This is a genomic window from Chryseobacterium sp. (assembly GCF_019236175.1).
Taxonomy (GTDB): Bacteria; Bacteroidota; Bacteroidia; order Flavobacteriales; family Weeksellaceae; genus Chryseobacterium.
This window is the reverse complement of sequence record NZ_JAFAJM010000019.1, coordinates 1-57,671: the sequence shown is the minus strand read 5'-3', so window position 1 is coordinate 57,671 and position 57,671 is coordinate 1. Positions and strand designations below refer to the sequence as shown.

51 protein-coding genes (1 of these 51 running past the window's edge) are annotated in these 57,671 nt (G+C 37.8%); 16 read left to right on the top strand and 35 right to left on the bottom strand.

Annotated elements, in window-relative coordinates; genetic code table 11:
• Positions 1-356, top strand: the final stretch of a protein-coding gene (locus tag JO178_RS16495; protein WP_291938238.1) for a hemolysin. It extends 1,138 nt beyond the left edge of the window; only the last 356 of its 1,494 coding nucleotides appear in the window; the start codon falls outside the window, past its left edge; its stop codon occupies positions 354-356.
• Positions 357-442: 86 nt separating this feature from the next.
• Here JO178_RS16495 and hemH read toward each other — a convergent pair whose 3' ends face one another.
• Genes hemH through JO178_RS16480 form a run of 3 tightly spaced genes read right to left on the bottom strand, consistent with a single transcriptional unit; the run spans position 443 to position 2,910 of the window.
• The gene (gene hemH / locus JO178_RS16490; RefSeq protein WP_291938236.1) at positions 443-1,477 is read right to left on the bottom strand and encodes a ferrochelatase; all 1,035 of its coding nucleotides are present in this window, start codon (positions 1,475-1,477) and stop codon (positions 443-445) included.
• Positions 1,478-1,492: 15 nt separating this feature from the next.
• Positions 1,493-2,020 carry an NAD(P)H-dependent oxidoreductase gene (locus JO178_RS16485; RefSeq protein WP_291938234.1) on the bottom strand — a complete coding sequence of 176 codons (528 nt, stop codon included), beginning with the start codon at positions 2,018-2,020 and terminating at the stop codon, positions 1,493-1,495.
• Between the two features lie 11 nt (positions 2,021-2,031).
• On the bottom strand, positions 2,032-2,910 hold the full coding sequence (locus JO178_RS16480) for a NifU family protein (RefSeq protein WP_291938232.1): 879 nt from the start codon (positions 2,908-2,910) through the stop codon (positions 2,032-2,034).
• 183 nt (positions 2,911-3,093) lie between these two features.
• On the opposite strand from JO178_RS16480, the gene JO178_RS16475 reads away from it, so the two are divergent.
• On the top strand, positions 3,094-3,630 hold the full coding sequence (locus JO178_RS16475) for a gamma carbonic anhydrase family protein (RefSeq protein WP_291938231.1): 537 nt from the start codon (positions 3,094-3,096) through the stop codon (positions 3,628-3,630).
• A gap of 146 nt (positions 3,631-3,776) precedes the next feature.
• Here JO178_RS16475 and JO178_RS16470 read toward each other — a convergent pair whose 3' ends face one another.
• Complete coding sequence (locus JO178_RS16470; protein WP_291938230.1) at positions 3,777-4,229, bottom strand: hypothetical protein; 453 nt, start codon at positions 4,227-4,229, stop codon at positions 3,777-3,779.
• Between the two features lie 82 nt (positions 4,230-4,311).
• Here JO178_RS16470 and JO178_RS16465 point away from each other — a divergent pair, with 82 nt between their 5' ends.
• Positions 4,312-6,438, top strand: a complete 2,127-nt coding sequence (locus JO178_RS16465; protein ID WP_291938228.1) for a helix-turn-helix domain-containing protein — start codon at positions 4,312-4,314, stop codon at positions 6,436-6,438.
• Positions 6,439-6,484: 46 nt separating this feature from the next.
• Here the strand turns inward: JO178_RS16465 and JO178_RS16460 are convergent, their stop codons facing one another.
• Positions 6,485-7,333, bottom strand: a complete 849-nt coding sequence (locus JO178_RS16460) for a M12 family metallopeptidase (protein ID WP_291938226.1) — start codon at positions 7,331-7,333, stop codon at positions 6,485-6,487.
• Positions 7,334-7,704: 371 nt separating this feature from the next.
• On the opposite strand from JO178_RS16460, the gene JO178_RS16455 reads away from it, so the two are divergent.
• The 3 genes from JO178_RS16455 to JO178_RS16445 all read left to right on the top strand — a co-directional run bounded on the left by JO178_RS16455 (position 7,705) and on the right by JO178_RS16445 (position 10,592).
• Positions 7,705-8,709: an LLM class flavin-dependent oxidoreductase gene (locus tag JO178_RS16455; RefSeq protein ID WP_291938223.1), complete on the top strand. Its 1,005-nt coding sequence runs from the start codon at positions 7,705-7,707 to the stop codon at positions 8,707-8,709.
• 68 nt (positions 8,710-8,777) lie between these two features.
• Positions 8,778-9,899: a 3,4-dihydroxy-2-butanone-4-phosphate synthase gene (ribB, locus tag JO178_RS16450; protein WP_291938221.1), complete on the top strand. Its 1,122-nt coding sequence runs from the start codon at positions 8,778-8,780 to the stop codon at positions 9,897-9,899.
• Positions 9,900-10,001: 102 nt separating this feature from the next.
• On the top strand, positions 10,002-10,592 hold the full coding sequence (locus tag JO178_RS16445; protein WP_291938218.1) for a Crp/Fnr family transcriptional regulator: 591 nt from the start codon (positions 10,002-10,004) through the stop codon (positions 10,590-10,592).
• Between the two features lie 57 nt (positions 10,593-10,649).
• Here the strand turns inward: JO178_RS16445 and fmt are convergent, their stop codons facing one another.
• The 6 genes from fmt to folK form a co-directional block, all read right to left on the bottom strand.
• Positions 10,650-11,594 (bottom strand): methionyl-tRNA formyltransferase, encoded by a 945-nt coding sequence (gene fmt / locus JO178_RS16440; protein WP_291938216.1) that lies wholly within the window; start codon positions 11,592-11,594, stop codon positions 10,650-10,652.
• A 164-nt stretch (positions 11,595-11,758) separates the two neighbouring features.
• A complete protein-coding gene (locus tag JO178_RS16435) occupies positions 11,759-13,669 on the bottom strand; it encodes an ATP-dependent DNA helicase RecQ (RefSeq protein ID WP_291938215.1) in 1,911 nt (636 codons plus the stop codon).
• 77 nt (positions 13,670-13,746) lie between these two features.
• Complete coding sequence (locus JO178_RS16430) at positions 13,747-15,180, bottom strand: OmpA family protein (RefSeq protein ID WP_291938213.1); 1,434 nt, start codon at positions 15,178-15,180, stop codon at positions 13,747-13,749.
• A 211-nt stretch (positions 15,181-15,391) separates the two neighbouring features.
• Entirely contained in the window at positions 15,392-16,918 is a 1,527-nt protein-coding gene (locus JO178_RS16425; RefSeq protein WP_291938211.1) for an OmpA family protein, read from the bottom strand.
• A gap of 33 nt (positions 16,919-16,951) precedes the next feature.
• Positions 16,952-18,070 (bottom strand): OmpA family protein, encoded by a 1,119-nt coding sequence (locus JO178_RS16420; RefSeq protein ID WP_291938210.1) that lies wholly within the window; start codon positions 18,068-18,070, stop codon positions 16,952-16,954.
• Positions 18,071-18,087: 17 nt separating this feature from the next.
• Positions 18,088-18,504 carry a 2-amino-4-hydroxy-6-hydroxymethyldihydropteridine diphosphokinase gene (gene folK, locus JO178_RS16415; RefSeq protein WP_291938209.1) on the bottom strand — a complete coding sequence of 139 codons (417 nt, stop codon included), beginning with the start codon at positions 18,502-18,504 and terminating at the stop codon, positions 18,088-18,090.
• A gap of 22 nt (positions 18,505-18,526) precedes the next feature.
• Here folK and sppA point away from each other — a divergent pair, with 22 nt between their 5' ends.
• Positions 18,527-20,281 carry a signal peptide peptidase SppA gene (gene sppA / locus JO178_RS16410; RefSeq protein WP_291938207.1) on the top strand — a complete coding sequence of 585 codons (1,755 nt, stop codon included), beginning with the start codon at positions 18,527-18,529 and terminating at the stop codon, positions 20,279-20,281.
• A 68-nt stretch (positions 20,282-20,349) separates the two neighbouring features.
• Here the strand turns inward: sppA and JO178_RS16405 are convergent, their stop codons facing one another.
• From JO178_RS16405 to rpmB, 7 genes are all read right to left on the bottom strand, one after another.
• Positions 20,350-20,610 carry a GlsB/YeaQ/YmgE family stress response membrane protein gene (locus JO178_RS16405; protein ID WP_291938205.1) on the bottom strand — a complete coding sequence of 87 codons (261 nt, stop codon included), beginning with the start codon at positions 20,608-20,610 and terminating at the stop codon, positions 20,350-20,352.
• A 72-nt stretch (positions 20,611-20,682) separates the two neighbouring features.
• Entirely contained in the window at positions 20,683-21,636 is a 954-nt protein-coding gene (gene ftsY / locus JO178_RS16400) for a signal recognition particle-docking protein FtsY (RefSeq protein ID WP_291938204.1), read from the bottom strand.
• A gap of 15 nt (positions 21,637-21,651) precedes the next feature.
• Positions 21,652-22,119 (bottom strand): RidA family protein, encoded by a 468-nt coding sequence (locus JO178_RS16395; protein WP_291938203.1) that lies wholly within the window; start codon positions 22,117-22,119, stop codon positions 21,652-21,654.
• A gap of 143 nt (positions 22,120-22,262) precedes the next feature.
• Positions 22,263-23,204 carry an MBL fold metallo-hydrolase gene (locus JO178_RS16390; RefSeq protein WP_291938201.1) on the bottom strand — a complete coding sequence of 314 codons (942 nt, stop codon included), beginning with the start codon at positions 23,202-23,204 and terminating at the stop codon, positions 22,263-22,265.
• Positions 23,205-23,285: 81 nt separating this feature from the next.
• On the bottom strand, positions 23,286-23,435 hold the full coding sequence (locus JO178_RS16385) for a DUF4295 family protein (RefSeq protein ID WP_065395045.1): 150 nt from the start codon (positions 23,433-23,435) through the stop codon (positions 23,286-23,288).
• Between the two features lie 19 nt (positions 23,436-23,454).
• A complete protein-coding gene (rpmG, locus tag JO178_RS16380; RefSeq protein ID WP_027373683.1) occupies positions 23,455-23,637 on the bottom strand; it encodes a 50S ribosomal protein L33 in 183 nt (60 codons plus the stop codon).
• Between the two features lie 7 nt (positions 23,638-23,644).
• Positions 23,645-23,884, bottom strand: coding sequence for a 50S ribosomal protein L28 (rpmB, locus tag JO178_RS16375; RefSeq protein WP_007841810.1), 240 nt, complete (start codon positions 23,882-23,884; stop codon positions 23,645-23,647).
• 240 nt (positions 23,885-24,124) lie between these two features.
• Here rpmB and JO178_RS16370 point away from each other — a divergent pair, with 240 nt between their 5' ends.
• Positions 24,125-25,837 (top strand): T9SS type A sorting domain-containing protein, encoded by a 1,713-nt coding sequence (locus JO178_RS16370; protein WP_291938191.1) that lies wholly within the window; start codon positions 24,125-24,127, stop codon positions 25,835-25,837.
• A 131-nt stretch (positions 25,838-25,968) separates the two neighbouring features.
• Here the strand turns inward: JO178_RS16370 and lnt are convergent, their stop codons facing one another.
• Positions 25,969-27,603 (bottom strand): apolipoprotein N-acyltransferase, encoded by a 1,635-nt coding sequence (gene lnt, locus JO178_RS16365; protein ID WP_291938189.1) that lies wholly within the window; start codon positions 27,601-27,603, stop codon positions 25,969-25,971.
• Positions 27,604-27,658: 55 nt separating this feature from the next.
• Here lnt and JO178_RS16360 point away from each other — a divergent pair, with 55 nt between their 5' ends.
• Entirely contained in the window at positions 27,659-28,066 is a 408-nt protein-coding gene (locus JO178_RS16360; RefSeq protein WP_291938187.1) for a VanZ family protein, read from the top strand.
• Here JO178_RS16360 and proC read toward each other — a convergent pair.
• The 4 genes from proC to JO178_RS16340 form a co-directional block, all read right to left on the bottom strand.
• Entirely contained in the window at positions 28,063-28,866 is an 804-nt protein-coding gene (gene proC / locus JO178_RS16355; protein ID WP_291938186.1) for a pyrroline-5-carboxylate reductase, read from the bottom strand. The two genes, JO178_RS16360 and proC, sit on opposite strands and share 4 nt — an antisense overlap.
• Before the next feature lie 169 nt (positions 28,867-29,035).
• Positions 29,036-30,049, bottom strand: a complete 1,014-nt coding sequence (gene murB, locus JO178_RS16350) for a UDP-N-acetylmuramate dehydrogenase (protein ID WP_291938184.1) — start codon at positions 30,047-30,049, stop codon at positions 29,036-29,038.
• A gap of 3 nt (positions 30,050-30,052) precedes the next feature.
• A complete protein-coding gene (locus JO178_RS16345) occupies positions 30,053-30,541 on the bottom strand; it encodes a hypothetical protein (RefSeq protein ID WP_291938182.1) in 489 nt (162 codons plus the stop codon).
• Positions 30,542-30,546: 5 nt separating this feature from the next.
• The gene (locus JO178_RS16340) at positions 30,547-31,752 is read right to left on the bottom strand and encodes a pyridoxal phosphate-dependent aminotransferase (protein WP_291938179.1); all 1,206 of its coding nucleotides are present in this window, start codon (positions 31,750-31,752) and stop codon (positions 30,547-30,549) included.
• 226 nt (positions 31,753-31,978) lie between these two features.
• Between JO178_RS16340 and JO178_RS16335 the strand changes: the two genes are divergently transcribed.
• A complete protein-coding gene (locus JO178_RS16335) occupies positions 31,979-33,775 on the top strand; it encodes a T9SS type A sorting domain-containing protein (RefSeq protein WP_291938177.1) in 1,797 nt (598 codons plus the stop codon).
• Between the two features lie 110 nt (positions 33,776-33,885).
• Positions 33,886-34,341 carry a DUF1801 domain-containing protein gene (locus JO178_RS16330; RefSeq protein ID WP_291938175.1) on the top strand — a complete coding sequence of 152 codons (456 nt, stop codon included), beginning with the start codon at positions 33,886-33,888 and terminating at the stop codon, positions 34,339-34,341.
• A 55-nt stretch (positions 34,342-34,396) separates the two neighbouring features.
• On the opposite strand, the gene JO178_RS16325 is transcribed toward JO178_RS16330, so the two are convergent.
• The 5 genes from JO178_RS16325 to JO178_RS16305 all read right to left on the bottom strand — a co-directional run bounded on the left by JO178_RS16325 (position 34,397) and on the right by JO178_RS16305 (position 43,435).
• Complete coding sequence (locus JO178_RS16325; protein ID WP_291938173.1) at positions 34,397-35,665, bottom strand: TolC family protein; 1,269 nt, start codon at positions 35,663-35,665, stop codon at positions 34,397-34,399.
• Positions 35,655-38,750, bottom strand: a complete 3,096-nt coding sequence (locus tag JO178_RS16320; protein ID WP_291938171.1) for a CusA/CzcA family heavy metal efflux RND transporter — start codon at positions 38,748-38,750, stop codon at positions 35,655-35,657. The genes JO178_RS16325 and JO178_RS16320 overlap by 11 nt, the downstream gene beginning before the upstream one ends.
• A gap of 90 nt (positions 38,751-38,840) precedes the next feature.
• A complete protein-coding gene (locus tag JO178_RS16315; RefSeq protein ID WP_291938169.1) occupies positions 38,841-39,944 on the bottom strand; it encodes an efflux RND transporter periplasmic adaptor subunit in 1,104 nt (367 codons plus the stop codon).
• Positions 39,945-40,040: 96 nt separating this feature from the next.
• Complete coding sequence (gene mgtA / locus JO178_RS16310; RefSeq protein WP_291938168.1) at positions 40,041-42,713, bottom strand: magnesium-translocating P-type ATPase; 2,673 nt, start codon at positions 42,711-42,713, stop codon at positions 40,041-40,043.
• 23 nt (positions 42,714-42,736) lie between these two features.
• Positions 42,737-43,435, bottom strand: a complete 699-nt coding sequence (locus JO178_RS16305; protein WP_291938167.1) for an MgtC/SapB family protein — start codon at positions 43,433-43,435, stop codon at positions 42,737-42,739.
• Between the two features lie 387 nt (positions 43,436-43,822).
• On the opposite strand from JO178_RS16305, the gene JO178_RS16300 reads away from it, so the two are divergent.
• A complete protein-coding gene (locus tag JO178_RS16300; protein WP_291938166.1) occupies positions 43,823-44,668 on the top strand; it encodes a DMT family transporter in 846 nt (281 codons plus the stop codon).
• Between the two features lie 14 nt (positions 44,669-44,682).
• On the opposite strand, the gene JO178_RS16295 is transcribed toward JO178_RS16300, so the two are convergent.
• Entirely contained in the window at positions 44,683-46,050 is a 1,368-nt protein-coding gene (locus tag JO178_RS16295; protein ID WP_291938165.1) for an ATP-binding protein, read from the bottom strand.
• A gap of 15 nt (positions 46,051-46,065) precedes the next feature.
• The gene (locus JO178_RS16290; RefSeq protein WP_291938163.1) at positions 46,066-46,770 is read right to left on the bottom strand and encodes a response regulator transcription factor; all 705 of its coding nucleotides are present in this window, start codon (positions 46,768-46,770) and stop codon (positions 46,066-46,068) included.
• Positions 46,771-46,878: 108 nt separating this feature from the next.
• Here JO178_RS16290 and JO178_RS16285 point away from each other — a divergent pair, with 108 nt between their 5' ends.
• Entirely contained in the window at positions 46,879-47,538 is a 660-nt protein-coding gene (locus JO178_RS16285) for a YiiX/YebB-like N1pC/P60 family cysteine hydrolase (protein WP_291938161.1), read from the top strand.
• 159 nt (positions 47,539-47,697) lie between these two features.
• Complete coding sequence (locus tag JO178_RS16280; RefSeq protein WP_291938160.1) at positions 47,698-48,009, top strand: NIL domain-containing protein; 312 nt, start codon at positions 47,698-47,700, stop codon at positions 48,007-48,009.
• A 232-nt stretch (positions 48,010-48,241) separates the two neighbouring features.
• On the opposite strand, the gene murA is transcribed toward JO178_RS16280, so the two are convergent.
• Both murA and JO178_RS16270 read right to left on the bottom strand, forming a co-directional pair.
• Positions 48,242-49,549, bottom strand: a complete 1,308-nt coding sequence (gene murA, locus JO178_RS16275; protein ID WP_291938159.1) for a UDP-N-acetylglucosamine 1-carboxyvinyltransferase — start codon at positions 49,547-49,549, stop codon at positions 48,242-48,244.
• Positions 49,549-50,220, bottom strand: coding sequence for a DUF4290 domain-containing protein (locus JO178_RS16270; protein WP_291938158.1), 672 nt, complete (start codon positions 50,218-50,220; stop codon positions 49,549-49,551). The genes murA and JO178_RS16270 overlap by 1 nt, the downstream gene beginning before the upstream one ends.
• A 187-nt stretch (positions 50,221-50,407) precedes the next feature.
• Between JO178_RS16270 and JO178_RS16265 the strand changes: the two genes are divergently transcribed.
• Positions 50,408-51,847: an alpha-amylase gene (locus JO178_RS16265; protein ID WP_291938157.1), complete on the top strand. Its 1,440-nt coding sequence runs from the start codon at positions 50,408-50,410 to the stop codon at positions 51,845-51,847.
• Between the two features lie 129 nt (positions 51,848-51,976).
• On the opposite strand, the gene JO178_RS16260 is transcribed toward JO178_RS16265, so the two are convergent.
• Both JO178_RS16260 and JO178_RS16255 read right to left on the bottom strand, forming a co-directional pair.
• Positions 51,977-52,387: a DCC1-like thiol-disulfide oxidoreductase family protein gene (locus JO178_RS16260; protein WP_291938156.1), complete on the bottom strand. Its 411-nt coding sequence runs from the start codon at positions 52,385-52,387 to the stop codon at positions 51,977-51,979.
• 5 nt (positions 52,388-52,392) lie between these two features.
• Positions 52,393-52,860 (bottom strand): heme-binding domain-containing protein, encoded by a 468-nt coding sequence (locus JO178_RS16255; RefSeq protein WP_291938155.1) that lies wholly within the window; start codon positions 52,858-52,860, stop codon positions 52,393-52,395.
• A 419-nt stretch (positions 52,861-53,279) separates the two neighbouring features.
• On the opposite strand from JO178_RS16255, the gene katG reads away from it, so the two are divergent.
• Positions 53,280-55,559: a catalase/peroxidase HPI gene (gene katG / locus JO178_RS16250; protein WP_291938154.1), complete on the top strand. Its 2,280-nt coding sequence runs from the start codon at positions 53,280-53,282 to the stop codon at positions 55,557-55,559.
• Between the two features lie 504 nt (positions 55,560-56,063).
• On the opposite strand, the gene JO178_RS16245 is transcribed toward katG, so the two are convergent.
• Entirely contained in the window at positions 56,064-57,185 is a 1,122-nt protein-coding gene (locus tag JO178_RS16245; RefSeq protein WP_291938153.1) for a lactonase family protein, read from the bottom strand.
• Positions 57,186-57,671: the final 486 nt, after the last annotated feature.

Below are 57,671 nucleotides of genomic sequence, written 5' to 3'. Positions count from 1 at the left end.
GAGATAAGCGCTGGACGGGATTCGGAGGAGTAAAGGTGATCAACCTGAAAGCAAACTCCAATAATGCCAATGAGTTTTCAAGGATGGATGTTGATATTTCATTCAAAAGCAACAGCTCCGGTGCTTATATTACAAGATCATATACCAAATATTTTACCCCGACTTCCAACTCCATTAATGTTCCGGAACAGTTATTTAAAGAAGGCTTTAAGCTTGATCATAACTGGGTGGGGAGAACCTGGGACGGAGAATCCGAGGTGATGACGAGAATAACGCTCTATGATAAAGCCGGCAACAGAGTTTCTGTTCCGCACAATACAGAATTTGCATGGTTCGGGTCCTATGATAATTTTTAAACCAGCTTTCAAAGCATAAAACCATACCATTAAAAGGGCTGTCTCGTACATGAGGCAGCCCTTTTATATTTTGAGGAAATGATTGATTATACCAGATAAAAATCATTTAGTTTTTCTTCGCACAGTATTTTTACCACTTCAATCCATCGGTCTTCATCATTCAGGCAGGGTATGTAATGGAAATTTTCACCACCTCCGTGAATGAACTGCTCTTTTCCTTCCACAGAAATCTCTTCCAGTGTTTCCAGGCAATCCGAAACGAATGCAGGACAAACCACAGCAAGATTTTTTACTCCTTTCTGAGGTATTGTCTCAAGAGTTTCATCTGTATAAGGTTCAATCCATTTGTCATTTCCTAACCTTGACTGGAAAGAGACAATGGTTTTTTCTTTGGGAAGGCCCATTTTTGCAATCACAGCTTCTGTTGTCTTATAACATTGATGCCTGTAGCAATAGGCATTGTGAGTATCTACCTGACTGTTGATGCAATTAGCTTCATCAATTTTACAGGTTTTTGAAGGATCTGATTTATAAATATGTCTTTCCGGAACCCCGTGATAAGAGAATTGCAGAGCATCAAAATTTTTCGGAAGTTTCTCCTTGATACTTTCAGCAAGGCAGTTGATATAAATATCTCTGTTGTAGAAAGGCTGAATATAATTGATCTTGACCTTTGGAAATTTCTTCTTTCTTACTTCCTCCGCTTTTTCAATAACGGTTTCCGTTGTACTCATTGCATATTGAGGATACAATGGAAAAAGAACGATTTCTGAAATCCCCTGATCTACCAGTCTCTGAATACCGGTTTCAATACTTGGTTCAGCATATCTCATCCCGATTTCCACAGGTACATCTACAATCTTCTGAAGCTTTTTCTGAATTTTTTCAGTAATGACAATAAGTGGAGAACCTTCATCTGTCCAAACTGTTTTATAAGCTTCTGCAGATTTTGCAGGCCTTGTTTTTAGGATGATTCCACGAACAAGAAGCGCCCGGAAGATCCAGCGGTAATCAATTACCCTTTCATCCATCAAAAATTCGTCAAGATATTCCTTTACGTCGTTTACTGCTGTAGACTTCGGTGATCCGAGATTTACCAGTAAAATTCCTTTTTTCTCCAATATTTTTAATTTTAATTATGAAACAGAACGGTTAAAATCTGTTACTAATTTTGATACTTTGACAAAGGTATTATTTTCAACTGATCCATGGTTGTCAAATTTTCCCTTAATTCCTTTTATCAGCAGCTGGTGGGCTACATCTGTTTTTGCTCCGAGTGTCTTTAAAATCAATAAAAGTTCTTCATGTCCTTTTTCTCCACTTGCTGATGCAGTAATAACCGCAACAGGTTTTTCAGAAAAAATATTAGTGGAAACACACCATTCCAGTAAGTTTTTTAATCTGGCCGGAATACTGAAAATATATTCCGGTGTAATAAATAAAAGTCCTTCGGCATTGTTGATCTCTTCTCTGATATTGATGATCTCCTGTGGAGTATCAGTATCAGTTAATGCCGTGTCGAAATGAGGAAGAACAGAAAGATCTTCATATATTTTGAAGCCGATATCCGGATTTTGTTCCAATACCTGCTCAATCAGTTTCTGGTTGCTGGAATTTTTTGAAGCACTTCCGATAATGACCAGAATTTTATTTTTACGAAGCATTTTCAGTCGGATTATCCGTTAACAGCTTCTACTCTTTCTACCAGATCAGGAACAAATTGTTTTAAAATGTTCTCAATTCCGTTTTTAAGAGTAGCCGTAGAACTTGGACATCCGGAACATGCGCCCTGTAAAAGCATTTTTGCTGTCTTGCTTGCTTCATCATATTCCATTAAAGAAATTTTTCCACCATCATTTTCTACAGCTGGCGCTACATATTCATTTAAGATATCAGAGATTTTCTGCTCATCATCGGTATAATCTCTGTTGATGATTTTTTCAACAGGGTTTTCATGTTTCTGAGGTTCCGCTTTTGAAATTTCTCCTCCGTTTTGAAGATAATCAGCAATAAGAGCACGAACGGTCATCATTACCTGATGCCATTCTACGGAATTATCTCTGGTAACCGCGACAAAATTATCGGAGATAAAAACTTCGGTAGCAAAATCAAATTCCTTGAAAATAGCTTCAGCTAAAGGAACTTCTTCTGCTGCTGCTCTTGATTTTACTTCCACAAAACCATCCATAAGTAATTTGCTTGAAACGAATTTCATCACATTCGGATTCGGAGTCATTTCAGCATAAATCTGATACATTTCTTTTTTCTTCTGAAGATAAATTCTCGGATTAGCCAATAATTCATCTTCAATTACATTTTTCAGACTTTCAGCCACATGTTCCCATTCTACAGTATCTTGTTTAGCTATTGCTACAAAATTAGCCGTTATGAAGATTTTCTCCACAAACGGATAATTGAAAAGCTCTTGTGCCAGAGGAATCTCTGAAATATCTGAATTTTGGTCCAATTCTAAAGATCCCGGAATAAGATTGTAATCTGTTACAAACTTCATTACTTTTGGATTTTCAGTTGGTTCTATAAGTACGGTACGCATTTTTTCGTTAAATTTGAGATACAAAAATACGCATTAGAAGTCAGAAGCTGAAAATTGAGAGTTAGATTTTTGCTATCGCTTTAATTTAGAAGTTAGATATCGGGAAATTTAAAAATTATTCAATGCAACTGTCAGGACTTTTATCTTTAAATAAGTTTATTATTAAATTTTCAAATTAAAACTATGGCACTTATAAAAGAACTATTAGGAAAAAGACCGCAAATCGGGGGAAATACTTTTTTAGCTGAAACAGCAACCATTATCGGAGATGTGACGATGGGACAAGACTGCAGTGTTTGGTATAATGCAGTTATCAGAGGGGATGTACATTATATAAAAATGGGTGATAAAGTGAATGTCCAGGATAATGCAATGCTGCACTGCACGTATCAGAAACATCCCCTGAATATTGGCAATAATGTTTCTATAGGGCATAATGCCATTGTCCATGGATGTACCATTAAAGACAATGTCCTGATTGGAATGGGAGCTATTGTTATGGATGATTGTTTAGTAGAGGAAAATTCTATTGTAGGAGCAGGTTCTGTTGTTACTCAGGGAACTCACATTAAGTCGGGTGAAGTCTGGGGCGGAGTACCGGCAAGAAAAATTAAAGATATCAATGCACAGTTACTGGAAGGAGAAGTAAACAGGATCGCAGATAATTATGTGAAATATTCTTCATGGTATAAAGAAAATGTGAAAGACTACGAATTGTAAGGAATGATTCAGATTCCGGTCTGAATAGTATCCTGTAAAAATTATAATAAAGCTCCATCTTCTGATGGAGCTTTGTATATCAATCCTAGTGTAAAAAACTCCTGATGGAATTTGTGTAGATTTGATATAGAACCTTTGCTTTATTTTTAATTATTTTCCGGAGTAATCAATCTTACTTTTCCATTCACACATTTAAGAGAAGTAGGAGGCATCACCATTATACAATCGGACATAATATTATATTTTTCATTAAAAATTCTTACTTTATCAGTATACTCCTTAATTCTTGGTAAAATACGGGTTTCTATTTTTTTAGGATAAGCGATATACTGCTGAGGTCCGCCACATGATTTTATACCCATTGGAGCAAATGTCCAGTCATTGGCATCCGTACACTTTTCTCCTGAAACTTCAGATTCAATAGATGCTTTTAATCTATCCAGCTGGGCCTGATCATATTTCTGACTGTCTTCATCGACAGGTCTTTCTGAAATATCTTTGGGAAGATTGGTATTGGCATTCTTCGATGTATTACAGGAAACCAGACTAATTGTAGTAGATAATACCACAATCGGGATATAGAGTAAATTTTTTTTCATTTTAGACATTGTTCTTTTTAAGATTTTTCAAAACTTGTGCCAAGGTAAGAAAATCAAATTCATTTCCGTATTTTTGACAACGATGAACAATCATTTTTTTGACTTATTAGAACATACCAACAGAAGTGTATTCCTGACCGGAAAAGCAGGAACAGGAAAAACTACATTTCTTAATGATTTTGTAAAACGTACCAAGAAAAAGCATATTGTAGTGGCTCCTACGGGGATTGCCGCAATCAATGCCGGCGGAGTTACCATTCATTCCATGTTTGGGTTACCGTTAAGAACTTTTCTGCCTACGACAGAGAGAATAGATACCAGTCTGGCTAATAATATAGCTGATCTGATGCCTCATTTCAAATACCGAAAGGATAAACTGAAGCTTTTAAGAGAGGTTGAAATTATCATTATTGATGAGGTTTCTATGTTGAGAGCAGACGTACTGGATATGATGGATTTCTCGTTGAGATTTATCAGAAGAAATAATCAGCGGTTTGGAGGCGTACAGATGCTGTTTATAGGAGATCTTTACCAGCTTCCGCCGGTGGTAAGAGATGAGCATATTTTAAAAATGTATTACAATTCTCCGTTCTTTTTTGATAGCCATGCCATTAAAGATATACCTATTGTAACGATTGAGCTTACGAAAGTGTACCGCCAGTCTGACCAGGGTTTTCTGGAGATTCTGAATGCAATCAGGGATGGCGATGTGGCGAATATTGATTTCGACCACCTGAATGAAAGATACGATCCTGATTTTGATATGGGAAAAGAGTCTTATGTATATCTGTGTTCTCATAATAAAATGGCGGATGAAATCAATCAGGAGAAGCTGGCAGAAATAAAAGTGGATGCTCAGACTTATGAAGCCAAGCTTGTTGGAGATTTTAAAGAAAACCAGTTTCCGAATGAGCAGTTCCTGGAACTTAAAATCGGTGCACAGGTCATGTTTATCAGGAATGATATTTCCGGTGAAAAGAAATATTTTAACGGGAAACTGGGTGAGATTATCGGTCTTGATGAAAATGAAATCCGGATTGTTCTTGATGAAAGTGAAAGAGAAATTACCGTAAAAAGAGAAACCTGGGAACAGAAAAAATATTTCCTGGATACAGATAAAACAATTCAGGAAGAAGTATTAGGCAGTTTTGAACAATTTCCTATTAAACTTGCCTGGGCGGTAACAATTCATAAGAGCCAGGGGTTGACGTTTGACAAAGTTATTATTGATGCCGGAAAAAGTTTTACTGCCGGTCAGGTGTATGTAGCTTTATCACGGTGCCGAACACTGGAAGGAATTGTTTTAAAATCAAAAATTACACCCGAAGTCATTTTTAAAGACAGCAGAATCCAGCATTTTCATTCAGATACTGTGGTAAACGATCATATCGAATCTATTCTGAATCAGGAAAAATATGATTATAGTATCAGAAAAGTACTCCGTACAGTAGATTGTGTATGGTTTTTAAAAGAAGTCGAAGACTGGAATAAACTTTCAGTTGTGACCAAAAACCTGGATCATGTAAAAACGAATCAGCTTTATCTTCAGCTGAAACATGAAGCTGTGAATCTGGGTAAAATCTTTGAAAAGCTGGAAAGAATTATTTTCCAGAAAGTCAGTCATTTTATTGAGAAAAAAGAAGAATGGTCTGAAATTGAAAGTAAAACCAAAGGGGCTGTTAATTTTTTCTTTACGGAAACCAGAAATAAAATTTTTGATCCTTTAAAAGAATTTTATGCTGAAATTAAAGGAGCAAAAGGCCTTAAACAATACAATGATGAATTCAGAATCTGGCTGGAAGATATTGAAGAATATTTAAACAGTCTTAAAGATATCTATCTGCTTGAGACAAAACTGTTAGACGAGAAAAATGATAAAGAGATCAATCTGAAAATTGCTAAAGTTCCTTCTCAGGTGCTCACTTTTCAGTTATTTGAACAGGGAAAAACCATTGGGGAAATTGCACTGGAAAGAGGATTGGTAAAAGAAACGGTAATCGGGCACCTTGCGAAATTTGCAGAACAGGGGTTGCTGGATATTTCAAGAGTTATTACTTCAGATAAAATTAAGGCTTTCGAAACGGAATTTTACAAAAAACCACACGAAACACTTACGGAATGGAAGAATGTACTTCCAAGCAATTTTGAATTTAACGAGATCAGGATTCTTTTAAATCATTATAATTATAAAAAGGAAAAGAATTCATAAGATTCTTTTCCTGATTATTTTATAAGGCCTTTCTGCGGATCAGGAATTAAGGATACATGGTGTTAATCGTATTGATATCTCCGGTTGTAAACCCTGTTCTGCTATAAGTAAAATTCGTATTATCAGCTTTTTTGATTGTAGGAAGCCCGTTTTTGGAGTAGGAAGTAGGCCAGTACATCATCACTGAATTAATGTTGAAAGGACCTATATCCGTTCCTGAAGTATATTGATTAAAATTATAGGCCTGTCCGTCCTGGATATTGTTCCACTGGATGCTCACATACTGATCTCTGTCTTTACGGGAATGCTCGTGATAAAGTCCAACGGTATGTCCCATTTCGTGAATGACCGATCCCACGGAAATATACTGATCTAATGAAATGGTTTGTTTTCCGCCCTGATATCCGATATGTGCCCATCCGTCTGATCCGGATGAACTTCCGAAAATAAATTCCACATAATTAGTCTGATTGGTACGGGGAATCCATTGGGTATTGGTTTTTGCGTTATATTCATTAACTGCCGTAGTGATTTTATTGGCATTAATAGAGCCCATATTGTTTGCAACGGTATAGTAAATTTTACCTCCGGGCCATCTGGACAGGCTGGCTCCGCCTTTATTGGCAGAAAGGCCTCCGGATAACTGCTGGTCGGAAAGTACAATATCTCCCTGGAAAAAATTCATTCCGTTTTTTCTTTCATAGGTAATTTCCTGGCCTTCCAGCATCCCTTTTTTAAGATTCTCAATACCGGCAGCTGTTGCCTGGGTTTCTGTTATCAGCTCATCATTGTTTTTACTGCAAGAAGCTGCTACAACAGATAAAATCAGGCCTGCAAAGATTGTTCTCTTTATCAGTGACCTATGATGCAATAAGTCATTAGATTTTTTGTTCATAAGGATATTTTTAATGGTGTATAATATGTTTTGTTTTCGATACTAATATAGTGATTTATTTCTCTTTTTAATGAGTTATTTTTATTGAAAATGTTGTTATTGTATTGATTGTTTAAAGTGAGTTTATTAAAATTACAAAGAGGATGTACATCGTTTTAGTTTAGTTTTTGAACATCATGTACAAAAGATATCCCTAATATCTTAGACTTTTCCGATAGTTTTTTCCTGAACTCACTCATCAATCCTATCAATTACAAAAAGTAACTAATGCAATTCAGATGTATTAAATTTGCTTGGTTTTATAAACCCCCATTTATAATTATGAAATTGACAAAGGAGATTCTTATCACCTTTAAAAATAACTTCTTAATATGAAAAATTTTGAAATTTCTGTTTTAGACCTTGCGCCGGTAAAGCAAGGGAAAAGCATTCATGATACTTTTCAGGACAGCTTATCTTTAGCCAATCATGCTGAAAATTTAAACTATAAAAGATTCTGGCTGGCCGAACATCACAATATGGAAAGTATTGCCAGTTCTGCGACTTCAGTTTTAATCGGATTTATTGCCAACGGAACCAAAACAATAAGAGTAGGATCGGGAGGAATAATGCTTCCCAATCACAGTTCTCTGATTATTGCAGAACAGTTCGGAACTCTGGAATCCCTTTTCCCGGGAAGAATTGATCTCGGATTAGGGCGGGCTCCCGGAACAGATGGTTTGACAGCTCAGGCACTGGGAAGAAATCCGGCTATTATCAACGAACAGTTTCCAAGGCAGATTTTGGAGCTTCAAAGATATTTTTCCAAAGAAAATTCGGAGGCTATGGTACGTGCCATTCCCGGAGAAGGGCTGGATATTCCGCTTTATATTTTAGGTTCAAGTACAGATAGTGCATGGCTTGCTGCAGAGCTTGGTTTACCCTATGCTTTTGCGGGACATTTTGCCCCTGAGCAGATGGAGATGGCTTTTAAAATTTACAGAGAACATTTTGAGCCTTCCCGATATCTGGATAAACCTTACATTATTGCCTGCGTAAACGGTGTGGCTGCAGAAACTTCTGAAGAAGCTCATACCATTTCCACCACCTTATTTCAGGCATTTATTAATATCGTAAGAAATGACAGAAAGCCTTTTGCCCCGCCGGTGGATGATATGGATGAAATATGGTCACCTATGGAAAAATCTATGGTTCTTCAGAAACTGAGATATACTTTTATTGGAAATCAAAAGGAAATTCAGGAAAAACTGACCGATTTTCAGGAGCGCTTTAATGTGGATGAGCTGATGATCAACTCTCATATCTATGACCACCAGAAAAGACTGAGGTCTTATGAAATTATAAGAAATGCAGTAAGCTCTTTATTCAAAGCCTAGTAAACCATTCATAATTAATTGGCAAATGCCTATTTTTATGAGTATCTTTGCACAAATAAAACGTAAAAATGTCTGATATTAAATTAAATACTATTCCGGAGGCTATCGAAGACCTTAGAAATGGTAAAATAATCATAGTAGTAGATGATGAAGACAGAGAAAATGAAGGTGATTTTCTTTGCGCAGCAGAACTGACAACGCCGGAAATTATTAATTTCATGGCACTTCACGGAAGAGGTCTGATCTGTATGCCACTGCCTGAAAAAAGATGTGATGAACTTGGCCTTGAAGTGATGGTAAGCAGAAGCAGCGATCCTAAAGAAACTGCTTTTACCGTATCTGTTGACCTCTTGGGTAACGGAACTTCTACAGGAATTTCAGCCGGAGACAGAGCAAAAACAATTTTAGCTCTGATGGATGAAAAATCTAAACCTACAGATTTTATGAGACCGGGACACATTTTCCCGCTTCGTGCCAGAAAAGGAGGTGTTTTAAAAAGAGCAGGACATACTGAAGCTGCAATTGATCTTACTCATTTAGCAGGTTTAAAAGAAGGCGGAGTGATCTGTGAGATCATGAATGAAGATGGAACAATGTCTCGTCTGCCTGAACTTCATGCCTTTGCTCAGAAACACGATATGAAAATCGTCTCTATTGAAGATTTGATTCATTACCAGCTTAAAAAAGGAAATCTGGTAGAAAGACTGGAAGAGAAAAAAGTAAAAACACATTATGGTGATTTTGATTTCTATGCTTTCAGAGAAACCTCAAACGATCAGATTCATTTTGCATTGACTAAAGGTGCATGGACAGTAGATGAACCTGTTTTAGTAAGAGTACAGTCTTCAGATTCTTATTTTGATGTTCTAACAAGATTGAATAACGGTGAGAAACCTTTATTGGAAAAAGTTACCGGTATGGTGAATGAAGCAGGAAAAGGGGCTATCATCTTTATCAATAATGTTTCAAACTCAGAAAATACACTGAGAAAATTACAACAGTTCTTAAACTATCAGGATGGGCAGGAGCAGCATCCTACTTTAGCGTACAATTACAGAGATTATGGTATCGGAACGCAAATTTTAAAGAACTTGGGAATTAATAAGTTTAAAGTAATCACTCAAAATCCTAATATCAAACCTCAGGTTGGAGGATATGATGTAGAAGTAACTGAGCTGGTTCAATTATAATCTGCGCATCATTAGTATTGTATCGGTGCAGCTGTGAAAATACTTATAAATAATGACAAAAAAGGTTTAGGATTTTTCTAAACCTTTTTTTATTTTTAAACCATGACCGGAGCCTTAAAAAATCATATCAAAGGATATGTTGACATTTCAGACGAAAAACTGGATCGTTATTGCAGTGCGTTCAATCTTCTGAAGGTAAAGAAAAAAAACTTTCTTTTGAGAGAAGGGGAGGTCTGTAGCTTTGAAGGGTTTGTAGTCAAAGGTTGTTTTAAAGTTTCACATACAGATCATCACGGAGCTGAACAGGTATTGTATTTTGGAATTGAGAATTGGTGGATTTCTGATATTGACAGCTTTGTCAACCGAATTCCGTCGAAACTGAATATTCAGGCTATTGAAGACAGCGAGATCCTTCTTATTTCGAAAGAAAATAAAGAAAAATTGTATGTAGAAATTCCGGAAGTAGAAAAACTAATGAGGCTGAAATTTCAGAAATCAATTATAGCATTACAACGCAGAATTATTGCTAACCTGAGCAAAACGTCTGATGAGCGGTATCTGGATTTTCTTAGAGAATATCCGGAAACAGCCAATCGGCTTACCAATATACAGATTGCTGCTTATTTAGGTGTTACACCGGAATTTATAAGTAGGATTCGTCGGAAGATTGCCAATAAAATAAATGATAAATAATAAAAGACACCACAAGTATAAAATTGGTGGTGTCTTTTAATATATAACGTCGTTTGTTTACAGTGTTATTTCATCAAAATTTCTGAAACCGTTCAGGAAATCTTTCACCGTCATTCTTTTTTTTCCTTCCAGCTGAAGTTCTTCAGGAAGATAAAATCCGTCCTGTGTATAGATTTTGAATTCATTTTTTGAAATATCCAGTGTCCCTGCAGGTTTTCCATGTTCAGAAACCTCAAACTTTCCGCTGAAAATCTTTAATCCTTTTTCATCTTCTCCTATTTTTAAGGTAGTGAAGGCTGCGGGATAAGGTGACATTCCGAGAATAAACTGATGAACTGTTTTTGAAGGAGCTTTCCAGTTGATTCTGGTATCTTCTTTAAATATTTTATAGGCATTTTTAGGGTGCTCTACCTGAGGCTGAGGTTTTTCTTCAATTGAATGCTCTGCAAGGCCGTTCAGTGTTTTTACCACTAGTTTTGCTCCCATTTCCATAAGTCTGTCATGAAGGCTTCCTGCATTTTCATCAGATAAAATCTCAAATTCTTCCTGCAGCAGAATATTTCCTTCATCAATTTTTTCATTGATGAAGAATGTAGTAGCACCCGTTTTTTCTTCCCCGTTGATTACTGCGTAATTGATAGGAGCAGCTCCACGGTAATCAGGAAGCAGAGAGGCGTGAAGGTTAAATGTTCCCATTTCAGGCATTTCAAAAAGAACTTTAGGCATCATTCTGAAAGCTACAACAACAAAAACATCGGCTTCCAGTTTTTTCAGTTCTTCTAAGAATTCAGGGTTTCTCAGTTTTTCAGGCTGAAAAACAGGGATATTATTTTCTGAGGCATATATTTTTACAGGTGACTGGTGAACTTTCTGACCGCGGCCACTGGCTTTGTCTGCAACAGTTACGACACCTACAACCTGATGATGAGATTGATGAATAGCTTCCAAAGAATTCTTGGCAAACTCTGGAGTTCCTAAAAAAACGACTTTCAATGATTTCATACTACAAAGATAAGTTTTTAGTTTTTGAGTTGAAAAATAATAGCCGGGAGGTTCTGGATTCGTGCGTGGTTTGAGTTTCAGAATGAGAGAGCTTTAAGCAGGGAAACAGACCCGTATCCGTTACCGGATATGGTAGAGTCATACCTACTGCAATCATGAATGTCTTATTGTTCATGATTAATCGCATACGTTCTGAAATTCAGCATTTTTACTTTTCCGGAATCAAGGAGATAAATAAGGTTTTCCAGGATATTTTCTCTGGAGTGATAGCTGAGCTGTACGGAAAGTTCTTCAATAGTTGCGGATTTTTTAGCCAGCAGATTGATAATTTGCTGAGAAATATTTTTTCCGAAAATGGATTGTTTATTTTTTTCACAAACAGAACAATGTCCGCAATTTTTTGAATTTTTTTCTCCGAAATAAGAAAGGATGAGCTTCATTTTACAGTAATCATTATTTTCTGTATAAAACTTCATTTCTTCCCATTTCTGAATTTTATTTTTTTGAATATGTTCAAACAGTTTCCAGTAGGCATTATTGATTACCCTTTCATCCCGAGGTTTTAAAAACTTTACGCTGGATAAGGCTCCGTCAATATATTCCAGATAATCTTTCTGTTGAAGTTCTTTGAGGCGTTCTTTGATTAAAGCAACATTTATTTCAATTTTGCTGCTCACCTGCTGTTCACTGAACATGACTTTATGAGTTGTAAGACCGGAAATCGTCCGAAGAAGAAGCTCAATGAAGTAGGCATCTTTCTGTGGTAACTGATCTATTTCATCAGGTCTCATCAGAAGTTCCAGTGAAGAAAGACTTTTATTATCATTATAATAAATGATTTCCTGGTTGTGAAGAAAGCCTAAAACATTGTTGATTTTTGCTTTTGATAATCGGGTGAAATTTTGTATCCCCAGCATATTGATTTGGAATGTTTTTTCAGGAAGTTCAAACTCGGCAACCTGAAAAATGGAGTAGAGGTAATGGATGATTTTTAAAAACTCAGCTTTATTAGGGATCTGATTTTTTAAGATCTGGTCAAAATTCAAAAGCTCTTGTTTGTTCCAGAGCATGAAAGCAAAACTGTCTTTACCATCCCTTCCCGATCTTCCGATTTCCTGATAATAGTTTTCCAGAGATGCTGCAGGAGAATAATGGATTACAAAACGAACATTGTCTTTATCGATTCCCATTCCGAAAGCATTGGTTGAGATCAGAACATGATTATCACTGCTATTCCATAAATTCTGTCTGGTGTTTTTCTCTTTTACCGTTAAGCCGGCATGAAAGTAATCTACATTTTTCAGTTGGTTTTTCTTCAGGTATTCAGCCAGCAATTCTGCTTCTTTTCTGGTTCTTACATATACTATACCGGAATCGTTGTTATATTTCAGGATATCGAAAACACGTTGGAATTTATCAGAAACTTCTTCTGTGAAAATTCTGATATTATCCCTTTTAAAACTTTTCTGAAAAACAACCGGTTTTCTAAGTTCGAGTTTAGTTTTGATTTCTTCCAGTACTTTTGGTGTTGCAGTGGCCGTTAAAGCCAGACAGGGAATTTCAGGATTATTTTTTCTGAAATCTTTTATATTCTGGTAGCTTGGACGAAAATCCTGGCCCCATTCTGAAATACAGTGAGCTTCATCTACAGCAATAAAAGAGAGCTGAATATCCTGGATATTTTGTAAAAACTGAGTGTTGGTAAGCCTTTCCGGAGATACATATAGTAATTTTGTCAGGCCTTCCTTACAGCGTCCGTAAATGGCTTCAGCATCATATTCATCCAGTTCAGAAGATAAATATTCAGCTTCTATTCCGCGGAATTTCAGCTGGTTTACCTGATCTTTCATTAATGCCAGAAGAGGGGAAATAACGAGGCATGTTCCTTCTTTTAATAACGCAGGAAGCTGATAACAAAGAGATTTTCCTGCTCCTGTTGGTAATAAAACCAATGTATCTCTTTCATTGATAACGGAATTGATAATTTCTTCCTGAGAATCTCTGAAGCCGGTATAGCCCCAAAAATACTTAAGGGTATCATATTTTAATTTTTGAAAGTCCTGTGGAGAAATCATACGGTAAAAATAAGGAAAGTATTAAAACAAAAAAAGCCACGCTATGCGTGACTTTCATATAATCAATAATAAGTTTATTATTTAGCTTCGAAGTATACCCTTCTGTTTGCTCTGTTTTTCCATTCAGGACATTTAGTAGCAGGCTCGCATTCAGGATATTTAAGGTCTTTTTTACCTTTTCCAATTGCTTTTAATTTATCAGACTGAACACCGTTTTTGATTAGGTAATTTTTAACGTTGTTCGCTCTTCTTTCAGAGAGTTTCTGGTTGTAAGCTTCAGTACCTCTTGTGTCGGTAGCTCCGATTACATTATATCCTCCGTTTGAAGAATTGATATAGTTGACAGCATTGTTTAGGATAGGCGTATTAGATGGTAAAATTCTGTCTGAATTTAAGTCAAACTCAATTCCTTCTAATTTAGTTTCTGTTTCTACTACAGGACCTGTAGTTACCGGGCAACCGTTGTTTTCAACAGGTCCGGGAACCGTTACACATTTATCGTAAAGGTCTATAACACCATCAAGGTCTGTATCAAGAGCAACACCCGCACCATCCACTCTTGCACCGGCAGGAGTATCAAGTTGTCTGTCCCAATCGTCGCAAACTCCGTCGTTGTCAGCATCTCCTTTTTTACATACTTCGATATCCTGATTTTTATTAGCCAAAACATCAAGTTTGTAATAGATTTCCTGAAGCGGATCATGCCACATTAAGTGAGATTCATGTTTTCCTAATTTTACAGAAAGACCTAAAGTTGCGTTGATGAAATTATCAGAAACCTGTGAAGAACGTCTGTTGATAGCGCTGTAAGGATCACCTCCTCCGTCGAATGTGTCATCACCAGTGACTACATACATTACTCTTCCTTCAAGATCTATTCTTCTGTTTACTTTAAACTTAAGACCTGCACCTGCCTGAGCAAATAAAGATCCCAGCTTAAAAGGTTTCACTTCAGTCATCAGTCTTTGTCCGTTGATATCTTTCTGGTAAGCTCTGTAAGCAATTGTACCTACACCGGCATATCCATGAAGCGCCCATCGGTAAGTAGAGTGGTTGTCTACTCTTCTTAAAAGATTAGAGAAATTGATATCCCCTAAAATTGAGATCGCGTCATACTGAGTTCTACCGGCTACAGCCTGAGCATCAGGAGCTGCATCTTTAGTATTAAACCATCCTTGTCTGGTTTCACCTCTGTCATATTGTAATTTAAGCCCAAATGCATGAGTAATTGCCTTATCAATACTTACATAAGCAGAGTATCCAAAAAGGTTTTTACCATTACCGTTTTTAATGGAAGTTAAATCAGCGGATTGAAGAAGTGGAACACCAGCCCCTGCTGAAATCGACCAGTCGTTAAATCTTTTAGATTGATTGGTAAATCGGGAAACATTAGCAGATCCGGAAGAGAATGTATTAGGATACGTTCCGTTTGAAACCGCCGTTGAGTCTTGTGCATAGCTGGCGCTAGGAATAGCTAATGCTAATGCAACAATTGCTAAACTTAATTTCATAGTGTTATTTTTTTAAGTTAAGTTATTTTAAATGATTTTATTTCTTAAAAGCTTATTTTGTGTTAATTTTTTTCTAAATTGCTTTAATCTATTTCATTAACATTAGAATTATAGCCCTGAAAATGATATAAAGGTATGTAAAAAATTCCGTAATAGAAAAAAAATAAACCGAAAAGAGTAATTCTTTTCGGTTTTTATTATTGATAAGAAATTATTTTTTCTTTTTTTTAGCGGGAGCTTTTTTCATATGTTTTTTTACAGGTGCTGCTTCTTCATAATCTTTTTTCTTGATAGCATCCCATTGTGAATTTTCAATAAATCTCACGGTAACTTTTCTGTCTGCTAATCTTTCAGCATCCGAAGCTGTTGCAGGAATTTTAGCATCTTCGGAACCCACTCCTCTTGACTTCAGTACATTTTGACTGATTCCTCTGCTTTCTAAAGCGCTTACTACCGCAGCTGCTCTTTCTTTAGAGAGTCTTAGGTTGTAGGCAGCATTTCCTTTAGCATCCGTATGTCCTGTTAAAAGATAGTTTCCGCCATCTTTCTTAATGATATCGGCAGCTAAGTCTAGTTTGCTGTTGGATTCAGGTCTGATCGTTGCTTTATTGAAGTTAAAGTAAATATCTTTCAGTGTTTTTTCTACTTCAACCGCAGTGTCATTGTTATTTTTTACAATCGGGCAACCGTTGTTTTCAACCGGTCCGGGAACCGTTACACATTTATCGTAAAGATCAATAACGCCGTCAAGATCTGCATCAAGAGCAACACCCGCTCCATCTACTCTTGCCCCGGCAGGAGTGTCAAGTTGTCTGTCCCAATCGTCGCAAACTCCGTCGTTGTCAGCATCTCCTTTTTTACAAACTTCGAAATCCTGTTTTTTGTTAGCCAAAACATCAAGTTTGTAATAGATTTCCTGAAGCGGATCGTGCCACATTAGGTGTGAATCATGTTTTCCTAATTTTACGGAAAGACCTAAGGTTGCATTGATGAAGTTATCAGAAATTTGTGAAGAACGTCTGTTGATAGCGCTGTAAGGATCACCTCCTCCGTCGAATGTGTCATCACCAGTGACTACATACATTACTCTTCCTTCAAGATCGATTCTTCTGCTCACTTTAAACTTAAGACCTGCACCTGCCTGAGCAAATAAAGATCCCAGTTTAAAAGGCTTCACTTCAGTCATCAGTCTTTGTCCGTTGATATCTTTCTGGTAAGCTCTGTACGCAATTGTACCTACACCGGCATATCCGTGAAGCGCCCATCGGTAAGTAGAGTGGTTGTCTACTCTTCTTAAAAGATTAGAGAAATTGATATCCCCTAAAATTGAGATCGCGTCATACTGAGTTCTGCCGGCTACAGCTTTAGCGTCGGGAGCTGCATCTTTAGTATTGAACCATCCCTGTCTGGTTTCACCTCTGTCATATTGTAAATTGATTCCAAAAGCATGAGTAATTGCTTTATCAATACTTACATAAGCGGAGTATCCAAAAAGGTTTTTACCATTACCATTTTTAATGGAAGTTAAATCAGCGGACTGAAGAAGTGGAACCCCAACCCCTGCTGAAATTGACCAGTCATTAAACCTTTTGGATTGATTGGTAAATCGGGAAACATTTGCAGATCCGGAAGAAAATGTATTAGGATACGTTCCGCTGGAAGGTGCTGTTGAGTCTTGTGCATAGGTAATGGCTGGGAATGCCATAGCTAATGCAGCAATTGCTAAACTTAATTTCATCGTGTATATTTTATAAATTTTTTAGACAGTTAATTATTTGATCGGACATCCGTTGTTTTCAACCGGTCCAGGAACAGTTACACACTTATCATATAAGTCTATAACGCCGTCAAGATCCATATCAAGAGCAACACCTGCACCATCTACTCTTGCCCCGGCAGGAGTATCAAGTTGTCTGTCCCAATCGTCACATACTCCGTCATTATCGGCATCTCCTTTCTCACAAACTACGAAGTCTGTTGCCGCATTTTCTAAAACATTCGTTTTATAATAAGCTTCTTGTAACGGATCATGCCATGCCAGGTGAGACATTTGCTTTCCTAGTTTGAAAGATACCCCTAGAGATACTGTCCAGGCATTGTAAGATCTTCTATTGTTAAGAATTGTATATCTATATCCTGACTCTACAGGGTCTTTAGGATCGTAGCTTGAATTATTGTATCCGCTACCATCAAATGCCTGCTCACCACTTATAATATACATGGTTCTTGCTTCTACATCAATAAGTGGAGAAACATTATATTTAAGCCCTAAACCAACCTGATAGTAAATGGAACTAATATCAAGGTCCTGTTTAACAAATAACGGAACTCTTTTAGGATTATCACTCCATCTGTTTCTGTCATTATCATGTAAAGAAGTTCTGTATCCTTGAAGTCCAATTCCTCCATAACCATGGAATGCCCATCGGTACGGTGAATGATTGTCTACTCTTCTTAATAAATTAGAGAAGTTAATATCACCCAATAAAGCAATCTGATCAAACTTGGTGTTGGCAAAAGCTACACCAGCTAATTGGCCCGGCATACCCGGAAGCTGACCGGTTTGTTTTGTTTCTCCTCTGGTATACATAAGGCTTAACCCAAATGTATGTGAGATTTGCTTGTCAATACTTACGTAAGCATTGTATCCCCAGTTGATCTTATCTTTATTAATAGATGTCAGGGCAGAATGCACCATGAACGCAGGACCACCTCCTACTGAAATTGACCAGTCTCTGAAACGTCTGGCTTTGTTGTCAAAAGGTTGTACATTAGCTGATCCCGAAGAGAAAGTGTTGGGGTACTCGCTTGAAGAGTTTACTGTAGTACCGCTATTCTGTGCGTAAACGGCAATAGGCAGTGTCGCCAATAATAATAAACCTAATTTCATACTGTATGTTTTATGTTTTAAATAAAATCCTTTAATAATATTCTTGAAAAATCCCTTTCAAAAAGATGTTTATTATGAGGGATTTCTAATCTTTCTGATCTAAAGTTTAATTCATTATAGGTAATGATATCAATATCAATTAGCCTGTCACTATAGCCTCCGGATACTTTTGAATCATTAATTCTTCCCATATCAACTTCTATCTTTTTTATAAATTCAAGCAGTTGAATTGGAGAAAGATGCGTGAATATTACTACTGCAATATTACAAAAAATATTAGAACTGACAAATTCTACGGGATCTGACATTAAAAATTCGCTCATTTGTGAAATTTCATTCCCGGAATCGCTAATCTTCTGTAAAGCAAGCTCTAAATTTTTTTTTTGATCTCCAAGGTTACTTCCTAGTAACAAAATGACCTTATGCTTCGACATATTAGAAAAATTGATTGAATTTATGAGAAGTTTCTTTAAAAATGTTTTGGCAAATATAGTTGCAATTGTAATACTTTGCGCTTTATTTTTCGTCTTTTTCATTGTGATGCTTGTATTCAGTTCTATGGGAAGTGATAAGTCTGTAACAGTGAAAAAGAATTCGGTTCTTACGATTAATTTAAAGACACATATTATTGATAGTCCTACTGAAGAGGAGAACGGGTTATTCGGAATCAGTAACCAGAATAAAAGCGTTCTTTTGTATGATGTACTGGAAGCTATCAATAAAGCTAAAACAGATGATAATATCAAAGGGATAAGTATCGAGGCTGATGATCTGAATGCAGGACTTACCCAGATTGATGATATCAGAAATGCTATTGAAGATTTCAAAAAAAGCGGAAAGTTTGTATACGCTTACGGAAATGGTGTTTCGCAATCTGCTTATTATTTAGGATCCGTGGCGGATAAATATTATTTAAATCCAGCGGGAGGAATTGAGCTGAAAGGTCTAGCTACCGAAGTGACTTTCTTTAAAGACTTTGCAGATAAATACGGAATCGGGATTGAGGTGATTCGTCACGGGAAATTTAAATCTGCAGTAGAGCCTTTTTTAAGAAATGATATTTCTCCTGAAAATAAAGAACAACTGAGTACACTTTTAAATGACCTTTGGAAGAATACTTCCCACAAAATGGCTGTTTCACGAAAGATAGACACAACACAGTTTAAGATGGTTGTGGATAGTTTATATGGAATGATTCCTGAATTGGGATTAAAATATAAACTTGCCGATAAGCTCATTCAGAAAGGAGAGTATGAAGATATTATTAAATCTAAGTTAAGTTTAAAAGACCAAGAAAAATTAAATAAAATTTCATTAGCTAAATACATAAGCTCTTATGAGGATGATGATCAGTCGGGAGAAAAAATAGCTGTATTGTATGCTTCAGGTTCTATTAATAACGGAGACGGGTATAATGATATTTATTCTGAAAAATATGTGAAGTATATTAAAAAACTTCAGGAAGACGAAAAAGTAAAAGCCGTTGTGTTAAGAATTAACTCTCCGGGAGGAAGCGCAAATGCTTCCGATGAAATTTTATTTGAACTTCAGCAGCTAAAAAAGAAAAAGCCTTTGATTGTTTCTTTTGGAGATTATGCAGCTTCCGGAGGATATTATATTGCAATGGCAGCAGATAAAATTTATTCAGAACCGAATACACTTACAGGATCTATCGGAGTTTTCGGGGTAATACCTTATTATAAAGATATTGCTAATAAAAACGGAATTCGTGCAGATGTTGTGGCTACCAATGCCAATTCTATGTATTATTCGGGATTGAACGGGGTAACGCCATACGGTGTGAATATGATGACAAGAGGGGTGGAAGGAACGTATAAAAGGTTCGTACACTTTGTTACTCAAAACAGAAAGCAGACTTTCGAGCAGATTGATAATGTAGGAGGAGGAAGAGTATGGAGCGGAGTTCGTGCTAAAGAGATCGGTCTTGTGGATAATTTAGGAACTCTTCATGATGCAATTAAATTTGCAGCTCAAAAAGCCGGACTGAAATCTTATTATGTAGACTCTTTCCCTAAGAAGATGTCTCCGTTTGAGCAGATATTTAAAGACTTTAATGAAGAAGATGTTTCGGCAAGAATTATCAAAAGTAAGATTGGGAAAGCCAACTATGAAATCCTTGAACAGATCACAGACAAAAAACTTCAGTCTGAAATAAAAATGGCAATGCCCTACCAGATTAAAATCGACTAACTAAATTATATTGTACACAAAAATCCCGGATCTGAAATTCAGATCCGGGATTTTATTTTTTATTCGTGTTAACTTTTTTTCGTTGCCATTCCATAAATCCAGAGAATGATTAATGCTCCTCCGATGGCAAGAATCCAGCTTTTCGGATTCCAGAATGAGGTGACATCTCCCCAGTGTAAAATGTAAACTCCTATAGCGCCTCCTACAAAAGCTCCCAGAATTCCCAGGATAATAGTAATCAGCCAACCGCCTCCCTGTGTACCGGGCATGATCATTTTAGCGATTGCACCTGCAATAAGACCGAATAAGATCCATGTTAATATTCCCATAGTTGCAAATTTTTTAAGTGTTAATATTTTAAAATGATTTGTTTACTAAGATAAGGGAAAACATGATATAAATCATCTTTTCTTGAAAAATGAATCTACAAATTCTGTACCATTAAAAAGTTGTAAGTCCTGCATTTTTTCACCAACGCCAATGTATTTCACCGGAATCTGAAACTGATCCGAAATTCCAATAACAACACCTCCTTTGGCTGTTCCGTCTAGTTTTGTAACTGCCAAAGCATTTACTTCTGTAGCGGCAGTAAACTGTTTTGCCTGTTCAAATGCATTCTGCCCTGTGGAACCGTCAAGAACCAAAAGAATTTCGTGAGGAGCATCAGGAATTACCTTTTGCATCACTCTTTTGATTTTAGAAAGCTCGTTCATCAGGTTGATTTTATTGTGAAGCCTTCCGGCTGTATCAATGATCACCACATCTGCATTTTGAGCTACAGCACTTTGTACCGTATCAAATGCTACTGACGCAGGATCCGAACCCATTTCCTGTTTTACGATAGAAACACCTACTCTTTCACTCCATATGGTGAGCTGATCAACCGCTGCTGCTCTGAAGGTATCCGCAGCTCCTAGAACTACTTTTTTACCCTCCGATTTGAACTGGTGGGCCAGTTTCCCGATTGTCGTAGTTTTTCCGACTCCGTTTACTCCAACGACCATAATGACATAAGGTTTTTTGGAGGTATCGATGTTTCCCGTTCCTGCGTGCGGATTTTCAAGAAGGAGTCCTGAAATTTCATCACGAAGAATTTGATCTAATTCACCTACTCCGACATATTTATCCCTGGCAACACGTTCTTCAATTCTTTCTATGATTTTAATAGTGGTAGAGGCGCCTACATCAGATGCAATCAGCACTTCCTCCAAATCATCAAGTACTTCGTCATCTACCTTACTTTTACCGACTACGGCTTTCGTCATCTTTTCAAAGAAACCCTGGCTGGATTTTTCCAACCCTTTGTCTAAAGTTTCTTTTTCTTCTTTTTTGAAAATATTTTTAAACCAACTCATAGTTTTAGTTTATTCTTATTTATTTTTAATCACTGCTGTGACTTCTACTTCTATTAACACCCCTTCTTTGAAAAGTTTGTTCACTTCTACAAGGCTGCTTACAGGAGGATTTTCAAGATTGATATATTCGTCTCTGACTTTTCTGAAGTCGGACACTTTTGAAATGTCTGTTACAAAAATTCCCATCTTTATAATATCTTTGCCTGTACCTCCATATGCTCTCAGGATATTTTCGATATTTCTGAAAATCTGACGTGTCTGATCTTCTACAGTATTTCCAACCAGATTCCCTTCCGGATCCAAAGGAACCTGTCCCGATAATAAAATCATTTTAGAACTGCCGCAATCTATACTTACCGACTGTGATAATCCTTTAATGTTGAAAACTTTTGATGAACTTTTATACTCTACAGAATTCATTGTTTTCTGACTGAATGAAAATAGAAAAGTCACTGTACATACCAGAACAAGAATCTTTTTCATATTTTGTTGATTAATAATCTGGTGAGCAAAGATAGCAAAAAAACTACCCAAAAAATGAGTGTTTTTTTGACATTATATATAAAATATGGACTGCCTGTCTACTTTATACAAGTTGCACTGTTAATGTTTTTCTTATTTTAAAATTATAATTCTACCGTATCTCCAAGTCTTGCAATATTAAAACCATTGGCCAGAACCGTTTTAGTCTGCTGGCTATCCGGAACTAAAAGTTTGTTTGTATGATTAAAATGAATAAAGTAAACTTTCTTTTTTTCCTGAGAAGGTAAATTTTTAAATAGCTTCATACTCTCTGTCACAAATGGATGGGGGATTTCTGAGATATCTCTAAAGTCTACTTCTTCTGCATCATAAAACGTAGCGTCTAAAAATGCATAATCAACCTTTTTAATAATGTCTGTAATGTTATGTTTCCATGTGTTCCATTTATCAATATCAGGGATAAATACTGCTCTTTTATGAGGGCCCTGAATTAAGTATCCTACCGTTTCAGAGTATTCATCCCGATGAGGAACCTCAATAGGGGTGACCTGAAGGCGAGGGCTTATTTTCAAGGGAATTTCATTTTTCATTTCCCGAACCTCAATATTTTTTAAATGGACCAATTGTGACCAGGGTCCGTTATTCTCAAAATACTTCTTAAGTCTCGGCATAGCATAAACCGGAACATTTTTAGAATTCATACCTTCTCTTCCTAAAAACATCAGACCTGTATAATGGCCGATATGGGCATGGGTAATAAAAATTCCGTCCGGAGCTGTTTTGCCCAATGTACCGGATTTTTCTTGTAATAATTGAAGCTGTGAGGTGAAATCAGGACTGCTGTCAAAAATATAGTTTTTCTGTAAATCGTAATCTATCACTCCCATTGAGATGATCTTCCGGTCTTGCCTGGGATGTTTCCAGAGGTCTGCACAACAGCTTTTTTTACAGCCCGCCTGTGGTGAGCCTGCATCCTGTACATTTCCAAGAACAGTCAGTACCATGCCTTTATCTGTGCTGATATTTTGAGCAGAAATTATACAGAAAAAAGAGGTACCTAAAATCAAAATAAATAACGATTTCATTTTTATGTCTTTAACAGCATAAAAATAAAAAAAAACTACCCAAAATATGAGTAGTTTTTTATATTGTAAATAAAGTATTGATTATTTTTTTAAAAAACCATCTACTTCATCAGCATTCATTACTTTTTCTTCGAAAACGTAAGCTCCTGATTTAGAAGACTTCACCATTTTCACCACTTTGGTCATTTTTTTAGACCCGGTTTGTAGGGTTGCTACTACTTTCTTTGCCATTGTAAATTATATTTATAAATTACTTGATTTCTTTGTGAAGGGTAGATCTCTTAAGAACAGGATTGTATTTTTTCAATTCCAATCTCTCTGTGGTGTTCTTTTTATTCTTTGTAGAAATGTATCTAGACATTCCCGGCATACCGCTTTCTTTGTGCTCTGTACATTCAAGGATTACTTGAACTCTATTTCCTTTTTTTGCCATGATTCAATTACTTTTTAATCAATCCGTTTCTTACAGCTCTTTCTAGAGCCTCTTCGATTCCAATCTTGTTAATCACTCTCAATCCATGAGCTGATACTTTCAGTGTTACGTGCTTATCTTGCTCCGGAAGGTAAAACTTCTTCTCCAATAAGTTAATTTCAAAACGACGCTTCGTTTTGTTATTAGCGTGAGAAACGTTGTTACCAACCATTGCACGCTTTCCTGTTATTTGGCAAATTCTTGACATATCTCGATGTTCTTATTTGTATAATATTTGAGAGTGCAAAATAACGAAGAATTTTTTAGATAGGCAAATCTTTTGGAAAATATTTGCAAATAACTTACTGATTGATAATATTGATTTTAAAATAGCCGAATTCCCCGAATACAGCCTCTAAGCGGTGCTGATATATTTCATACATGCTTTTTCAGGCCAGATTAATTTAATATTTTATCTTTGTTTTTAATTAATCTAAATAAAAATAATATGAAGAGAATTTATATTCTATTGTCTATGATTCCAATTGGGATAACCGCACAGAGTTTTACTGAAATACAGACCGGTATGAAAAATTTCTATTATGCTGCTGCTGATTTCGGAGATATGGATAAGAACGGAACCCAGGATATTGTACTCAATGGAGCATTAGATTCTGATGGTGACGGATATGTGGATACAACCTATAATGAAGTATATAAAAATAATAACGGGACTTTGTCTTTATATGCTGATCTTGGAGTAGATGTAACCCATCTGGGAGATATAAAATTTATTGATTATAATAATGACGGTCTTCAGGATATTATTTCCACAGGTCTCAGCTATATGGATATTGTCAACTACAAACAATACCGCTTTAGAAATACAGGAACCGGGTTTATAAAAGAAAACGAAATGCAGGGGAAAATTTATGGTTCTATGGAAGTTTTCGATTTTAATCATGACGGAAAACCAGATTATGCCCTTAACGGAACCCAGTACTCTCACGGAGCAGGCTTCAGAAATACCCTTGATTTTTACAAGAATACAGGTTCAGGTTTTGATATGACTGAAAATTGGGTGGATGGAACTCAAAACGGAAGTTTTAAAATAGTGGATCTCAATAATGACCACCTTTTAGACTTAGTCATTATAGGATCTGATATTTCCGGATCTCCTGTTTCCAGAGTTTATATCAATCAGGGAGGAACTTTGGTACAGTCACAGGATTTTGAACCTTTGATAAGTGGTAAGATTGATTTTGCGGACTTTAATGCTGACGGCTTTCAGGATATTGTAGTGACAGGAAAAGATGAAAACGATAACGGCTATTTTGCTGTTTTAATGAATGACGGAACCGGAGTGTTAACTGCCCATCCTATCAATATGCCGGATCTATCCGATGCATCCGTAAGTGTGGGAGATTTGAATAATGACGGCTATTATGATTTTATCATTTCAGGAAATGAAAACTATAACGGGATGATAAAGACGTACTTATATAATGTAAACGGGCAGGGATTTACGGAATCTGTTCCGACAGGAATATCTCATCTGGGAGGTCCCGGACTTGTTCAGCTCTTTGATTTAAATAATGATAATCATCCTGATATTTTATTAAGCGGATTCGACTGGTCAAATTCTTATATGCCTTCATTAACTAAAGTTTTTAAGAATACTTCTACAGAAACGAATGCAAAACCTGCTCCTCCCACACATCTTAGTCTGACAAAGAACGGAAACCGCTTTAATTTTGTATGGAGCGGAGCCACGGATGATAAAACGCCGGTCGCTGCACTTCGTTATGAGATCAGTGTAGGAACAACAGAAGGGACGTCAGATATTGCACGGTATATGGTAACAACTCCTTCATGGTATCTGGATCTGGACCCTTCTGTTCAGAATGTGTACTGGAGTGTAAAGTCCATTGATGCTTCTAAAGCCTATTCCAGCCCTTCTGTGATAAACAGTACATTGGGGACAAGTGATGTTCGTGCTAAAAATGAACTGGCTGTATATCCGAATCCGGCTTCTGAAAAAATATATATCAAAGGAGACAAAATTTCAGAAGCAGAAATGTATTCAATAGACGGAAGGAAAGTAAATATTGTTGTAAACAGAGATCAGTCTGTCGATGTTTCTCATTTACCCAAAGGAATCTATGTATTAAAACTGAAGATAAAAAACGAAATAACCACCAAGAAGCTTACGATTAAGTAATTGAATCAATTCTATCTTCTATCATGAGAAAAGCCGGACGTCCAGCCGGCTTTTCTTTTTTATGATAAGAAATTTATATTCAGTCCGGAAAATCCGGAAGAAAATTTTCTACAGATTTTAAAGCATGAATATTATGCTTTTTTTATTTTATTCTGGAACCTTTTAATAAGGAAATAAAATAATAAAAAACCTAAAGCAAATATTGAAAATCTTGAAAGAAGATCTCCCGCTCTTGTGTAGAACGTCATGGTATCATAAAGGTTTACTTTTGCAAATAAAGTAGTCTGATCTCCATAAAAAGTATCAGCCTCTACTTCTCCTTTTGCATTGATATGTGCAGAAATACCACTGTTTGCGGCGCGGGCAATCTCTCTTCGGGTTTCAATGGCTCTCAGCCTGGCATAAGATAAAAGTTGTTTATGCCCTTCTGTAACTCCCCACCAGGAATCATTGGTCATAATCCCTAAGAAATTAGCCCCTTTTTTAACATAATCGGTTACGAACTCTCCGTAGATGCTTTCATAACAGATGATGGGAGCCAGCCTGCCTTTGTTGTAAGGGTTAGAAAATGCCAGTCTTTCCTTATCGGTACCTAATGAGGCTACCGTGCCTCCTAAGTTTAGCATTGCATCTCCTAAAATAGGTTTAAGAACGCCCATATATGGAAAAATTTCAACACCCGGAACAAGTTTTCCTTTATGGTAAACCTGTGTTTTCTGATTAGGAGCCAGCTGTATGGCCGTATTATAACTGGTTACCCAAACTCCCTGATTCACCTGGTAAGCTTCCTTAGGTAAATGAGCCGGATCAAAATAGAGATGGTGGGATGAAATTCCCGTTGCAAAAACAGAACCGGGATGCTTTACCAGAAATTCTTTGATATTATTAAGAAGGAAGCTTTTTTCAAATCCGGTTTCAGAGATGGAGCCTCTTCCGGGAAGTGCTGTCTCAGGAGCAATAAAATAATCAATTTGTCCTTTGGCATTTTTTTCGGCAAGGGCCAGCAGATCATTCTCAATACTGATGCTGTCTTTGGAGTATTTTTCTGCATAAGGATCAAGATCCGGCTGTAGCATTAAAACATTTACCTGCCCGGATGGTTTCTCATCAAAATTATTGTATTTGATTAATGAAATAATCATCGGAAGGCCGATTAAAGCGATAACGATAGACGAATTTCTGATCAGGTCTTTTCTTTTCCTTCCGGCTTCCCAGGTTCGCAATGTATAGAAAATTAAAACATTGATCAGTAGAATCCAGAAGCTTCCTCCGGTAGCTCCAAGCGTATCATACCATTGAATCAGTTTGGGATATTCGGAAAATACATTTCCTAAATTCAGCCATGGCCATGTCAGTTCCCATCCCAGATGGAACTTTTCAAAACTCATCCAGATCGCAATTAAAAAAGCCAATCCCCAATATGTTCCCTGTGCGTTTTTATACCAGTGATAACATTGGAAAACCAGAGAATACAGGAGAGCGTTAACAAGAACCGGGAATACTACCGCCATCATGGAATGACTGCCATCAGGGTTTTTTGAACCATACAACCATCCTGTAGTAACGATATTCCAGATAACAAAACAAAGGTAAGATAAACCAAAAATCACCCAGCTTTTCCTTTTATAATCTGAAAACTTTGAAATTCCATGTTCCATCATTAAAAGAGGAACGAGTGCGAAAAAAATAAAAAACGGAACTCCGTAAGTAGGCCATGAAACCGACAGCAGCATTGCTGAAATAAGTGTAAGTAAAACGTATTTCATTAAATATTTTTAATATACAAATTTAATGTTTTTGAAATGAATATATTAGCATCCGATGTTAAAGAAACTTTATAAAGTCATCATTATACCCTATACTTTATTTTTGCTCTACCTGATGTTTCTGGGGATGGGCAGATTTCAGTATGAAGATAATCTGATTACGGTAGAGCCTGTTTTTTCTACCATCAGGTTTATTCAGGGAGTACAGCGGTGGCAGGATATTGTTATGATTGTTTCAGGGAATGTGATCATGTTTATTCCTTTCGGTTTTCTGGGATGGCTTTTTCCAAAACTGCAGGAAATAAAAGCTTTACTTATTGCTTTTGTTTCCTCTATTGTAATTGTGGAGGCTCTTCAGTATTTTACAAGAATGGGAATATTTGAGGTAGATGATATCCTCCTGAATACTTTTGGGGTGTATTTAGGGTGGTTATTAAAAAAGATGATTGAAAAAAAAAATTAATGATTGAGCTCTTGAGCTCGTTTTTCAGCATTCAGAATTCCCTGTTTTAAAATATCTTTAAAACCGTTATCTTCAAATGTCTTCAAAGCAGCTTCCGTAGTTCCGCCTTTAGATGCAACATCTTTGATCAGATCTTCCAGGCTTTTATCGGAATTGTTGATCAGGTGATAGGCTCCAAGCATGGTTTGTTTTACAAATAGTTTGGATAGATTTTCTTCAATACCCATTTCGATCCCGGCCTTAATCATGGCATCAATAATATAGTAGAAATAGGCAGGTCCGCTTCCTGAAAGAGCAGTGACCCCGTCTAAAAGTTCTTCATTTTCTAAATAAACCGATCTTCCTGTACTGTTGAGCAGTCTTTCAATATTGATTAACTGGCTGAAAGAAATGCCGCTTGCGGCAGTATATCCTGTAATCCCCATGCCTAAAAGGGTAGGAGAATTGGGCATTGCCCTTACGACAAGAGGATGTTGTAAGGATTTTTGAATTTTTTCAATATTGATTCCCGCCATTATAGAGAGTACCATTTGGTTTTCCTTTACTCTGAACTGTATATTTTGGGCTACATGCTGGAAATCCTGTGGTTTTACTGCAATAATGATCAGATCTGCATCAAGCTCTTTTACCTCTTCAAAGGTGGAAATTCTGGATTTAGGGAAATCCTCAGATATTTTAGCAATTTTAGAAGCACTCCGGATAATCAGATGAAGGTTTTCCGGTTTGATCAATTCGTATTTTAAAAATGATTTTGAAAAAGAAAGCCCCATATTTCCGGCTCCTAAGATTGCTATCTTCATGCTGTGCTGTATTTTTCAGCTAAAATAATGATTTTATAAGTATCAGGTGGATTTTGATTTTGAAGTGGGTAAGGGGGCCTGTTGTTTTAACATTAAAAAGCTGATATAAATATTTTATAAAAATAAAAAAAGGCTGTTTCACTCCCGAATCAGCCTTCCTGTTTTTATATTACATGATATTCACTTCCCGTTCGAGTTCTATCCCGAATTTTTCTTTTACCGAATTGATAATCTCGGTAGAAAAATCAAAAATTTCTTTTCCGGTAGCTGCCCCTGTTGCATTGATGATAACCAGTGACTGCAATTTATGAGAAGCTACATTTCCGATTTGTTTTCCTTTCCAGCCGCATTGTTCAATCAGCCATCCGGCGGGAACTTTCACTTTATCTCCGTTAGGATATCCCTGAATGTTTTCAAATTTTTGCTGTAATATTTCAAACTGAGCTAAGGGAATGGTCGGGTTTTTGAAAAAGCTACCGGCATTTCCAATGACTTTAGGATCCGGCAATTTACTTTGTCTGATGTTGATGACTGCCTGAGAAACATCCTGAATAGTGGGTTTTTCAATCCCCATATTTTGCAGTTCAGAAGTAATGGCTCCGTATGCTGTTTTAATAAGGTGATTTTTTGTGGTTAATTTAAAACTCACTTCCAGAATAACATATCTGTCTTTTCCTTCCTGCTTGAAAATAGAATCCCTGTAACCAAATCTGCAATCTTCAAGACCGAATGTTTTCACTTCATTGTCTTCAAGATCCAGAACGTTACAGCTGACAAAAATATCTTTGATTTCAGTTCCGTATGCACCGATATTCTGCATAGGAGAAGTACCCACATTTCCCGGAATTAAAGAAAGGTTTTCCAGTCCGCCGTAATTTTTTTGCAGGCAATACAAAACGAATTCATGCCAGTTTTCTCCGGCATTTGCCGTGACAAGAACTTCATTGTCACTGATATTTTTTTCAGTGATTCCCTTTAAATTCAGTTTAATGGCAAGGCCTTTAAAATCCTTCGTCAGCAGAATATTACTTCCGCCTCCTAAAAAAAGAAGTGGGAGAGATTGGGAATCTGCAAAATGAAGGGCTTCTTTTAATGCTGCAATAGTGTTGACCTCACTGAAGTACTGAGCTCTGGCATCAACTCCAAATGTATTGTAAGGTTTTAAGGAAAAATTTTCTTGCATGTTTTATTGATATTCTTTTGGGAGAATGTTGTCTATCTGTTCTTTAAGCAGTTGAAATTGCCTGTAATGAAGGGTATCAACATAAGAATTGACATAGATATGTGATTTTTTAGGAGTACGTATCTGAAAAGTTTCATCCATTCCGTCTACAGATTGTTGACTTGGAGAACTTTTTATATCATCCAGATCTCCAGTACGGATAGAAGATATAAGTTGTTTCCATGTATTGGTATTGATAGCGGAAGCCCATTCTGTATGGGTTTTGTTGGATGTAATTCCTTTTTCTGCTACAATGGAGTCTTCTGTTATTTTGATAATCCTGTATTGACCAAGACTTCCGCCGATATTGGATACACTGATAAAAGTAATTCCGTCCGGATTTTTAGGGGTGATGGTTTTTACCGTTTTTTTTTGATCACAGGAAAATAATGCCGACAGCAAAAAGATCGAAAACAGGATTTTCAGATGTATGTTTTTTGTTGTCGGCATCATATGAATTACAGGCTAAATTCTTCTCTGTATTTTTTTAGAGCTTCTTTAAGAATTTCGGCACTTTTTCTTAAATCTTCTTCTTTCAGGACATAAGCAATTCTTACCTGCTTTTTACCTAATTCAGGATTACTGTAGAATCCTCCTGCAGGAGCTACCATAATAGTTTCGTTATTCAGGGAATATTTTTCCAGTAACCACTGGGCAAATTTCTCTGTATCGTCTACCGGAAGCTCAGCAACACAGTAGAACGCTCCTTTTGGTTTAGGGCAAATAACTCCCGGGATTGCATTAAGCAGGTCTACCAATATGTTTCTTCTGTGGGTATATTCTTCTCTTACGGCTCTGATGTAAGGTCCGTCATTCTGGTGAGCTGCCGTTGCAGCAATCTGTCCTAAAAGAACAGGGCTTAATCTTGCCTGAGCAAAAAGCATCGCTGCATTACGAATCTTCTGCGAACGGGTTACCATACATCCGATTCTTACTCCGCACATAGAATAACGCTTGGATTCGGAATCAATGATGATACAATTTTCACTGAGTTCAGGGAAGTCAAGCATAGAAATTTGCTGTTTTCCGTCATATACATATTCTCTGTATACTTCATCGGAAATGATAACAATATCATATTTTAAAGCAATCTCAGCAAGTTTTTGTAATTCTTCACGAGTGTACAGGTATCCTGTCGGGTTACCCGGATTACAGATAATGATTGCTCTTGTTTTTTCTGTAATTTTCTTTTCAAATTCTTCTACAGGCGGAAGGGCAAAACCCGTATCAATTGTAGAAGGGACAGCTACTACATTAACATCAAATGTGCTGGTGAAACCATTGTAGTTAGCATAATAAGGCTCAGGAATGATCACTTCATCACCTTCATCACATAAAGTAGAGATGGCAAAGTTAAGAGCTTCAGAACCTCCGTTGGTAACAATGAAATTGTCAGGAGTTAAATCTGAAAAACCTAAAGAATGGTAATATTCAGTAAGGGCTTTTCTGTATTCTATATTTCCTTCAGAAAGCGCATATTCCAATACTTTTAAATCAATATTTTTTAAAGCATTTAAAGCTGTTTCCGGAGTTTCAATATCAGGCTGCCCGATATTAAGGTGGTATACTTTTATTCCTTTTTGTTTTGCTTGTAATGCAAAAGGAACTAGTTTTCTTACCGGCGATGGCGGCATGTGCAGTGCTCTGTTTGAAATATTCGGCATTGTTTAAAAAATTTGTATGACAAAAATAAGATTTAATTTCCCAATAATAAAATTAAGCGCTAAGAAGAAGGGGCTCATAGGGTTATATTTCTTCTTTTACGGGCATGATAATTTAAATGGGTAAATAGTGAATATTAGCATTAAACAGAATTAATATTGAATATTTATTAAAAATATTCTTTTTATATTAATATTTTTCTTAATTTACCGTTCAAATGTGAATAAAATGACAATAGATTTATTTTTTAGAGCAATTCCTGTTATTGCTCTGTTTTCTGCTTCTGCTCTGATAGGGCAAAATTTTCAGACAATGCCGGTTCAGTCCGGATATACCGATGACGTCATCGCCAACGGAATCGGGTCTTCTATGACTTCTACCACAACAGATGTTGACGGAGTTTCCTACAATTTTGTGTCAAGAGATTTTAAACTGACTGCCACCAGTGCCGATCTTACTTACGGTTTACCCACGAACGGAATTATTAATTCAGCAGTAGCTTCAACACCGGGGCTAAGCTTTCAGCTGGGAAATTTAAGCGGAAACAATTCCCTTCGAATCAATAGCAATACTACGGGAAGCAATACAGGAACATTGGTATTTACGAATCCCGTAGCGGCTTTTAAATTATATATGCTTTCCACCAGTGGTAGCGGAACATCTACCGTCAATATTACCGTGACTTTTACGGATAATACAACTCAGGTCTTCACAGGACAAAGTATTTCAGACTGGTATAACGGAAGTAATTTTGCCATTCAGGGAATAGGGAGAATTCTTAGAAACACAGATTCACTGGAACCCAATTCAACCAATCCCAGATTATATCAGACGGTATTGAATATTGATGCAGCCAATCAGGCAAAACCGATTCAGAGTGTTACCATTACCAAAACCAACAGCGCGGGAGTAGCCAATATATTTGCCTTTTCAGCAGAAGCTTATACCGATTGTTTAGCTCCGGTACTGGCCAACACAGGAACCGTTACTGCCAATTCTGCACAGATTTCATGGACTGTTCCTGCAGGAACACAGGCCGTAAGTCATGATATTTATTACAGTACAAGCCCGACAACTCCTACAGGCAGTACCATCCCTAATTTTTCAAATGTAACCGGAACATCAAATTTGCTGGTGAACTTATCTCCAAGTACAACGTATTATTATTGGGTAAGAACACATTGCAGTACGACAACCGGCCAGAGCGCCTGGTCATTCCCAAAAAGTTTTACCACATTATGCGGAGCAGTAGTGCCTGCTTACACTAATGATTTTACCGTCTTTCCGGGGACCTGTTGGGAGACCTCTGTTTCTGGAGGAAGTCCTGCTACCGGACCTACAGGAACCTCAACATACTGGTTTCAGCGCAACTTCTTAAACGGAGCCACGAACGGATCAGCCAATATGAACTTATACAGTACCAACAGAACAGGCTGGATTAAAACAGTACCTTTTGATCTTTCTGCAGGTAATTACAGAGTGAAATTCAATTACGGAATAACAACATATTCGGGAACAGCCGCTTCACAGATGGGTTCCGATGATATAGTTCATTTTATCGTTTCAAATGATGGCGGAAATACCTGGACAATCCTGCAGACATGGGATGCAAACAATACCCCGTCCAATACATCCAATGCCTATACCTATACATTAACGGGATACACCGGTTCCAATACCGTATTCGCTTTTTATGGAACTTCGGGAACCAACTATGATAGTGCCGATTATAATTTTTATGTAGATGATTTCACGGTTGAAAATGCTAATCTGAGTACTTCAGAAGTGAAGGGGCAGGTTAGAAAAGCAGAAGTTCATCCGAATCCGTTTAAGGATATTCTCTTTATATCGGATAACAGAGAAGTGAAAACCGTTACGGTTGCTGATGTTTCCGGCAGAATCATAAAAACTGTCGACGGACCTCTAAAAGAACTCAACCTCAATATGCTGAATTCAGGATTATATTTTGTGACCCTTCACTTTAAAGACGGGACTCAATCTACTGTAAAAGCAATCAAAAAATAATTTTTTTAATGTGAATAAGTGGGGGCGGCAGTATGTTATTATACTGCTGCTTTTTTATACTTTATTCTCCCGGATTTTTATTAATTTAAACCTCTAAAACTTTACTGAAAATGCAAATTTCATCCGACTCTGTTGAAGACTATATTTCGAAGATCCCTGAAGAAAGGCAAAAGGCTTTCAGAAAACTGTTTGATACTGTGAATGACAATCTGCCGGAAGGTTTTGAAGAAACAACAAGTTACGGGATGATAGGCTGGGCTGTTCCTTTGAAAACATATCCTGCAGGGTATCATTGTACGGCAAATACTCCTCTGCCTTTTATTAATCTTGCTTCACAGAAAAATTTTATCGCATTGTATCATATGGGGCTCTATTCCGGCCCTGGGCTTCTTGAATGGTTTGTTGCTGAATATCCAAAGCATTCCAAAAAAAAACTGAATATGGGAAAGTCCTGTGTCAGATTTAAAAAGCCGGAAGATATCCCTTTTGATTTAATTGCCGAGCTGAGCCGGAGAATAACTCCGGAAGAATGGATTGGAATTTATGAGTTACAATATATAAAATAATAAAAGCCCTGAAATCAAATTGATCTCAGGGCTTTTTAAAAAGGTTAGGCTTTTTCTAGAATTCAATATCCCAGATTCCCGCTTTTCTTTCAAGTTCAATTAAGGCAGTAGCATTATCTGCAAGAGCCTGATAATAATCTTTTCTTATTCCATTATAGGTTCTCTGTGCATTTAATACTTCCAGAATAGAGCTTTCTCCTCTTTTATAGCTGTAGGTGATTCCTTCCAGTATACTTTTGGCTTCGGTAAGCATTCCGTTATGAAATTGCTTTACCTGCTTTTGGGTTGCGATGTACTGCTGGTAAGCCTGCATCACCTCTGCCCGTATGCTCTGTTCGATTTGCTGGTATTCAATTTCTGCCTGGCTATGGGCCATTTCTGCAATTTTTAAACCTGCATTTCTCCTGTTGGAAAATTTTAAAGGAATGCTGACTCCCAGTTTTACTGCATTTACAGTAGGTGAGGGAGCGATTTCATTGGTCGCTTCGGTATGACGCTCTGCGCCGGCACTGATTCCTAAATCAATTTTACGGTTCGCTCTTTCAAGACTGATCTGGCTTTTGGCAACCTGTGTGTTTTGTTTGGCAGCCAGTAAATCTGCTCTTTCATTTAATGCATGAACGATAAGTTCATCAATGCTGAAATCTCTGTTGAAAGCAGTGAAATCCCCCACTACATCTCTACCGGTGATTTTATTATCACTAAGAAATACTGACAGGCTGGTTAAAGCCTGTTGTTCGGCGCTTTCAGCCTGATATACTTCATTGAGTAAAGAAGCTGCTTCCAGTTTACTCTGTTTTGAAGTAACCAGAGATATGGTTCCCAACCGGTACCGGATACTGTCTGACTTGGCAAGTTGCAGTATATTTTTATAGGAGTCCTGCTGCACTTCCAGAAGTGCTTTGGATTTTAATGCGTCAATATAGCCTAAACCGGCATCTGCCCGTAGATTTCTGAAAAAATCCTGCAATTGGGTTTTGCTCAGCTCTGACTGATCTCTGGCGAGGTTGATTCTGGCTTTCCTTTTTCTTCCCATTTCCAGTGTCCAGCCAAGGGAAGCACCATAGACATAGCCCATGTTTTGATTCACACCGTTATTGGTTGTTTCCATTTCCAGCTGAGGGTCCGGAAACATACCTGCAGTCTGAATGGCGGCATCTGCCATACTTACATTGTACTTCTGAGCTGCATATCCGAGGTTGTTTTTTCCGACAAGACTCAGATATTCATCAAAACGGATAAGTTCTTTCTCCTGAGCCTTGAGTCTGCCTGTCATGCCAAGCAAAACAGCAGATATGATGATAAAATGAACTTTAATTTTCATCTGATTCCAAATTTTGTTTTTTGTTACGGCTTTCTGCCATAAAATAAATGGCAGGCAGAACGAACAGGGTTAAAATAGTAGAGAACATTAATCCGTACACAATTACCGTTGCCAAAGGACGCTGCACATCCGAACCTATTCCTGTAGCCAGAGAAGCCGGAAATAGCCCGATCACGGCAACGGTTGCTGTCATCAGTACTGGTCTGAAACGGTCTCTGGCTCCTTTAGTTACAGCATGTTTAAGTTCATATCCTTTTTTACGAAGATCATTAATATGAGAAATCATAATCACTCCGTTCTGGATAGCCACTCCGAATAATGCGATAAAGCCTACGGCTGAGGATACATTAAGAGACATTCCGCGTATATTGAGCGCCAGCATCCCTCCGAATAATGCCAAAGGAACAATAGACATAAGTACCAAGGCCTGTCTGAAGTCTCCAAAAGCACCATATAATAGCAGGAACATAATAGCCAGTGCTAACGGAACGATGAATGCCAGTCTGGAATAGGCTCTGTTTTGGTTTTCAAACTGTCCGCCCCATTTAATCTGGTATTTTTCGTGATCATATTGAATGTCTTTTTCAATCTTGTCCTGAGCTTTTTTCAGGAAGGAAGAAAGATCGGTACCTCTTAAATTCAGCTTTACGGTAAGGTGCCTTTTATTCATTTCTCGGGTAATGGTACTCTCACCTGTGCTTAATTTTACTTCTGCTACCTGTGATAAAGGAATTTTGGCTCCGGAAGCTGAGGTCAGCATCAGATTTCCGATTTTATCCGGAGTATCACGGCTGTCTTCTGTATACCGGCAGGAAATATCATATACTTTATTGCCGATAAAGATTTGAGAAATAGCTTTTCCTCCCAATGCTACTTCAATAAGGTCTGCCACATCGGCAACGTTCAGTCCGTACTGGGCGATTTTATCTCTGTCAGCAATAATCTGCAGCTGAGGTAAAGGGGGTTCCTGATCGATGGCCAGATCTGCAGACCCCGGAATTTTATTTAAAGTTGACAACACATTCTCAGCGATTCTTCTGGTTTCTTTGAAATCTTCTCCATATACTTTTACAACCAGTTCGCTATGGGCTCCGGAGATTTTATCCATTACTCCGTCAATCATCGGTTGTGAAAAACCTACAGTGAATCCGGGCATATTTTTATAATCAGCAGCAAGCTCTTTAATCAGATCGGCTTTTGTTTTTCCGGCAGGCCATTCGCTGTAAGGTTTTATTCCTACGGAAACCTCAAAGTGGGAAGCGGTCCATGGATCGGTTCCGTCATCATTACGTCCTGCCTGAATCATCATGTAGGTAATTTCCTTATGCTTGAGTGTTCGGGCCCGAAGAGTATCGCTCATTTCTTTTGATTTGGCTAAAGAAATACCCGGTGGCAGTTGTACCTGCAGCCAGATGGAGCCTTCATCCAGCTCAGGAAGGAAATCTTTTCCTACGGTATAAGAGAGAATTCCTGCCGATATCAGTACGATACTTACCGGAATCATTACCTTTTTAGGAGTCTGCATAATCTTTTCTATTCTTTTTCCATATGCATTACTTATTTTTTCCAGCCATTTGTTGTGGTAGATCTTTTGTGGCTTACGATAGATGACATAAGCCAGCCCCGGAATAAGAATCAATGCAACGGCAAGAGCTCCGAATAAGGCATAGCCTACCGTAAATGCCATTGGAGTAAACATTTTTTTCTCAACACGTTCGAATGCAAACAGCGGAAGATAAGCTGTAATAATAATAATGGTGGAAAAGAAAATAGGTTTGGCAACTTCGATGACTCTTTGGGTAATCGTTTTCTCTTCAAGGGCTTCTTCCGGATCTTCTTCTCTTTTTTTCAGAATAGTTTCCAGCATAACAATGGCGCCGTCTACGATGATTCCGAAGTCAATGGCTCCTAATGAAAGAAGATTAGCCGGTATATTTGTAAAATGCATCAGAATAAATGCAAACAGCAGGGACAGCGGAATTGTAATAGCAACCAGAAGGGCACCACGCCAGCTTCCAAGGAATACGATCAATACAATAATGACCAGAACGATTCCTTCAGTAAGGGTATGGGAGACGGTATGAAGGGTTGTTTTTACCAGATCCGTTCTGTCCAGAAACGGATGAATTTTTACCCCCGGAGGTAATGTTTCATTATTTAATTCCTCAATAGCCTGATGGACTCCATCCAGTACCTGTGAAGGATTTTGCCCTCTGAGCAGAAGTACAATTCCTTCCACACTTTCAGAATAATTTCGCTTTCTGTCTGTATAGCCAAGAATCCCTTTTCTCTCAAGATTTCCGTACTTCAGAGTACCTACATCATTCAGGAAAACCGGAACCCCGTTTTGTGTTTTTACCACAATTTTTCCAAGATCATTTAAATCTTTTACCAGCCCTATTCCCCGGATGACATATGCCAGATTTCCTCGGGGAAGCATACTTCCGCCGGCACTGACGTTATTTTTGGAAATAGTTTCGGTCACTTCAGATAACGAAAGACCATATTGTTCGAGTTTATGAGGATCCAGCTCGATCTGGAACTGAGTGGTAATTCCCCCGAAATTGGTAACATCAGCAATTCCTGAAACCTGTTTAATACGCGGGATAATCACGAACTTCTGTAGATCTGTAAGTTCCCGCAGGCTGTGATTGTTACTTTCGATAATATAACGATAGACTTCGCCGATAGGAGAGGTAAGGGGATCAAGCCCGGGTTGTGCACCATAAGGAAGTGTGACATCCGTGAGTCTTTCCTGAATACGCTGTCTTGCCCAGTAATCGTCTATCCCGTCATCGAAGACCAGCGTAATAATGGACAGTCCAAAAGTACTTTTGCTTCGCATGACATGCATTCCCGGAAGCCCGTTCAGAGATCGTTCGAGAGGAATGGTGATCTGTTGTTCCACTTCTTCGGCAGCCAGCCCCGGAACCTGTGTTACCACCTGTGAAGTTACATCGGCGATATCAGGATAAGCTTCTATGGATAATTTGGTCCAGGAATAATATCCGAAAAAACCTAATAAAAGGAAGAGGGCAAGCATAAGCCACCTCTTTTGTATAGAGATTGTAAGTAATTGCTTCATAGTTCTTGATTTTTGTACAAAGGATACATGATCATATAGATCTTAATTCTAAAGTATAAAAGAGTGATCCGGGCTTTTGTACATTTTACATTATTTCGCGTCTAACATATAAATTCCGCCTTCAGTCATGATGGTATCACCAACTTGTAACCCTGAGGTAATTCTTACAGTTTTCTGATCGGTTTCACCGGCCGTTACAGTACGTTTGGTAAACTGATTCTTACCTGTTTTTACCCATACATACTGAGAACTGTCCTGTTGCATTAAAGCTGTAACCGGAATCATGATAGATCTTGTAGGTGTTGTTGAGAAATTAACAGTGGCATACATACCCGGTTTCAGTTTTCGGTCAGGATTGTCGCATTCAATAAGAACTTTTATACTTCGCGTATCTTCATCTACAACTTCATTGATGTGGTATACTTTTCCGGTAATGTTTCTGTCAGGGTAAGCGCTTACTTTTACAGAAACATGATCTCCGGTATTGACAAAGCGGATGTCTTTTTCTTTTACATCACCGGAAATCCAGACTTTGGATAATTCTGCAATAATGATAACAGGATCAGCATCTCCTTTCAGAAACTGACCATTGACAATCTTGTTGGAAATGATTTCTCCGTTGATAGGAGCTCTTACAATAAGGGGACTTCCGATACCGCCTCCTTTGCTGTTGTATACTTTTAAGGCCGAAGAAGCGTTGGAAAGTGAAGTTTTTTTATTCTTGAAATCGGTTTCTGCCTCATCCAGTTCCTTTTGAATACCTACCCCGTGCTTTACAAGATCCTGCTGACGTCTGTAATTTTTTTCCGCAAGTTGTACATCGTTTAAAGCATCCGTATAATCTTTTTGTACCGAAAAATAATCGGAAGAAAGGATTTCAAAGAGAGGACTTCCGGCGGAAACATTTTGCCCAAGCTGGATAAAAGACTTTATAATTCTTCCTGAAAACGGACTGGCAATTTCTGCATAATGATTAGGAATAGCCTGGATTGTTCCGGCAGAAACCACTCCGTCACTATGCTCCTGTTCTGCCACTACTTCAGTTTTGATTTTTTTAAAGACAGGATTGGATTCCGGAATCATCACGTTATTTCCTTTGACTACGAAGTCATTATCCTGAGGGGCTTCGCTTTTAGAATCTTTACAGGAAGTAAGTAATGCCAAAAGAACTATTGTTAATACAGTTTTTCTCATATAAAATGTTTATTACCACTAATTTAATTTTAATTTTTCTTTTTTATTTCAAGTTGAGGTGATATTTTTGTGAAATCTTTTAAAATCACCGATTGGCTACAGCCATTGTCCGAATTTTTTAATAAACCATTGTTTTACGAATTGAGTGAGAATGCAATATCCGGTAAGGATGGTTATTAAATAAGGAAAGTAACTCAACGGAAGTGGCTGCATTTTCAGATATCCTGCAACAGATGTGAATGGAATCAGCATTCCGATCAGCATGATCAAACTGGTCAAAGCGACTACAGGAGCTGCCGCCCAGCTTTGGATAAAAGGAATTTTTTTGGTTCTGATAATATGTACAATCAAGGTCTGGGACAGCAAGCCTTCTACAAACCATCCCGTCTGAAATAAACTCTGATGTTCCGGAGTATTAGCTTTGAAAATAAAGAACATTACCCCAAAGGTCATATAATCAAAAATAGAGCTTAACGGACCTATATACAGCATAAATTTTTTAATACTCTCGGCTTCCCATTTTTTTGGTTTTTCCAGAAAATCTTTATCCATTGTATCCCAGGGAATGGAAGACTGTGAAACATCATATAATAAATTCTGTGTCAGAATCTGTAACGGAAGCATAGGTAAAAAAGGAAGCAATGCACTGGCTCCGATCATGCTGAACATATTTCCGAAATTACTGCTGGCCGTCATTTTTATATATTTAATAATGTTTCCGAAAGTTCTTCTGCCATAGATGACACCACTGCGTAATACCATTAAATCTTTTTCCAGCAGGATAATATCTGCGCTTTCTTTGGCAATATCAGCACCGGTATCTACGGAAATTCCGACATCGGCTTCTTTGATGGCAGCTGCATCATTGATTCCGTCTCCCATAAATCCTACGGTATGCCCTTTTGATCTTAATATCTTTACAATACGTTGTTTCTGTAAAGGGCTTACTTTCGCAAAAACAGAATACAGATCCATATCTCTGCTGAGCTCATCATCACTCATACTATCCAGCTCATCGCCAAGCATAATAGTGTTGATGGGAATTCCCACATCATGACATATTTTTTTGGCCACAATATCATTATCTCCGGTTACTACTTTTACCTCAACTCCCAGCTTATGAAGGGCTTTTATACTTGGTTCGGCAGATGGTTTTGCAGGATCAAGAAAGCCTATAAAGCCTGTCAGTGTAAGGTGATTTTCATCGGCTACGGAATAATTCAACGGGTGGTCTCCGTCAAATTCACGAATTGCTACCAATAACACCCGAAGCCCTTCAGCATTAAGTTTTTCAGACATTTTGATGATTTTCTGTTTCATGCGGTCGTCCAGCGGAACAATATTGTCATTTTCAATATGCAGGCTGTAATCTTCACCAGGATCTAAGGCATATTTGCATAAAGAGAGCATTTCTTCTACGGCACCTTTGGAAATCATCAGGTGTTTTCCATTGGAGGTATTCAGAATGACAGACATTCTTCTTCTTTCAAAATCAAAAGGAATTTCATCTACTTTTAGATATAATTCATCTGCTTTAATGAGGTGATGAACTTCGGCATGCTCCAGTACAGCCTGATCCAGAAGATTTTTAAGACCGGTCTGATGAAAGCTGTTGAGGTAGGCCCATTTCAATACTTCATCGTCTTCAATACCCTGAACATTGAGGTGGGTTTCCAGAACTATTTTATCCAGAGTAAGTGTTCCCGTTTTATCCGTGCAGAGAATATCCATTGCTCCGATATTCTGAATGGCATTCAGACGTTTAACGATCACTTTCTTTTTGCTCATATTTACAGCTCCTTTCGCCAGATTTGCAGTGACAATCATAGGAAGCATCTCGGGAGTAAGTCCTACAGCTACGGCAATGGCAAATAATAAAGCCTGCATCCAGTCGCCTTTAACCAATCCGTTGATCAGAAAAATAACCGGAGTCATGATCAGCATAAACCGGATCAGCAGAAAACTTACTTTGTTGACTCCGATATCAAAAGCAGTTTCAGGTCTTTTGGAAATAAGACTTCTGCTGATGCTTCCGAAATATGTGAAAATACCCGTGTTGGCGACTACCACAGTAGCCGATCCGCTTACCACATTGGTTCCCATAAAGCAGATATTTTGGAGACTAAGCGGATTTCGGTCTTTTGCATCACGGATGGGCAGTGCATTTTTTTCTACCGGCAAAGCTTCCCCTGTCAGTATAGATTCGCTGATGAAAAGATCTTTGCTTTTTAGAATTCTGCAATCAGCAGGAACCATGTCACCGGCAGAAAGAATTACAATATCACCGGGAACAATTTCACTAATCTCTATTTCTTCACTTTCTCTGAACTTTCTTTTGGTAAGACAGCTGGTTTTTACCATTCTTTTCAATGCTTCTGCAGCTTTATTACTGCGAAATTCCTGAGTGAATCTTAAAACAGTGCTGAATAAAAGCATTACTGAAATAATAATACTGGTACTCAGGTCTTTTTCTCCGTCTGGTACAAGGATGACATCAATAAATAAAGATATTACCGCAATACAGGCCAGAATATAATTGAAGGGATTAAAGAAAGAATGGGCAAACTGTTTCAGCCATGAAGGAGCCTTTTGTGTGGCCATTTCATTTTTACCATATATCTTCAGACGGTCTTTAACCGTATTTTCGCTAAGCCCTTCATCAGAAGTTTCGAGCATTGCATAAATCATTTTTTCATTCTCAGAGGCTGCTTCTTTTAATTTAACAAGAGCTGCCGAATTGAGATTTTTGTTGGAAGATTTTTTTAACATCGCTTCAAAGGTTGTTTTTAATGTTATAAATCGTTTTCAGTGCCTATAATTTCCCAGCTTACTTTGATGACTTTGTCTTCAATAGTCAGTCTGCTGGCTGTTTTTTCCATAAAGCTGTCCTGTGGAGTGGAAGCATGCACTTCTGCTGTGATGATGGCATTCTCAGGAATGCCATTGTCATCGCTGGTAAGTGATTTTAATAAGATTTTATCATTTCCGCTTAAAGACTGCATCAGCTGAACACGAATATGATTTTCGACCTCGCTTTTACATTTAATGCTGATAAGGTATTCGGTATAATGATTTCTGCTGGTGATCGTATTGCCCAGTTTTAGCCCCAGAGGGCGGAGAACGATATGGGTGAGAATAATAAATCCTGAGGTAATCGCTGCTTCAAGGGGAAATCCCATTGCGCTGAGCGCTCCTACAGAGGCTGAACACCAGATCGTAGCTGCTGTATTCAGTCCGCGAACGGTGAGCCCGTCTTTCATGATAACACCGCCTCCTAGAAACCCTATACCACTTACGATATAAGAAGCAATTCTGCCTGTGGCATCCCCTCCGATCCTGATGGAAAGAAGAACGAATGCTGCAGAACCCAGACATACGAGTGTATTGGTACGAAGACCTGCACTTTTCTGGCGCCATTGTCTTTCGAAACCGATGCTGGCTCCTAAGGCAAATGCTGTAAAGAGACGGAGAGTAAATTCTAGTGTATTCATGATCTTTCTGTTTGTATGGCATTCAGCCTGTATACAGAAAATGTACACTGCTGAATGTTTAGTTATTGTTGTAATGTGACGGATCGGTATCCATAGCGGTTCTTATTTGCTGCAAAGGTATTCTTCCTTTTAGAGAATGGCTGTTAGAAAAACTTTAGAATGTTATTAGAATATGATTAGAAAACAGAATTATTTTCCTAAGCCAGTATTTCTGTTGAATTATATCATTGAGGAATGAAGTGACATCTGTATCCATTGTAAAAGACAAAATTTCAATACATTTGACCGCAAATTATTTTTTGTGACGGTGTTACAGCTGATCATATATAAAATAAAGTGTGTTCGGTTGAGGAAACTTCTTTCCTGCCTTTTTTAATACTTACAGCAATGAAAAAATCAAATATAGCGATACCGGCTACCCTTATGGCTATTATCTGTGTACAGGGCGGAGCATCTATTGCAAAACAGCTTTTTCCTGAGATAGGAGCGATAGGAACCGTTACCTTAAGAATTGTACTTTCAGCAATTTTACTGACACTGATTAACCGTCCGAAGTTTTTGAAGTTCAACAGACAAAAATGGCAATACTGTGCGATGTATGGAATAGGACTGGCTGCCATGAATCTGATTTTTTATATGGGCATACAGCGTATACCTTTGGGACTGGCGGTGACTGTTGAATTTGCAGGTCCTTTGTTTCTGGCATTGGCACTCTCCCGTAAATTACTGGATGTGGTATGGGCATTATTAGCTTGTGCGGGGATACTTCTTATCGTGCCGTGGAAGAGTAATAATATAGACTTATTAGGACTGGGGCTTGCTTTTCTGGCAGGAATGTTCTGGGCAGTTTATATTGTAATGGGTGGAAAAGTGGCAAAAATTATGGACGGTAAAGATGCCGTAACGACAGGAATGTTGTTTGCAAGTCTTGTTATTATACCATTTACAATATGGGACGGAGCCGTTTTTAATTTAACACCGACGATTTTTGTAAAAGGTTTGGGCGTTGCCATTTTATCGAGTGCATTACCATTTTCATTAGAAATTATGGCACTGAAAAGGCTTCCGGCAAAGACTTTTAGTATTCTGATGAGCCTTGAGCCGGCTTTTGCTGCACTTTCAGGATTGCTGTTTCTTGCTGAAGATCTTACCTTTTTACAGTGGATTTCTATAGCTTGTGTTATTGCCGCAAGTATAGGAACTACAGTCTTCAGTAAAACGTCTCAACATTAAATACCCCTTGGTGTTCAGCTGTTTTTATTCTCAAATATCACTGTAAAAACGGTTTTATTATTTTCTGAGTTTACCCGAACAGCAGCATGATGAAGAATGAAAATTTTCTCCGTAAGGAAAAGCCCGATTCCATGTCCTTTTTCTTTTCTGAATGTCTCACTTCTGTAAAAAGGTTTGAAGATATGTTCCAAATCTTCAGGGGAAATGGTAATACCTGTATTGCCGAAGCGGATATAAAGCCTTCGGGTATTCATTGATACATCTATGGAACAACTGTGATCCGGTGAATATTTGCAGGCATTGTCAATAAGATTATTAAAGGCAACCTGCAGCAGATATTCATTTCCCCGGATAATAAGCTCATGCTCTTCTATCTCATTTTCTATATTCAATGAAACCTTGTAGGTGGAATTTTCTTTTGTGATTTTAGTATAAGATTCCAGCAGAATTTCATCGAGACGAAGTTCTGAAAAACTGATTTCATTAGGATCGTAGCTTGCTTTGGCAAGATCCATTAAACTGTTGGAAAGTTTCACCATATTACGGGCGTCTTCCAGAGCATATGAAATGCTCTCCTGGTATTCCTCTTTGGTGTGATCTTTTTTGGAAGCCAGTTCCAGCTCGGTAATAATTGCAGACAGGGGAGTTCTGAGTTCATGGGAAATATTGGATACAAAATGCTTTTGGGCATCAAAAGAATTTTCCAGCCGCTCAAGCATCCCGTTGAAATTCTGAGCCAGCTCGTTCAGTTCGTCTTTTTCTTTCGTCGTTTTTAAACGCAGCTGTAATTTTCCGGCTGTAATTTTTTTGATCTGATTCACCATTTCACTAAGCGGGCTCAATGCCTTCTTTGAAAGAAAAATTCCTGAGAGGTAGATGAGGATCAGAATAATGACGAAGGAAATAATACTGATGGTGAGCAGATGGGTAAGATACTCATATCCGTATTTATCATAAGAAGCAGCCGTAACGGCATAGGATTTTCCCTCAAAATGATACACAATCCCGATAACCTGTAAATCATCTAAAAAGAAATTGATCCGCTTTTTCTGAAATATTTCCGAAAGCATTTCCGGGGTTTCTTTCACATAATCTACTTTGGCATCATCGTGATAAATGAGATTTTTATGGACATCATAAATGGCCACCTGAACCTCATTGAGTGTTCTGTTGTTATTTTTGTAAAGCTTATGCATTTCCTGTTCCGGCAATGAGCTCCGGAAAAATAAGTCAGTTTTTGCAATAGCTTCGTTTTGTAATTCGCTGTAAAAAGATTGTTCTCTGGCTTCTTTTGATGAATAATAGATTGAAAAGCTGTAAACACCTAAAAGCATAGCCGTAATCAGGGTAAAAAGCAGGGTAAGTCTCGTTCTTATTTTCATCAGTTCACTCAGGAGTTAAGAGGTAATACCGGTTTCGTAGTCTTTTTTAAGAATAAATCCCATGCCGGCTTTGGTATGGATAAGTTTGGTTTCAAAATCCTTGTCGATTTTCTTTCTCAGATAATTGATATAAACATCAATAAAATTGGTTCCGGTATCGAAATGGGTTTCCCAAACTTTTTCAGCGATTTCTCCCCGGGAAAGAACCTTTTCGGAATTTTCCATCATGAATTTCAGGAGATTGAATTCCTTCGGAGTCAGTTTTATAGGCATATGATCGCGGCTCACTGTTTTTTGCTCGAGATTCATTTCTATTCCTTCATATTTCAGAACAAAAACTTTTTGTTGTCTTTGTTGTGAAAAGCGTTTCAGTAAAACTTTTATTCTTGCCGAAAGTTCGCGCATTTCAAAAGGTTTGGTCAGATAATCATCTGCTCCCGCATCAAAACCTTCCAGCTTGTCATCTGTAGTACCGAGTGCTGTAAGCATGATAACCGGAAGATTGGGCTTTAAAGCTTTAATCTCTGTACAAAATTCAAGGCCGTTTTTTTGGGGTAAAACAATATCTGTTATCACCAGATCAAAAGAAGTTTGTAATGCCAGTTTCAGCCCGGTCATTCCGTCATAGGCTGCCGTTACTTCAAACTCTGATTCATGAAGCCCTTTTGTAATAAGCCTGGAAAGCCTGTCGTCGTCTTCAACTAATAAAATATGTGGCATAAGAATGTGTGGCGTGTTTCGATTAGCATTGGGTATGAAGAATAGATCAATACTTTCTACAAATGTAATGAATTCTATTTTGTAATTTTGGAGGATAAACCATATAGGATGCTGAGATTTAAAATATCGTGTCATAAAAAAATGATGCTGAGAGGAAGTTTATTCTTTTTGATGTTATTATTGTTGAATTGTAATTCTTACCGGACTTCAGAATTAAAAAACGGAGATTTGCTTTTTGTTACCGCAAAAGAAAGCGGACTTTCAGGAGCGATTAATAATGTTACCCAAAAACAAAAAACAGCTTCTTTTGATCATATAGGAATTCTGGAAAAAGAAAAAAAACAGTTTTTCGTTTTACATGCAGCTCCTAAAGGCGGTTCTCAAAAACAGAAATTAAAAGAGTTTATCAGAGAACAGAAAGGAGAGGGGCAGAAAGTCATTCTTTATCGTTTAAAGCCTGAATATCAGAAAGCTGTTCCGGCCGCTGTTAACAAAGCCGGTCAGATGCTCGGAAAACCCTATAATTTCAATTATATTCTCAATGAAAATTCATATTACTGCTCAGACTTTGTAGAGAGAGCATTCAGATCTGATCATATTTTTCAATTAGAGCCTATGACATTTATTGATCCTAAAACAGGAAAGACTAATGCATTCTGGACAGAATTTTACCAGAAAAAAAATCTGAAAGTTCCTGAAGGAGAACCGGGTTGCAACCCCAACGGGCTGGCCGGCTCTGAAAAACTGGAAAGAATAAAAGAACTCTGATAGCAAACGAAAGAAGCATACCCGCTTCTTTTTTTTATGTTAAAATTTCAAAATAATAGTCCACTAATTTGGTGGACTATTATTTTTTTATATTTTTGTGACAGATTTAATGCAGTACGTTATATGATCTGAATGTGTTTAACCCAAAAATCTTTAGCAATGATTACACTTCATCCAAGCCTGCAGGTTTCACAAAATAAAATAAACCTGCCTAAAAAAGAATTGATCCTGGAAATAGAATTGAATGGCAAAATGAAATTTGAACATTTAATGAATACCATCTACAATCAATTGGGCATTTGTCACAGAGTGTTATCTGCTAATGTAGAATACGTCAACGGATACAGTTTCGGGACGGTACAGTTATATATTAATGTAAATTCAGAAGACTATCAGAAGCTTGAGGTCTATCTGAATAAAAATAAACTTTTGAGTACCACAGTGGAGTATCTCTGCAGGAAGTATTCTTAAGATAGATTCATATAGTTTTAATTACGAAAGTGTCCGGTTTTCTGACCGGGCACTTTTATTTTTCCTCATAAAGAGTTCCGGTAAAGTGGGTGTTTTTTCTTTTGAGGATAGAAAATCGTTAGATGTGACTTATCCGGAAAAACAAAAAAGTGTTCAGGTAATCGGAACACTTTTTTGTTTTTTTTAATCTGGATTAAACTAATTTCTAGCTTTTACTATTTAATTTCTGATCTTAAATTCTTTCGATATCAGCACCGATTGCTCTTAGTCTTCCATCGATATTTTCGTATCCTCTGTCGATCTGTTCGATATTGTGGATAATCGATTTTCCCTCTGCAGAAAGGGCTGCAATAAGAAGGGCATTTCCGGCTCTGATATCCGGAGAAACCATTGTTGTTCCTCTTAAGGGAGACTCCTGATTCAGTCCGATTACCGTTGCTCTGTGCGGGTCACATAAAATAATTTGTGCACCCATATCGATTAATTTATCTACGAAGAATAATCTGGATTCAAACATTTTCTGGTGAACCAAAACACTTCCTTTAGCCTGAGTAGCCACTACAAGGATAATAGATAATAAATCCGGAGTAAATCCAGGCCATGGTGCATCAGAAACCGTAAGGATAGATCCGTCAATAAATTTCTGAATTTTATAATGTTCCTGAGCCGGAATATAAATATCATCATTGCTCTGTTCAAGCTCGATTCCTAATTTTCTGAATGTATTCGGAATAACTCCCAGCTGGTTCCAGTTTACATTTTTGATGGTAATTTCAGATTTTGTCATGGCCGCAAGACCAATCCAGGATCCGATTTCTACCATATCCGGAAGCATGGTATGTTCAGTTCCGTGTAAGTATTCTACCCCTTCAATGGTAAGAAGGTTGGAGCCAATTCCTGAAATGTTGGCACCCATTCTGTTCAGCATTTTGCATAATTGCTGAAGATAAGGCTCGCAAGCAGCATTATAAATCCTTGTTTTTCCTTTAGCTAAGGCTGCTGCCATTACGATATTCGCTGTTCCGGTTACAGAAGCTTCTTCAAGTAAAATAAATTTTCCTCTAAGCTCTTTTGCCTTTAATGAATAGAAATACTCCTCTTCATCATAATTGAATTCCGCGCCCAGTTCCACTAATCCCTGGAAATGGGTATCCAGTCTTCTTCTTCCTATTTTATCACCTCCGGGTGTAGGCATATAGGCTTCTCCGTAACGCGCCAGCATTGGCCCCATCAGCATAATTGAACCACGTAGTTTAGCGCCGTCTTTTTTGAACTCGCTGGATTTTATATAATCAAAGTTAACCTGATCCGCTTTGAAAGTGTAATCTCCCTGTCCGTTTTTAGTAACTTTTACTCCAAAATCTCCGAGAATTTCAATCAGCCTGTTAACATCATGAATATCCGGGATATTTTTGATTCTTATCTCTTCGTCCGTTAATAAAACCGCACATAAAATCTGCAAAGCCTCATTTTTGGCTCCTTGTGGAGTTATTTCACCCTGCAATCTTTTCCCTCCTCTTATCTGAAATGTTCCACTCATTATTTTCTGTTTTTATGATTGTTATTATGCCTTCTTTTATTAGGCTGGTTTTTATTATTGTTATTGCTGTTGTTGTTATTACGGTTATTATTACCGTTGTTATTACGGTTGTTATTACTGGTGTAATAGATCTTGCTTTTTTCAAGAGAGTCAATTCCTGTAAGATCCAGTCTGTTTTCTGACAATTCTTTCAGATGGCGGAAAATGACATCATCCGTCACATGTTCTTTATTATAGACATTATAAGACTTCTTCATATTGTTGGCAATAACCTCAATAAGGGCTTCTTTTTCATCACCCGTTTCCAGTTCAATTGCTTTTTCAATCAATTGAAGAATACTTTTTCCGTAAAACTTGAAGTCTCCCTGAAGTTTCGGATATTCCATTCTTTTAGGCTTTTCCGCCAATTGTTCTCTGGTAGGGAACGGATAGGGAGAATCTACATCCAGATCATAATCTGCAAGAATAAAAAGATGGTCCCAAAGTTTATGTTTATAATTTTCTTCGTCGCGAAGTTGTGGGTTTCTCTGACCCATAAAATCGATGATTGCCATAGCCATTTCACTTCTTTCCTCTCTGGAAACAAGTTCTTTACAGCGCTCAACCAACTGTTGTATAATTCTGCCGTATTCGGGCATATGAAGCTGAGTTTTTTGGGTGTTATATTCCATAGTATGCAAATATATGGATTAAAAGAAAAATTGTTTCGAGAAACTTAAAAATTTATGATTTTTTAATGAAAATATAAGATGCGCTTTTTTCTGATTTATTATTAAAAAACAAAACATTTCACTTATGTTTGAGATTTATATTAATAAAATTGTAATTTAGTTGATAGGTTGATAATTAAATTATATCATGAAAAAAACATATTTTCTTCTTTCAGTATTGGCTTTAGCGTTGTTCTCTTCTTGTCAGAATAATGATGAATTTGTCAATAAGACTCCGCAACAGCTGGAGGTCCACAATAAAATTGTAAATGTAACCACTCATGACGGGCGGCCCTTTAGTACCGGAAGCACCTCCGGATCGATGCAGGGCAAATTTACAGCCGGACCGGGAGGCGGAGTGCTTATGCAGGGGTTCTACTGGGATGTTCCCGATGGAGGAAACTGGTGGAACACCGTTAAAGATAAATTAACGGCATGGTCTAATGCCGGAATTGGAGCGGTTTGGCTGCCGCCTGCTTCCAAAGCGCAAAACGGCGCTTATTCCATGGGATATGATCCTACGGATTATTATGATTTTGGAGATTTTAATCAGAACGGAAGCGTAGAAACCCGCTTCGGATCAAGAACCGAACTGGAAGCTTTAATTACTAAAGCACATGCTGAGAATATGCAGGTATATGCTGATATTGTGATTAATCATAACAGTGGCGGACAATCTGAGGCGAATCCTTATACAGGAACCAATACATGGACTAATTTTTCAGGAATTGCTTCGGGAAAATTTCAGAGAAATTATAATGACTTTTATAAAAATGCCTACGGAAATAATGATGAGGGTGCTTTCGGGGGATTCCCGGATTTATGCCATGCCAATCCTCATGTACAGGACTGGCTGTGGGGAAGAGATGATTCGGTGGCTAAATATTATAAAAATGTAATGAAATTTGACGGCTGGAGATTTGATTATGTTAAAGGCTTCGGACCATGGGTCGTGAATACCTGGAATTCCAAAGTAGGAGGTTTTTCCGTGGGAGAATTATGGGATTCCAATGTCAATACTTTAGAATGGTGGGCTAATAATGCCAATAGTTCGGTATTTGATTTTGCAGCCTATTATAAAATGGATGAAGCTTTTGATAACGGAAATCTGAATGCACTGAATGATGATATGATGTGGAAAAGGAATCCGTACAAAGCCGTGACTTTTGTAGCCAATCACGATACGGATATTATTTACAACAAAATGCCGGCATATGCCTATATCCTGACCCACGAAGGTTATCCCACCATCTTTTACAGGGATTATGAAGAATGGCTGAATAAAGAAAGGCTAAATAATCTGATCTGGATCCATAATAATAAAGCGACAGGAACCACTTCAATTTTGTATACTGATAATGATGAATATATTGCAAGACGTAACGGATATAACGGAAATCCCGGACTGGTAGTCTACATCAATACTTCATCAAGCTGGCAGGAACGATGGATTGAAACCAACTGGGCTTCTCAGCAGATTAAGGATTTTACAGGAAGTTCAGGCTGGTACCCTACTACACAGGGAGATAAATGGGTGAAAATTCAGTGTGCCCCGAACAGCTATTCAATATGGTCTTTGAATCAGTAGAAACCTCTGGTTGAAAAATTTATGAATGATAAAACAGAAAACCGGCAGATAATTCTGACGGTTTTTTATTTTATATGGTCTCCCCGAATGAGACAGAAAATTTTTTATACTTTACTTATTTACCGAGTTTTATACCTGAATGAATTTTTTCTTCTGGTGCTGATCCGGTAAGTAGCATTTCTGATTTGCCAGTTTCATCCTGTTTCTGGAGATCATATCATAGATGGTATTGCTTAAAAAAGCCGGTATCAGCTTTCCAATCACAGACAGCCTGTAGATTCCGCCCAGTAAGTCTGCAATTTTAAGGACAGCCTTTGATTTGATGAGATAGTACCGGCCCGGTTTCCAAAGGTACATGGTGTTGAAATCTGTAGTTTTCAGCCCTCTTTCAGACAAAAATTGTTGTCCGAACTCAGATTGCAGTGAAGCGAACATAAATCGGTCTTTTGTATCTCTTTCCAAAATCCACTGTACCCAGAAATTACAGACTCCGCAGTCTCCGTCAAAAAAAACAATATGTTTACCTTCCAGGTCTTTCATAATTTTTATTTGTTAAACATAATATTTCGTTCCGTATCTTCTTTTATTTTCTTAAAATACTTTACCAGTTCCGTACGCTGTTCATCAGAGAGTTTTGCATCCTGATGCCCGATATAGTAGGATTCAAGAGGCATTTCACTTTTTTCAATCATTTCAATGCATTCCTCCAGTTTATGAAGCTGTCTCTTAGGCTCATACACTGCAAAGGTAGAGAAATTAAGTTTCTTTCTGCCTTCATTGATATGATTTTTTACCCACCATGATGCCGGAGAAATATTGGCATACCACGGATACTGAGTTTCATTGGAATGGCAGTCATAGCAAGAAGTGCGGATCATTTTGGCTACAGATTCCGGTGTATTTTTAATTCTCAGAAAATCCATTCCCGGTGTCGGAGCGGGATTGGTTTTATCAATAGGGAAAAACTGGATGATAACGAATGCCACGAGAACAACAATTAATACTTTTTTCATAGCCCTGTTTATTTCTTTAAAGATAAAGATAAATAAATTTTCTGAGAGGGAAGATTCCGTTTTATGAGACGGAAAATTGTTGAGGGATACTGATATTGATGAATGAAAGAAGGGAAAGCTTTCTATAAGGCAGTGAGTTACATTTATTTTTAGCGTTTTGTTTCTATCCTTTAATCTTACGTTGAGTTATTCTAAATAGAGCAGTATATGTCTCAGCGAATTTAAAATTTTACTAACTTAATACCACAATTGTGTCTTTAACTTGGATGCTGTCGAAATGACTTCGTTATAGTTTTTAACTATCATTGAAATTAAAATTAATAGATTGTATTAATTGAATAAGCGTTGTAAGTTTGTCATGTTCTTACAAAAGAGCATTGCTTAAATAGTATTAATCAAAATAAAATAAATAAACGACAATGGAAAAAGATTTGAATGACATCAGTAAATGCCCGTTTCACAACGGGACAATGAAAAAGAATAATGTAGCCGGTGGTGGTACCCAAAATCAGGATTGGTGGCCTGATCAGCTAAGAGTAGATATGCTGCGTCAACATTCATCACTGTCTAACCCTATGGATAAAGACTTTGATTATGCAGAAGCATTTAAAAAACTCGATCTTGAGGCGGTAAAAAAAGACCTTCATGCATTAATGACGGATTCTCAGGATTGGTGGCCGGCAGATTTTGGGCATTATGGTCCTCTGTTTATCCGTATGGCGTGGCATAGTGCAGGAACATATCGTGTAGGAGACGGAAGAGGCGGAGCAGGAGCAGGCCAGCAGCGTTTTGCCCCTTTAAACAGCTGGCCGGATAACGTGAGCCTGGATAAGGCAAGAAGGTTATTATGGCCGATCAAACAAAAATACGGAAGAAATATATCCTGGGCTGACCTTTTGATTCTTACCGGAAATATGGCACTGGAATCCATGGGATTCAAAACTTTTGGATTTGCAGGAGGTCGTGAAGATGTCTGGGAACCGGATATGGATGTATACTGGGGCGCTGAAAAAACATGGCTGGGCGGAGATATTCGCTATGCACACGGTTCTGAAGGAGTCGTAGAAAATCATGCGGTACTTCCTACTGATGATAATGCTGACGGAGATATCCACTCAAGAAACCTTGAAAAACCATTGGCCGCAGTACAAATGGGCTTGATTTATGTAAACCCGGAAGGGCCGGACGGAAATCCGGATCCGATTGCAGCCGCTAAAGATATTCGCGATACTTTCGGACGTATGGCAATGAATGATGAGGAAACTGTAGCTTTGATCGCAGGAGGACATACTTTCGGAAAAACCCATGGTGCCGGTCCTGCAGATCATGTAGGTAAAGAGCCGGAAGGAGCCGGAATTGAACTGCAGGGATTAGGATGGGCAAGTACTTATAAATCAGGAAGCGGAAGAGATGCGATCTCCAGCGGACTGGAAGTAACCTGGACAGAAACTCCAACCCAGTGGAGCAATTATTTCTTTAAAAATCTTTTTGAAAATGAATGGGAACTGACAAAAAGTCCTGCCGGAGCTCACCAATGGGTAGCAATAGACGGTGCAGACATTATTCCCGACGCATTTGACTCTTCTAAAAAGCATAAACCGACCATGCTTACCACAGACCTTTCATTAAAGCTGGACCCTGTTTATGAAAAAATTTCAAGACATTTTTATGAAAATCCCGATACTTTTGCAGATGCATTTGCAAGAGCGTGGTTTAAACTGACCCACAGAGATATGGGACCCCGTGCCCGTTACCTTGGACCGGATGTTCCACAGGAAGAATTAATCTGGCAGGACCCTATTCCTGAAGTAAATCATGAACTGATTGACGGAAATGATACTGAAAATCTTAAAGCTAAAATTTTAGATTCTGGATTGAGTATTTCCGAACTGGTATCTACAGCTTGGGCTTCTGCTTCTACTTTCAGAGGAAGTGATAAGAGAGGCGGAGCCAACGGAGCGAGAATAAGACTGGAGCCTCAGAAAAACTGGGAAGTCAATAACCCTGCACAGTTACAGAAAGTGTTGGGAGTACTGGAAGAAATTCAGAAAGAATTTAACAATGCGCAGATCGGCGGTAAGAAGGTATCACTGGCTGATATTATTGTACTGGCAGGTTCGGCAGCAGTGGAAAAAGCGGCAAAAAATGCAGGCCATGATGTTAAAGTGTCATTTGCTCCGGGTAGAATGGATGCTTCTCAGGAACAGACGGATATAGAATCTATGGGATATCTTGAACCGATTGCCGATGGATTCCGCAATTATCTGAAAAGAAAATTCTCAGTATCCACAGAAGCTTTACTCATAGACAAAGCCCAGCTGTTAACACTTACAGCTCCTGAACTTAGTGTATTGGTAGGAGGAATGCGTGCTTTGGATACCAATTTTGACAGTTCAAAACACGGGGTATTTACCAGTCGTCCGGGAGCTCTTACCAACGATTTCTTCGTGAATCTTCTGGATATGGGAACCCAGTGGAAAGCCCTTTCGGATGATCAGGAATTGTATATGGGAAGTGACCGGTCAACCGGTCAGCCAAAATGGACAGCTACCCGTGCAGATCTTGTCTTCGGTTCCAATTCTGAACTGAGAGCCGTAGCCGAAGTATACGGAAGCGCCGATGCACAAGATAAATTTGTGAATGATTTCGTAGCAGCATGGACGAAAGTGATGAATCTGGATAGATTTGATTTAGCTTAAAATCCTCATAACTATAATAAAAGAGAAAGACAGCATCGCCGCTGTCTTTCTTGATTCTAATATATATATTTATGATTATTTCTCTTTTGCCGTATATTTTCTGATAATATACAGCCAGGGGATGAGAACAATGATAAAAAGAATGATAAGTAAAATTATTCTTCTTACATGATTAGGTTTTTTAGCAGGGTAAAGATAAAGATCTTTTGCTTTGTAATACCAAAGTGAAATTTTTTCATTGGCAGAATAAGTTTGACAGCTTTCATAATCAATCTTTATATAGTAAAGCTTATTATTTTCTTTTATTTGAATGCTTGATACAAGTCTTCTATAGGGCCGGCAATTAACGGAAGAAATTGTTTTCTCCACTAAAACGCCGTATTGAATAGTATGTTGATATTGTACCCATAAAAAAACAGCGTATACAATTCCGGCGAATATTAGCAGGAGACTATATAACTGATAGGGGTAATAATATTTGTTTTTCACGCCGGTCTCTGAAAATTAATAATGCCTGATTTGTACACTGGATACTCCGGATATTTTTATTTTTTTACCCATTTTTTTCAATAGCCCGGTGGTCAGGTTTCTTTTAAATAGAGTGGCATCTCCGCTTACGGAATTGGTAGCAATTAAGAATTTTCCGGTAGAGTCTATTGTAAATACTCTCGGATGTTTCCCTTTTGTGGACTGATACCCTACAGTTGTTAACTGACCATTATTCTGAATGGAAAATATGGCGATATTGTTTTCAGCTCCGCGGTTGGACGCATATAAAAAACGGCCGTCAGGAGAAATATGAATATCTGAGCTTTCAAAGTTCTCTTTAAGTTTTTCGGGATGGGTATCTGTTCTCTGAATGGGGGTTAATTTTCCGTTTTCATATCGATAGGCACTTACCGTTCCGCCCATTTCCTCAATGCAATAGGCGTACTTACCATTCGGGTGGAAAGTGAAATGTCTTGGGCCGCTTCCGGGTACAGTTTGCGTGAATGGAACTTCAGCAGGCTGCAGTGGCTTTTCATTTTTACTCTTAAATTGGTAGGCTCTGATTTTATCCGCTCCTAAATCCGGCAGAAATATATAATTAAAATCCGGAGAAAAAACAGTTGAATGAATATGGGAACGTTCCTGCCTGTCCGGATTTATGCTCCCTTCTGAAAATTGGAAATTCTGAACAGCAGGCTGTATCATACCGTTTTCTGAAAGAGGGTATACCGAAACACTTCCTTCCGTATAATTCCCGTTAATCAGCCATTTTCCGTTTTGATGAACTGTCAGATACACCGGATTTTCGCCACCGCTTTTCTGACTGTTGATAAAACGGAGGGTCTTTTTTTCAGGGTTGAATTCAAAACTGCTTACGCTTCCTGAGTTTTTTGTTTTACTTTCAGTACAGGAATACACATATTTTCCATCCGGAGATAAGGTAAGAAATGAAGGGTTTAAAATTCCTGAAACAGAAGTTAGTTTGCTCAGCTTTCCTTTAATGGTATCCAGTTGGTATACATGAATTCCTTCAGTCGCTTTATCGCGGTTAAAAGAACCAAAAAATGCATAGGTATGTTGTGAATAGAGTTGTATACAGGCTAAAATGATAGCGGTCAGGCTCAGTGTCTTTTTCAATGGTAGATATGTTTTTAGGGTAATAAATGCAGGTGCAGACAAATGTACATATTTAAATTCCCTGTTTCCTAACAAAACTCCGGGATCTTATGAAGTGCCTTCTAAGTAAATACTAAGGAAATTGGATATTTACTGAGTGAGTACAAAAAGCAGATCATTTTCGACCTGCTTTTTTTAGATACGACTTATTCTGTCGCTTTACCGCAATACCTTTGTATGGGTACAGATCCATATTAAATTAAAGTAATAAGCCTTTTTGTTGTGGAGTAAAAAGAATATTTTTGCACCCCGAATAAACGAGTAATAATAATTTAAATTAAACACTGATATGAAAAAACTCTACATGGGTGCATTCTTCTTATGCGTCATCCCGTCGTTGCGTGCTCAGGACGTGGTCTGGCAGAAAGATATCCAATCTTCTACCCAGGATTTTCTAAGCCAGGTAACCACGACTTTGGATCAGCAATATCTGATTACAGGAAGTGC

Bases quoted from the DNA above. Each gene is read 5' to 3' on its own strand.
- fmt (WP_291938216.1), bottom strand. From the start codon at position 11,594: ATGAAATCATTGAAAGTCGTTTTTTTAGGAACTCCAGAGTTTGCCAAG.
- JO178_RS16300 (WP_291938166.1), top strand. From the start codon at position 43,823: ATGAAAAAATCAAATATAGCGATACCGGCTACCCTTATGGCTATTATC.
- JO178_RS16395 (WP_291938203.1), bottom strand. From the start codon at position 22,119: ATGAAAAAGATTCTTGTTCTGGTATGTACAGTGACTTTTCTATTTTCA.
- JO178_RS16405 (WP_291938205.1), bottom strand. From the start codon at position 20,610: ATGGGAATATTAACATGGATCTTATTCGGTCTTATTGCAGGTGCAATC.
- JO178_RS16430 (WP_291938213.1), bottom strand. From the start codon at position 15,180: ATGAAATTAAGTTTAGCAATTGTTGCATTAGCATTAGCTATTCCTAGC.
- proC (WP_291938186.1), bottom strand. From the start codon at position 28,866: ATGAAGATAGCAATCTTAGGAGCCGGAAATATGGGGCTTTCTTTTTCA.
- folK (WP_291938209.1), bottom strand. From the start codon at position 18,504: ATGTCGAAGCATAAGGTCATTTTGTTACTAGGAAGTAACCTTGGAGAT.
- JO178_RS16295 (WP_291938165.1), bottom strand. From the start codon at position 46,050: ATGAAAATAAGAACGAGACTTACCCTGCTTTTTACCCTGATTACGGCT.
- rpmG (WP_027373683.1), bottom strand. From the start codon at position 23,637: ATGGCAAAAAAAGGAAATAGAGTTCAAGTAATCCTTGAATGTACAGAG.
- JO178_RS16320 (WP_291938171.1), bottom strand. From the start codon at position 38,750: ATGAAGCAATTACTTACAATCTCTATACAAAAGAGGTGGCTTATGCTT.
- JO178_RS16270 (WP_291938158.1), bottom strand. From the start codon at position 50,220: ATGGAATATAACACCCAAAAAACTCAGCTTCATATGCCCGAATACGGC.
- JO178_RS16360 (WP_291938187.1), top strand. From the start codon at position 27,659: ATGTTAAAGAAACTTTATAAAGTCATCATTATACCCTATACTTTATTT.
- JO178_RS16460 (WP_291938226.1), bottom strand. From the start codon at position 7,333: ATGAACAAAAAATCTAATGACTTATTGCATCATAGGTCACTGATAAAG.
- JO178_RS16385 (WP_065395045.1), bottom strand. From the start codon at position 23,435: ATGGCAAAGAAAGTAGTAGCAACCCTACAAACCGGGTCTAAAAAAATG.
- JO178_RS16435 (WP_291938215.1), bottom strand. From the start codon at position 13,669: ATGATTTCTCCACAGGACTTTCAAAAATTAAAATATGATACCCTTAAG.
- mgtA (WP_291938168.1), bottom strand. From the start codon at position 42,713: ATGTTAAAAAAATCTTCCAACAAAAATCTCAATTCGGCAGCTCTTGTT.
- JO178_RS16340 (WP_291938179.1), bottom strand. From the start codon at position 31,752: ATGCCGAATATTTCAAACAGAGCACTGCACATGCCGCCATCGCCGGTA.
- ribB (WP_291938221.1), top strand. From the start codon at position 8,778: ATGTCTGATATTAAATTAAATACTATTCCGGAGGCTATCGAAGACCTT.
- JO178_RS16425 (WP_291938211.1), bottom strand. From the start codon at position 16,918: ATGAAATTAAGTTTAGCAATTGCTGCATTAGCTATGGCATTCCCAGCC.
- JO178_RS16445 (WP_291938218.1), top strand. From the start codon at position 10,002: ATGACCGGAGCCTTAAAAAATCATATCAAAGGATATGTTGACATTTCA.
- JO178_RS16330 (WP_291938175.1), top strand. From the start codon at position 33,886: ATGCAAATTTCATCCGACTCTGTTGAAGACTATATTTCGAAGATCCCT.
- JO178_RS16280 (WP_291938160.1), top strand. From the start codon at position 47,698: ATGATTACACTTCATCCAAGCCTGCAGGTTTCACAAAATAAAATAAAC.
- JO178_RS16475 (WP_291938231.1), top strand. From the start codon at position 3,094: ATGGCACTTATAAAAGAACTATTAGGAAAAAGACCGCAAATCGGGGGA.
- rpmB (WP_007841810.1), bottom strand. From the start codon at position 23,884: ATGTCAAGAATTTGCCAAATAACAGGAAAGCGTGCAATGGTTGGTAAC.
- JO178_RS16255 (WP_291938155.1), bottom strand. From the start codon at position 52,860: ATGAAAAAAGTATTAATTGTTGTTCTCGTGGCATTCGTTATCATCCAG.
- JO178_RS16335 (WP_291938177.1), top strand. From the start codon at position 31,979: ATGACAATAGATTTATTTTTTAGAGCAATTCCTGTTATTGCTCTGTTT.
- JO178_RS16305 (WP_291938167.1), bottom strand. From the start codon at position 43,435: ATGAATACACTAGAATTTACTCTCCGTCTCTTTACAGCATTTGCCTTA.
- JO178_RS16345 (WP_291938182.1), bottom strand. From the start codon at position 30,541: ATGATGCCGACAACAAAAAACATACATCTGAAAATCCTGTTTTCGATC.
- JO178_RS16370 (WP_291938191.1), top strand. From the start codon at position 24,125: ATGAAGAGAATTTATATTCTATTGTCTATGATTCCAATTGGGATAACC.
- JO178_RS16260 (WP_291938156.1), bottom strand. From the start codon at position 52,387: ATGAAAGACCTGGAAGGTAAACATATTGTTTTTTTTGACGGAGACTGC.
- JO178_RS16480 (WP_291938232.1), bottom strand. From the start codon at position 2,910: ATGCGTACCGTACTTATAGAACCAACTGAAAATCCAAAAGTAATGAAG.
- katG (WP_291938154.1), top strand. From the start codon at position 53,280: ATGGAAAAAGATTTGAATGACATCAGTAAATGCCCGTTTCACAACGGG.
- JO178_RS16290 (WP_291938163.1), bottom strand. From the start codon at position 46,770: ATGCCACATATTTTATTAGTTGAAGACGACGACAGGCTTTCCAGGCTT.
- JO178_RS16465 (WP_291938228.1), top strand. From the start codon at position 4,312: ATGAACAATCATTTTTTTGACTTATTAGAACATACCAACAGAAGTGTA.
- JO178_RS16470 (WP_291938230.1), bottom strand. From the start codon at position 4,229: ATGAAAAAAAATTTACTCTATATCCCGATTGTGGTATTATCTACTACA.
- JO178_RS16285 (WP_291938161.1), top strand. From the start codon at position 46,879: ATGCTGAGATTTAAAATATCGTGTCATAAAAAAATGATGCTGAGAGGA.
- JO178_RS16390 (WP_291938201.1), bottom strand. From the start codon at position 23,204: ATGAAATCGTTATTTATTTTGATTTTAGGTACCTCTTTTTTCTGTATA.
- JO178_RS16265 (WP_291938157.1), top strand. From the start codon at position 50,408: ATGAAAAAAACATATTTTCTTCTTTCAGTATTGGCTTTAGCGTTGTTC.
- lnt (WP_291938189.1), bottom strand. From the start codon at position 27,603: ATGAAATACGTTTTACTTACACTTATTTCAGCAATGCTGCTGTCGGTT.
- JO178_RS16485 (WP_291938234.1), bottom strand. From the start codon at position 2,020: ATGCTTCGTAAAAATAAAATTCTGGTCATTATCGGAAGTGCTTCAAAA.
- JO178_RS16455 (WP_291938223.1), top strand. From the start codon at position 7,705: ATGAAAAATTTTGAAATTTCTGTTTTAGACCTTGCGCCGGTAAAGCAA.
- ftsY (WP_291938204.1), bottom strand. From the start codon at position 21,636: ATGAGTTGGTTTAAAAATATTTTCAAAAAAGAAGAAAAAGAAACTTTA.
- JO178_RS16315 (WP_291938169.1), bottom strand. From the start codon at position 39,944: ATGAGAAAAACTGTATTAACAATAGTTCTTTTGGCATTACTTACTTCC.
- sppA (WP_291938207.1), top strand. From the start codon at position 18,527: ATGAGAAGTTTCTTTAAAAATGTTTTGGCAAATATAGTTGCAATTGTA.
- murA (WP_291938159.1), bottom strand. From the start codon at position 49,549: ATGAGTGGAACATTTCAGATAAGAGGAGGGAAAAGATTGCAGGGTGAA.
- murB (WP_291938184.1), bottom strand. From the start codon at position 30,049: ATGCAAGAAAATTTTTCCTTAAAACCTTACAATACATTTGGAGTTGAT.
- JO178_RS16325 (WP_291938173.1), bottom strand. From the start codon at position 35,665: ATGAAAATTAAAGTTCATTTTATCATCATATCTGCTGTTTTGCTTGGC.
- JO178_RS16420 (WP_291938210.1), bottom strand. From the start codon at position 18,070: ATGAAATTAGGTTTATTATTATTGGCGACACTGCCTATTGCCGTTTAC.